At 60.2% G+C, this 55,421-nt stretch carries 56 protein-coding genes and 1 tRNA gene (1 of these 57 running past the window's edge); 24 read left to right on the forward strand and 33 right to left on the reverse strand.

What is annotated here, in order from left to right:
• Positions 1 to 167: 167 nt before the first annotated feature.
• From ACP7AD_RS07855 to ACP7AD_RS07950, 20 genes are all read right to left on the reverse strand, one after another.
• Positions 168 to 455 (reverse strand): helix-turn-helix transcriptional regulator, encoded by a 288-nt coding sequence (locus ACP7AD_RS07855; protein ID WP_426149074.1) that lies wholly within the window; start codon positions 453 to 455, stop codon positions 168 to 170.
• A 499-nt stretch (positions 456 to 954) separates the two neighbouring features.
• Positions 955 to 2,076 (reverse strand): ISAs1 family transposase, encoded by a 1,122-nt coding sequence (locus tag ACP7AD_RS07860; RefSeq protein ID WP_426149073.1) that lies wholly within the window; start codon positions 2,074 to 2,076, stop codon positions 955 to 957.
• Positions 2,077 to 2,132: 56 nt separating this feature from the next.
• Complete coding sequence (locus tag ACP7AD_RS07865; protein WP_426149072.1) at positions 2,133 to 2,366, reverse strand: hypothetical protein; 234 nt, start codon at positions 2,364 to 2,366, stop codon at positions 2,133 to 2,135.
• Positions 2,367 to 2,505: 139 nt separating this feature from the next.
• A tRNA-Pro gene (locus ACP7AD_RS07870) sits at positions 2,506 to 2,582 on the reverse strand.
• A gap of 35 nt (positions 2,583 to 2,617) precedes the next feature.
• A complete protein-coding gene (locus ACP7AD_RS07875) occupies positions 2,618 to 3,109 on the reverse strand; it encodes a MerR family transcriptional regulator (RefSeq protein ID WP_426149071.1) in 492 nt (163 codons plus the stop codon).
• A gap of 71 nt (positions 3,110 to 3,180) precedes the next feature.
• Complete coding sequence (locus ACP7AD_RS07880; RefSeq protein ID WP_426149070.1) at positions 3,181 to 3,546, reverse strand: integration host factor subunit alpha; 366 nt, start codon at positions 3,544 to 3,546, stop codon at positions 3,181 to 3,183.
• A gap of 48 nt (positions 3,547 to 3,594) precedes the next feature.
• Positions 3,595 to 6,021, reverse strand: a complete 2,427-nt coding sequence (pheT, locus tag ACP7AD_RS07885; RefSeq protein WP_426149069.1) for a phenylalanine--tRNA ligase subunit beta — start codon at positions 6,019 to 6,021, stop codon at positions 3,595 to 3,597.
• Positions 6,022 to 6,057: 36 nt separating this feature from the next.
• Positions 6,058 to 7,122, reverse strand: a complete 1,065-nt coding sequence (gene pheS, locus ACP7AD_RS07890) for a phenylalanine--tRNA ligase subunit alpha (RefSeq protein WP_426149068.1) — start codon at positions 7,120 to 7,122, stop codon at positions 6,058 to 6,060.
• A gap of 173 nt (positions 7,123 to 7,295) precedes the next feature.
• The gene (rplT, locus tag ACP7AD_RS07895) at positions 7,296 to 7,655 is read right to left on the reverse strand and encodes a 50S ribosomal protein L20 (protein ID WP_196861799.1); all 360 of its coding nucleotides are present in this window, start codon (positions 7,653 to 7,655) and stop codon (positions 7,296 to 7,298) included.
• A gap of 25 nt (positions 7,656 to 7,680) precedes the next feature.
• Positions 7,681 to 7,884, reverse strand: coding sequence for a 50S ribosomal protein L35 (gene rpmI, locus ACP7AD_RS07900; RefSeq protein WP_011802230.1), 204 nt, complete (start codon positions 7,882 to 7,884; stop codon positions 7,681 to 7,683).
• Between the two features lie 251 nt (positions 7,885 to 8,135).
• The gene (gene infC / locus ACP7AD_RS07905; RefSeq protein ID WP_426149076.1) at positions 8,136 to 8,723 is read right to left on the reverse strand and encodes a translation initiation factor IF-3; all 588 of its coding nucleotides are present in this window, start codon (positions 8,721 to 8,723) and stop codon (positions 8,136 to 8,138) included.
• Between the two features lie 84 nt (positions 8,724 to 8,807).
• A complete protein-coding gene (gene thrS / locus ACP7AD_RS07910; RefSeq protein WP_426149067.1) occupies positions 8,808 to 10,715 on the reverse strand; it encodes a threonine--tRNA ligase in 1,908 nt (635 codons plus the stop codon).
• Positions 10,716 to 10,812: 97 nt separating this feature from the next.
• On the reverse strand, positions 10,813 to 12,132 hold the full coding sequence (gene aceA, locus ACP7AD_RS07915; protein ID WP_426149066.1) for an isocitrate lyase: 1,320 nt from the start codon (positions 12,130 to 12,132) through the stop codon (positions 10,813 to 10,815).
• A gap of 311 nt (positions 12,133 to 12,443) precedes the next feature.
• Positions 12,444 to 13,280 carry an ABC transporter permease gene (locus ACP7AD_RS07920; protein ID WP_426149065.1) on the reverse strand — a complete coding sequence of 279 codons (837 nt, stop codon included), beginning with the start codon at positions 13,278 to 13,280 and terminating at the stop codon, positions 12,444 to 12,446.
• 7 nt (positions 13,281 to 13,287) lie between these two features.
• Positions 13,288 to 14,205, reverse strand: coding sequence for an ABC transporter permease (locus ACP7AD_RS07925; protein ID WP_426149064.1), 918 nt, complete (start codon positions 14,203 to 14,205; stop codon positions 13,288 to 13,290).
• Positions 14,206 to 14,221: 16 nt separating this feature from the next.
• Positions 14,222 to 15,322, reverse strand: coding sequence for an ABC transporter ATP-binding protein (locus ACP7AD_RS07930; protein ID WP_426149063.1), 1,101 nt, complete (start codon positions 15,320 to 15,322; stop codon positions 14,222 to 14,224).
• Positions 15,323 to 15,409: 87 nt separating this feature from the next.
• Positions 15,410 to 16,570: an extracellular solute-binding protein gene (locus ACP7AD_RS07935; RefSeq protein WP_426149062.1), complete on the reverse strand. Its 1,161-nt coding sequence runs from the start codon at positions 16,568 to 16,570 to the stop codon at positions 15,410 to 15,412.
• 129 nt (positions 16,571 to 16,699) lie between these two features.
• Complete coding sequence (locus ACP7AD_RS07940; protein ID WP_426149061.1) at positions 16,700 to 18,097, reverse strand: aspartate aminotransferase family protein; 1,398 nt, start codon at positions 18,095 to 18,097, stop codon at positions 16,700 to 16,702.
• A 41-nt stretch (positions 18,098 to 18,138) separates the two neighbouring features.
• On the reverse strand, positions 18,139 to 19,518 hold the full coding sequence (locus tag ACP7AD_RS07945) for a glutamine synthetase family protein (protein ID WP_426149060.1): 1,380 nt from the start codon (positions 19,516 to 19,518) through the stop codon (positions 18,139 to 18,141).
• 49 nt (positions 19,519 to 19,567) lie between these two features.
• Positions 19,568 to 20,386 carry a gamma-glutamyl-gamma-aminobutyrate hydrolase family protein gene (locus ACP7AD_RS07950; protein WP_426149059.1) on the reverse strand — a complete coding sequence of 273 codons (819 nt, stop codon included), beginning with the start codon at positions 20,384 to 20,386 and terminating at the stop codon, positions 19,568 to 19,570.
• 218 nt (positions 20,387 to 20,604) lie between these two features.
• On the opposite strand from ACP7AD_RS07950, the gene ACP7AD_RS07955 reads away from it, so the two are divergent.
• Complete coding sequence (locus tag ACP7AD_RS07955) at positions 20,605 to 21,282, forward strand: IS1595 family transposase (RefSeq protein ID WP_426165941.1); 678 nt, start codon at positions 20,605 to 20,607, stop codon at positions 21,280 to 21,282.
• Positions 21,283 to 21,437: 155 nt separating this feature from the next.
• Positions 21,438 to 22,436: a hypothetical protein gene (locus tag ACP7AD_RS07960; RefSeq protein ID WP_426147299.1), complete on the forward strand. Its 999-nt coding sequence runs from the start codon at positions 21,438 to 21,440 to the stop codon at positions 22,434 to 22,436.
• Between the two features lie 153 nt (positions 22,437 to 22,589).
• On the opposite strand, the gene ACP7AD_RS07965 is transcribed toward ACP7AD_RS07960, so the two are convergent.
• Both ACP7AD_RS07965 and ACP7AD_RS07970 read right to left on the reverse strand, forming a co-directional pair.
• Complete coding sequence (locus ACP7AD_RS07965; protein ID WP_426147298.1) at positions 22,590 to 22,928, reverse strand: DUF5615 family PIN-like protein; 339 nt, start codon at positions 22,926 to 22,928, stop codon at positions 22,590 to 22,592.
• Positions 22,925 to 23,143, reverse strand: coding sequence for a DUF433 domain-containing protein (locus ACP7AD_RS07970; RefSeq protein WP_426147296.1), 219 nt, complete (start codon positions 23,141 to 23,143; stop codon positions 22,925 to 22,927). The genes ACP7AD_RS07965 and ACP7AD_RS07970 overlap by 4 nt, the downstream gene beginning before the upstream one ends.
• A 204-nt stretch (positions 23,144 to 23,347) precedes the next feature.
• Between ACP7AD_RS07970 and queA the strand changes: the two genes are divergently transcribed.
• Genes queA through ACP7AD_RS08005 form a run of 7 tightly spaced genes read left to right on the forward strand, consistent with a single transcriptional unit; the run spans position 23,348 to position 29,718 of the window.
• Positions 23,348 to 24,436, forward strand: coding sequence for a tRNA preQ1(34) S-adenosylmethionine ribosyltransferase-isomerase QueA (gene queA, locus ACP7AD_RS07975; protein ID WP_426147295.1), 1,089 nt, complete (start codon positions 23,348 to 23,350; stop codon positions 24,434 to 24,436).
• Positions 24,433 to 24,654: an AbrB/MazE/SpoVT family DNA-binding domain-containing protein gene (locus ACP7AD_RS07980; RefSeq protein ID WP_426147294.1), complete on the forward strand. Its 222-nt coding sequence runs from the start codon at positions 24,433 to 24,435 to the stop codon at positions 24,652 to 24,654. Before queA ends, ACP7AD_RS07980 begins: the two co-directional genes overlap by 4 nt.
• Entirely contained in the window at positions 24,654 to 25,055 is a 402-nt protein-coding gene (locus tag ACP7AD_RS07985; protein ID WP_426147292.1) for a type II toxin-antitoxin system VapC family toxin, read from the forward strand. The genes ACP7AD_RS07980 and ACP7AD_RS07985 overlap by 1 nt, the downstream gene beginning before the upstream one ends.
• On the forward strand, positions 25,049 to 26,176 hold the full coding sequence (gene tgt / locus ACP7AD_RS07990; RefSeq protein WP_426147290.1) for a tRNA guanosine(34) transglycosylase Tgt: 1,128 nt from the start codon (positions 25,049 to 25,051) through the stop codon (positions 26,174 to 26,176). Before ACP7AD_RS07985 ends, tgt begins: the two co-directional genes overlap by 7 nt.
• 3 nt (positions 26,177 to 26,179) lie before the next feature.
• Positions 26,180 to 27,406 carry a glycosyltransferase family 9 protein gene (locus ACP7AD_RS07995; RefSeq protein ID WP_426147288.1) on the forward strand — a complete coding sequence of 409 codons (1,227 nt, stop codon included), beginning with the start codon at positions 26,180 to 26,182 and terminating at the stop codon, positions 27,404 to 27,406.
• 13 nt (positions 27,407 to 27,419) lie between these two features.
• Entirely contained in the window at positions 27,420 to 27,932 is a 513-nt protein-coding gene (locus ACP7AD_RS08000) for a GtrA family protein (RefSeq protein ID WP_426147287.1), read from the forward strand.
• A complete protein-coding gene (locus ACP7AD_RS08005; protein WP_426166074.1) occupies positions 27,913 to 29,718 on the forward strand; it encodes an ArnT family glycosyltransferase in 1,806 nt (601 codons plus the stop codon). Before ACP7AD_RS08000 ends, ACP7AD_RS08005 begins: the two co-directional genes overlap by 20 nt.
• Positions 29,719 to 29,811: 93 nt before the next feature.
• On the opposite strand, the gene ACP7AD_RS08010 is transcribed toward ACP7AD_RS08005, so the two are convergent.
• Together ACP7AD_RS08010 and ACP7AD_RS08015 are read right to left on the reverse strand one after the other, a co-directional pair.
• Complete coding sequence (locus tag ACP7AD_RS08010; protein ID WP_426147284.1) at positions 29,812 to 31,149, reverse strand: hypothetical protein; 1,338 nt, start codon at positions 31,147 to 31,149, stop codon at positions 29,812 to 29,814.
• Between the two features lie 136 nt (positions 31,150 to 31,285).
• Positions 31,286 to 32,359 (reverse strand): serine endopeptidase, encoded by a 1,074-nt coding sequence (locus tag ACP7AD_RS08015; protein WP_426147282.1) that lies wholly within the window; start codon positions 32,357 to 32,359, stop codon positions 31,286 to 31,288.
• A gap of 277 nt (positions 32,360 to 32,636) precedes the next feature.
• On the opposite strand from ACP7AD_RS08015, the gene ACP7AD_RS08020 reads away from it, so the two are divergent.
• Positions 32,637 to 33,452, forward strand: a complete 816-nt coding sequence (locus tag ACP7AD_RS08020; protein WP_426147281.1) for a hypothetical protein — start codon at positions 32,637 to 32,639, stop codon at positions 33,450 to 33,452.
• Positions 33,453 to 33,471: 19 nt separating this feature from the next.
• On the opposite strand, the gene ACP7AD_RS08025 is transcribed toward ACP7AD_RS08020, so the two are convergent.
• The 5 genes from ACP7AD_RS08025 to ACP7AD_RS08045 all read right to left on the reverse strand — a co-directional run bounded on the left by ACP7AD_RS08025 (position 33,472) and on the right by ACP7AD_RS08045 (position 40,090).
• Complete coding sequence (locus ACP7AD_RS08025; RefSeq protein WP_426147279.1) at positions 33,472 to 33,921, reverse strand: YiaA/YiaB family inner membrane protein; 450 nt, start codon at positions 33,919 to 33,921, stop codon at positions 33,472 to 33,474.
• 33 nt (positions 33,922 to 33,954) lie between these two features.
• Positions 33,955 to 35,175: a toxic anion resistance protein gene (locus ACP7AD_RS08030; protein ID WP_426147277.1), complete on the reverse strand. Its 1,221-nt coding sequence runs from the start codon at positions 35,173 to 35,175 to the stop codon at positions 33,955 to 33,957.
• A 227-nt stretch (positions 35,176 to 35,402) separates the two neighbouring features.
• Positions 35,403 to 37,340 (reverse strand): MFS transporter, encoded by a 1,938-nt coding sequence (locus ACP7AD_RS08035; RefSeq protein ID WP_426147307.1) that lies wholly within the window; start codon positions 37,338 to 37,340, stop codon positions 35,403 to 35,405.
• A 392-nt stretch (positions 37,341 to 37,732) separates the two neighbouring features.
• The gene (locus ACP7AD_RS08040; protein WP_426147275.1) at positions 37,733 to 39,025 is read right to left on the reverse strand and encodes an FIST signal transduction protein; all 1,293 of its coding nucleotides are present in this window, start codon (positions 39,023 to 39,025) and stop codon (positions 37,733 to 37,735) included.
• 144 nt (positions 39,026 to 39,169) lie between these two features.
• Entirely contained in the window at positions 39,170 to 40,090 is a 921-nt protein-coding gene (locus ACP7AD_RS08045; RefSeq protein ID WP_426147273.1) for a PhaM family polyhydroxyalkanoate granule multifunctional regulatory protein, read from the reverse strand.
• Positions 40,091 to 40,257: 167 nt separating this feature from the next.
• Between ACP7AD_RS08045 and ACP7AD_RS08050 the strand changes: the two genes are divergently transcribed.
• Positions 40,258 to 40,671 carry a VOC family protein gene (locus ACP7AD_RS08050; RefSeq protein ID WP_426147272.1) on the forward strand — a complete coding sequence of 138 codons (414 nt, stop codon included), beginning with the start codon at positions 40,258 to 40,260 and terminating at the stop codon, positions 40,669 to 40,671.
• Positions 40,672 to 40,686: 15 nt separating this feature from the next.
• Here the strand turns inward: ACP7AD_RS08050 and ACP7AD_RS08055 are convergent, their stop codons facing one another.
• On the reverse strand, positions 40,687 to 41,670 hold the full coding sequence (locus tag ACP7AD_RS08055; RefSeq protein WP_426147271.1) for a fumarylacetoacetate hydrolase family protein: 984 nt from the start codon (positions 41,668 to 41,670) through the stop codon (positions 40,687 to 40,689).
• A gap of 30 nt (positions 41,671 to 41,700) precedes the next feature.
• On the opposite strand from ACP7AD_RS08055, the gene ACP7AD_RS08060 reads away from it, so the two are divergent.
• From ACP7AD_RS08060 to ACP7AD_RS08075, 4 genes are all read left to right on the forward strand, one after another.
• Positions 41,701 to 42,918 carry a DUF3108 domain-containing protein gene (locus tag ACP7AD_RS08060; protein WP_426147270.1) on the forward strand — a complete coding sequence of 406 codons (1,218 nt, stop codon included), beginning with the start codon at positions 41,701 to 41,703 and terminating at the stop codon, positions 42,916 to 42,918.
• Between the two features lie 67 nt (positions 42,919 to 42,985).
• On the forward strand, positions 42,986 to 43,267 hold the full coding sequence (locus ACP7AD_RS08065) for a BTH_I0359 family protein (RefSeq protein ID WP_426147268.1): 282 nt from the start codon (positions 42,986 to 42,988) through the stop codon (positions 43,265 to 43,267).
• A gap of 224 nt (positions 43,268 to 43,491) precedes the next feature.
• Positions 43,492 to 44,628, forward strand: a complete 1,137-nt coding sequence (locus ACP7AD_RS08070) for an ABC transporter substrate-binding protein (RefSeq protein ID WP_426147266.1) — start codon at positions 43,492 to 43,494, stop codon at positions 44,626 to 44,628.
• A 202-nt stretch (positions 44,629 to 44,830) separates the two neighbouring features.
• Entirely contained in the window at positions 44,831 to 45,610 is a 780-nt protein-coding gene (locus tag ACP7AD_RS08075; RefSeq protein ID WP_426147265.1) for a ChaN family lipoprotein, read from the forward strand.
• 19 nt (positions 45,611 to 45,629) lie between these two features.
• On the opposite strand, the gene ACP7AD_RS08080 is transcribed toward ACP7AD_RS08075, so the two are convergent.
• On the reverse strand, positions 45,630 to 46,970 hold the full coding sequence (locus tag ACP7AD_RS08080; RefSeq protein WP_426147263.1) for an aminotransferase class III-fold pyridoxal phosphate-dependent enzyme: 1,341 nt from the start codon (positions 46,968 to 46,970) through the stop codon (positions 45,630 to 45,632).
• 158 nt (positions 46,971 to 47,128) lie between these two features.
• Between ACP7AD_RS08080 and purU the strand changes: the two genes are divergently transcribed.
• Both purU and ACP7AD_RS08090 read left to right on the forward strand, forming a co-directional pair.
• Positions 47,129 to 47,977 carry a formyltetrahydrofolate deformylase gene (purU, locus tag ACP7AD_RS08085; protein WP_426147261.1) on the forward strand — a complete coding sequence of 283 codons (849 nt, stop codon included), beginning with the start codon at positions 47,129 to 47,131 and terminating at the stop codon, positions 47,975 to 47,977.
• A 152-nt stretch (positions 47,978 to 48,129) separates the two neighbouring features.
• Positions 48,130 to 49,029 carry a LysR substrate-binding domain-containing protein gene (locus tag ACP7AD_RS08090; RefSeq protein ID WP_426147305.1) on the forward strand — a complete coding sequence of 300 codons (900 nt, stop codon included), beginning with the start codon at positions 48,130 to 48,132 and terminating at the stop codon, positions 49,027 to 49,029.
• 61 nt (positions 49,030 to 49,090) lie between these two features.
• Here ACP7AD_RS08090 and ACP7AD_RS08095 read toward each other — a convergent pair whose 3' ends face one another.
• Positions 49,091 to 49,405, reverse strand: a complete 315-nt coding sequence (locus tag ACP7AD_RS08095; RefSeq protein WP_426147260.1) for a Uma2 family endonuclease — start codon at positions 49,403 to 49,405, stop codon at positions 49,091 to 49,093.
• Positions 49,406 to 49,437: 32 nt separating this feature from the next.
• On the opposite strand from ACP7AD_RS08095, the gene ACP7AD_RS08100 reads away from it, so the two are divergent.
• The 6 genes from ACP7AD_RS08100 to ACP7AD_RS08125 all read left to right on the forward strand — a co-directional run bounded on the left by ACP7AD_RS08100 (position 49,438) and on the right by ACP7AD_RS08125 (position 52,916).
• Positions 49,438 to 49,683, forward strand: coding sequence for a hypothetical protein (locus ACP7AD_RS08100; protein WP_426147259.1), 246 nt, complete (start codon positions 49,438 to 49,440; stop codon positions 49,681 to 49,683).
• A 267-nt stretch (positions 49,684 to 49,950) separates the two neighbouring features.
• Positions 49,951 to 50,172, forward strand: a complete 222-nt coding sequence (locus ACP7AD_RS08105; RefSeq protein ID WP_426147257.1) for a hypothetical protein — start codon at positions 49,951 to 49,953, stop codon at positions 50,170 to 50,172.
• A gap of 267 nt (positions 50,173 to 50,439) precedes the next feature.
• Entirely contained in the window at positions 50,440 to 51,186 is a 747-nt protein-coding gene (locus ACP7AD_RS08110) for a hypothetical protein (RefSeq protein ID WP_426147255.1), read from the forward strand.
• 83 nt (positions 51,187 to 51,269) lie between these two features.
• Positions 51,270 to 52,148, forward strand: coding sequence for a hypothetical protein (locus tag ACP7AD_RS08115; protein WP_426147253.1), 879 nt, complete (start codon positions 51,270 to 51,272; stop codon positions 52,146 to 52,148).
• 2 nt (positions 52,149 to 52,150) lie between these two features.
• A complete protein-coding gene (locus tag ACP7AD_RS08120) occupies positions 52,151 to 52,537 on the forward strand; it encodes a hypothetical protein (protein ID WP_426147251.1) in 387 nt (128 codons plus the stop codon).
• 31 nt (positions 52,538 to 52,568) lie between these two features.
• Positions 52,569 to 52,916: a hypothetical protein gene (locus tag ACP7AD_RS08125; RefSeq protein ID WP_426147249.1), complete on the forward strand. Its 348-nt coding sequence runs from the start codon at positions 52,569 to 52,571 to the stop codon at positions 52,914 to 52,916.
• A gap of 78 nt (positions 52,917 to 52,994) precedes the next feature.
• On the opposite strand, the gene ACP7AD_RS08130 is transcribed toward ACP7AD_RS08125, so the two are convergent.
• Positions 52,995 to 54,035, reverse strand: coding sequence for a hypothetical protein (locus tag ACP7AD_RS08130; protein ID WP_426147248.1), 1,041 nt, complete (start codon positions 54,033 to 54,035; stop codon positions 52,995 to 52,997).
• A gap of 413 nt (positions 54,036 to 54,448) precedes the next feature.
• On the opposite strand from ACP7AD_RS08130, the gene ACP7AD_RS08135 reads away from it, so the two are divergent.
• A protein-coding gene (locus ACP7AD_RS08135) for an FAD-linked oxidase C-terminal domain-containing protein (protein WP_426147247.1) crosses the window boundary here: on the forward strand, positions 54,449 to 55,421 show its 5' portion. Its footprint extends 530 nt past the window's final position; the window shows 973 of its 1,503 coding nt (coding positions 1-973); its start codon is at positions 54,449 to 54,451; the stop codon falls past the right edge of the window.

A 55,421-nucleotide genomic window follows, 5' to 3' on the forward strand; every position in this document is an offset into this window, starting at 1 on the left:
CAAAGGATCAGAATCAAACACAAAAACTAGCCGCTTGAGCATCGAACTTTTTGCGGCAACTACCTTGACAGCGCCCGTTAGCAATAAAGGGCCCGCACGGTCTGCGCGCGAGCTGTGGCATTCCGGACTCAACCGGAAACAAGGCCGGGCCTAACCCGGCCTATGGTTCAGCAGATGGGTCGATGTGACACAAGGGTACGAACCAGCTCGCAGAGCGCGTCAGTCGACGCACCGGCAGCAATGGCTTGCTGAACCGCCATGATTTCATGCGCAAGCCATCGGGCGGAACGACGACCAACTTTGATATTCGGCGGCAACCACCCGGCCTTCACGGCGTCATAGATGGCGCTACGCGAAATACCCACGCAGCGCTTGACTTGCGCAAGGTTGAGGAAAATCAGCAGCGAATGAAGGTTGAAATCGTCGGGGAATTGAGGTATCGTTGCGGCAGTCATAGAGTCTTTTCAAGGTTCATGTTGACCAATCCGCCATTGAGAGAAGGCTGACGGTGTCCAGGGGGTTCATTCCAGGTCAACCGTGTCTTCCCTTTCTGGCGGGCATTTCTGTCGCCGCTTTTTTTGTGGCAACCGTTATTACGTAGCAATTTATGATTTGGGAGGTACAACTCCCTACCATAAATTGCCTGCGTTTCACAGTTACAGATGCTAAACGCGTTTTTAGACCAAAACGGGTCAAAACTCCCGGGAAAAAAATTTCCAGGACCGTTTTCTAGATTTTTTTGCAATGCTCATCGCATGTGAGCTTCTCAACACCACGTTCGGGACAGGATTTCTGGAAGAAACATGTCATTAGCCGGCCAACGGGCGCGGGACTTCACCGATTTGGGCCTGAACGGCAGCGCCAGCATTGACCATTGCATCACTGGCGCGAAAGCATTTCCACATTTGACTCCACCCCGTATCGATCTGGTCGCTGGCCTCAGGGCAATTGCATTTACCCCCGAGCCTGAAGTCCCAGGAGTGATTCCCTGTAATCGGCGAGTCGGTCAGCGGTTTTGCGGCGACTGCGCAAACTGCGTTTGGGGTACTGCTGGTCCTGGCGCAGCAGCGTCAGGGCGAACTTTCGTAGGGTCGAGAGATTGCGTGGCGCGTGTCCTGTCCGTACTCGGCACTCGTCCTCGCGGAACGTGACATCGAGCACCCAGTGCAGGCGATATTCAACTCCCCAGTGGCCCCTGGCCGCTTCGGCCAGCGCCTGGGCCGATGAGACGCCTTGGGAGCCAATGTAAAACGTGCGCTCGACCGACACCTGGCCCTTGATCTCGCGCTGGCGCTCGACCATGCCAACGCCTGCAAGGTTTTTCCAGTCATCGCGCAACGACGGCTCCATCCAGTCGAGCTTGCCCACCCACACATGGCGCCGCGTCTCAATGCGCCCGTGGTCTTTTTCCAGCGTCTCGAACCGGCTCACCGCCAGGCGGCCAAAACCGTGTCTCTGGCCCTCGGCGTAGAACTCTGCCACGCTATCGAAGAGCGTGCCTTGGTTGGCCTTGAGCGCCAACAGATAGTCGCCGCCTTGCTTGATGATTTTCTCGGCGATTTCCCTCTGGCAGCCTATGGCGTCAATGGTCACGGTGCAGTCCTTGAGCGTGAGCGCCTCCAGCAGCGCCTTGATGGCCACAATCTCGTGGCCCTTGCCCCGCGTGCCCTCCTGGCCCAGGCACAAGCCGCTTTGCGTCGCAAAGGCGCTGACCATGTGCAGCGCCGTGTTGGCGCCATCGCGCGAGCCGCACAGCGTCTTGCCATCCAATGCAATCACGCCTTTGACCACGCCCGCGATGCCCGCTATCCAGCGGCGAAAGCATTGCTCGAAGACCTCTGCGTCCAGCAGGCGAAAGACGCGCCCGAATGTGTCGTGCGAGGGTGTTCCCTGCTCCAGGAGAAGGTATTTTTTGAGCCAGTCTTCGTTGTCGCTGGCCCACTCGGCCACGTCCACCCAGTTGTCCGCCCCGCACAGCACGGCGCTCAGCGTCATCACGATCATCTCCTTGAGATCATGGCGTTGTGCAGGACCAGTGCGTGGATCGGGCAGTAGCGAGAAAGCTTGAATCAGCATCAGGTTCACTTGCAATGAAAAATGCTTGAGTGAACACCAGCTTTTGGCCTTTCCGCTCAAATTTCTTCAAATGCAATTGCCCTGTCGCTGGCCTTGCGTGGCGCTTGCTTGAGGTTTTCCAGCATGAAGGCGAACAACGCGTTCGAGTCGTTGCGGGGGCGGTACTGCGCCCATGCGCGCAGGTGTTCAAAGAACGTGGTGCGTGAGGGCAACTGGGAGTGCACGGCTTGGTGACGTTGATCCAGAAAGTCCAGCACCGTGTGCACCACCAGGCAAGCCAGGATCATCAAACGCGAGACTCAAAAAGAATTAGCGCGGGGGGTGTTGGGCTTAACGTGCATTTCCCACGCGTTTACCCCTTTGTTTACCCCTTGAGTCCTGAAAAGAAGAAAGGACCTAGGTCTTTCGACGCTAAGTCCTTGATTCATATGGTCGGTGTGAAAGGATTCGAACCTTCGACCCCTTGCACCCCATGCAAGTGCGCTACCAGGCTGCGCCACACACCGACAAGCATCAAATTATAACCTGACGAATTCCACTGTCAGCCGACTGGCCCAAGCAAGTCACGGATGCCTATCAACTCGTGACGTACCCTGTCGAGAAACGGCCGGGCAAATTCCGCATCACAAACATCTTCGCTATCAACCAGAATATTTTGAGCCGTGGTTGCCCCCTCAGGAGTGCTCCGCACAAAAGAAGAGTTGCCATTGTTTTTGGCCTGAGATATCAATTGCAAAAACATCGGATCGCTGTCAAATCGCTCATCAGATGCGCGAGGTAAAAGTTCCTGTAACTTGTTCCGGGCACCAACAATAGTGAATCCCTGCTCATACAACAGTTGGCGTATTTGGCGGATCAATTTCACTTCATGAGGCTGGTAGTAGCGGCGATTACCTCGCCTTTTCATGGGGCGTAATTGTGTGAACTCCTGCTCCCAATAGCGAAGCACATGCGGTTTTACTCCGCACAGCTTGCTGACTTCGCTGATGGTGAAGTAGCGTTTTGCAGGAATAGAAGGAAACGAGTTCTCCAATTGAATCAATGCCCTTCGAAAAGAAGCTTCGAATCTACTCCAACTACCGTCACATCACAAAAGAAGTCAGATCACACAGTATTGCCCGTTACAAAAATAGCTTCTATTTCGGGTTCGCCGATGGATATTCCCTGGATCTGGTCTTTCAGCTTGTGACTAGCATGAAAAGTCACCACCCGCCTTGATCCAATAGGAATAGCTTCTCCGGTTCGCGGATTACGTCCCGGTCGAGGGGCCTTGGTACGTATCTGAAAATTGCCAAATCCAGATATCTTCACATCCTTGCCTTCAATCAGACATTCAGAAATGAGTTCGAAAAATGCATCGATCATTTCCTTGGATTCGCGTTTGTTGAGCCCGATCTGCTCAAACAACAATTCAGCCAGATGCGCTTTGGTCAGTGCCGGTGTTTCCAGACATTCAACAGAAAATTCCATGGGCATCTTTCTGGCTATTGGTTGTTTGGAATGGTCTGCATTGAAAGCTCAAGCGCGCAGCCGGGCCTGGAACCGTGCATGTAGCATTGCCACGATTTCCTGAACCGCTGCTTCAATCGAATCTTCAGTCAAAGTGGCCACATCGCTGGAAAGGACCAGACGCACCGCCAGACTTTTTTCACCCAGTTGGCCATTCAGGCTGGCGTGCTGCGGCCGGTACACATCGAACAAGGTCGCATTCTTGAGCAAGCCTTGCGTATTGGCATCATGAATGGCCGACATGAGCGCCGCATGGGTCACACTTTCCTGCACGATCACGGCAATATCACGCTCGACAGGCTGAAACTTGCTAACAGCCTTGAAAGCCGGCACCTGACGCTGCAGGACAGCATCGAGTTCGAGTTCAAACAGCAGGGGCGCCTGAGCCAGTTCGTAAGCTTGTCGCCACTGTGGATGCAGTTCGCCGACAAAGCCGATCGGCCTTCCGGCAGCCGATACGCTGGCGCACCGTCCCGGATGCATGGCAGGATGCGCAGCAGGCGAAAAAACAACTTGAAGCGGCGCCAGCAAGGCTTCCACATCCCCCTTAACGTCGAAAAAATCGACGCTCTTGTCAGACTGACCCCAATGCAACGCAGCGCGCGGGCCATAGGCCAGCCCAGCGACCCGCATGGGCTGATTAAAGCCGGCGACGGTGGTGTCTGTATCCTGGCTTTTTGGGTCGCGCAGGAACACCCGGCCCAGCTCAAAGACATTGACACGCGAGGCCTTGCGGTCCAGGTTGAACCTGAGCACCTGCAGCAATGAACCCAGCAATGAGGAACGCATGACGCTCATCTGGCTGGCAATCGGGTTCAGCAGTTTGATGGGATCGGGATTGCCAGCCAGCTCGTACTCCCAGCGCGCTTCGACAAAACTGAAATTAATGGTTTCCTGATACCCCAGCGACGCCAGGGCACGGCGTACGGCATATGGACTACGTTCGGCTTCAGGGCGAATTCGGGAAGTGATGGGGGCCAGCGGCGGCGTTTCCGGCAACTGGCCATAGCCCACAATGCGCACCACCTCTTCAATCAGGTCTTCCTCTATTTGCAGGTCAAAACGGTAGCTTGGTGGCGTCACTGTCAACGTGCCCTCGCCCGCCTTGACATCCAGACCCAAGCGCACAAGTGCATCCTGACATTGCGCCTGCGTTAGCGGCATGCCGATGATCTTGGCTGCACGCGCCACGCGCAAGGTCACAGGCACTGCCTTTGGAAGGCTGACCTGAAGGTCGTCAACCGGTCCACAGACCGTCTCTGGCGTTCCGCAAATGTCGATGACAAATTGGGTGATGCGTTCGATATGCTCGACGGTCTGTCCGGCATCGACGCCACGCTCGAAACGGTGGCCGGCTTCGGTGGAAAAGTTGTAACGGCGTGAACGGCCTGCGATGGCTTTGGGCCACCAGAAGGCAGCTTCAACATAGACATTTTTTGTATCATCCGACACTGCCGTGGCGTCGCCCCCCATGATGCCGGCCAACGATTCAACCTGGTGGTCGTCAGCGATCACGCCGACCCGTTCATCGACCACGACGGTATTGCCGTTCAGCAGTTTGAGCGTCTCCCCTGGCTTGCCCCAGCGAACATCCAGCCCACCCTGAATTTTGTCGAGGTCAAAGATATGGCTGGGGCGGCCCAGTTCGAACATCACGTAGTTGGAAATATCCACCAGCGCTGCCACGCTGCGCTGACCGCAGCGAGCCAGTCGGTCGACCATCCATGATGGCGTGGCTGCTTGCGGATTCACGTTGCGCACGATGCGGCCCGAAAAGCGGCCACACAGGTCGGGCGCGCTGACCTTGACAGCCAGCTTGTCCAGGTTGCCAACGCGCACCGAGGGAAAAGACGGCGCATTCAAGGGCGCACCGGTCAGCGCCGCAACCTCGCGTGCCACCCCGTAGACGCTCAGGCAGTGCGCCAGATTGGGCGTGAGCTTGAGTGTGAACAAGGTGTCATCCAGTTTGAGATGCGCACGAATGTCCTGGCCCACCAGCGCGTCAGGAACCAGTTCCAGAAGGCCGCCATGGTCTTCCGAAAGCTTGAGCTCCCGCGCCGAGCACAGCATGCCTTCACTCTCAACGCCGCGCAGTTTGCCAACCTTGATCAGGAAAGGCTTGCCATCTTCGCCAGGCGGCAACTCGGCGCCCACCAGCGCGCATGGCACCTTGATGCCGACTCGGGCATTGGGCGCCCCGCAGACGATGGTGAGAAACTTGCCCTGCCCCACGTCAACCTGGCACACGCGCAGGCGGTCGGCATTGGGATGCTGCATGGCTTCCATGATTTCACCGACCACAATGAGGTTGAACGGCGGTGCGAACGGCTTGAGCTCTTCAACTTCGAGCCCGGCCATGGTCAGGGTTTCGGCGAGTTGTTCGGTGCTGATCGGTGGGTTGCAAAATTCGCGCAACCAGGATTCTGGAAATTGCATGGTGTGACTTTGTTCTTTCGTTTGCTGTTCTTGTTGTTATGACTGGAACTGGGACAGGAAGCGGATGTCGCCGTCAAAAAACAAGCGCAGGTCATTGACGCCGTAGCGCAGCATGGTCAACCTGTCCGGCCCCATGCCAAAGGCGAAACCGATGTATTTTTCAGGATCGAGTCCCATGTTGCGCACCACATTCGGGTGGACCTGTCCTGAACCCGCCACTTCGAGCCAGCGCCCTGAGAGCGGCCCGGCCTGGAACTGAATGTCGATTTCGGCACTCGGCTCGGTGAACGGGAAGAAACTGGGGCGAAAGCGGAGCACCAGATCATTGCTCTCAAAAAAGGTGCGGCAAAAATCGGTGAACACGAACTTCAAGTCCTTGAAACTCACGTTCTCGCCAATCCACAGCCCTTCGCACTGGTGGAACATTGGCGAATGTGTCGCGTCGCTGTCGACGCGGTAAGTGCGGCCTGGGGCAATCACACGAATTTCGGGCATGCGGCCACCCGCATCGATCAGTGCACGGTGCTTTTTGACATGCTGGACAGCGTACCGGATCTGCATCGGGCTGGTGTGGGTGCGCAGCAAGTTGGGCGCGTTTTCCGTGCCACCCTCGACATAAAAAGTGTCGTGCATGGATCGCGCCGGATGGTCTTCGGGCGTGTTGAGTGCGGTAAAGTTAAACCAGTCGGTTTCAATCTCCGGGCCTTGCGCCACGTCGAAACCCATGGAGCCGAAGATGGCTTCGATCCGCTCCAGGGTGAGTGACACAGGGTGCAGGCCGCCCTGTGGGCGCTGGCGGCCGGGAAGGGTCACATCGAGCGCCTCGGCTTTCAACTGCTTTTCAAGCTCTGCAGTCGCAAGTGCCTGGCGACGCTCGTTCAACGCGGTTTCAATGGCCTGTTTGGCCAGGTTGACGGCCGCACCACGGGACTTTTTTTCTTCCACCGAAAGCTGTGCCATGCCCTTCATGAATTCGGTAATACGGCCTGATTTGCCAAGAAACTGTGCTTTGGCATTTTCCAGATCTGCGGGCGTTACGGACTGAGCAAAGTTGGCTTTGGCAGTGGTTATCAGTTCATTGAGGGCATCGGCGTCGTTCATAAGATCTCTTAAACGGGTGCAGGAAGAAACACAGCATCGCTACTTTCGGTCACGTGGTTATGACAGGGACGCTATACAGAAGACCATGAAAAAGGGCTAGAGCCTTTTCAAGCTCCAGCCCTTTATTTTCTTACGCAAGCCGCTATTTATTTAATAGCGTACTGTCCTGAAAATCAGGCAGCCAGCTTGGCTTTGGCCTGCTCGACGATAGCGCCAAAGGCAGCACTGTCGTGAATCGCCATGTCGGACAGAACCTTGCGGTCAATCTCGATGCCGGCTTTTTTCAGGCCGTTGGCAAACTGGCTGTAGGTCAGGCCAAATGAACGGCTTGCGGCATTAATACGGGCAATCCACAGACGGCGGAACACACGTTTCTTGTTACGACGGTCACGGTAGGCGTATTGCCCGGCCTTCATCACCGCTTCTTTGGCGATCCGGAAGACATTACCGCGGCGACCGCGAAAACCTTTTGCAAGGGCTAGAACTTTTTTGTGGCGGGCGCGAGCCGTTACACCACGTTTGACGCGAGGCATGTATTACTCCTTGTTCGTCGTTAAATTAAATGCCACGGCCTGGCAGCATCTGCGCCATGTGACCCATATTGGTCTCATGAACAGCTACCGAACCACGCAATTGGCGTTTGTTTTTGGTGGTCTTCTTGGTCAGGATGTGACGTTTGAAGGCTTGGCCACGTTTGACCGTGCCACCTGGACGAACGCGGAAACGCTTTTTAGCGCCGCTCTTGGTCTTCATTTTGGGCATGTGTATGCTCCTTTTCGTTTGTGCTCGTGAGGCGCTGCGAAACTTTCGCAGGCTTGATGGCCCCGAGCCACTTGTCATGACAAGATTTGACACTTGCCATTGGCGCAACAGCTTTTATACCGTTACTTTCGGAAGTCCGGCTTAACGCCAGAAGTCACTGGAACACTGTTTAAATGCACCTTTATTATTTGCTGGAAAAACTGCCAAGTCATTTCCACAAAAGCAGACAGCCCAGCCTTAAGATGAAAGGCTCACGCAACTTCTGCTGATGCTTTCGAAGCAACTTTCTTGCGGCCCGGTGCGATCATCATGACCATCTGCCGGCCTTCAAGCTTTGGAAACTGTTCCACCAAAATCAAATCAGCTAACTCGTCACGAATACGCGCCAGCAGCGCCAAACCCAACTCTTGATGGGTAATTTCCCGACCGCGAAAGCGCAAGGTGATCTTGCACTTATCGCCGTCATCCAGAAAACGCTTGATATTGCGTAGCTTGATGTTGTAATCGCCATCATCGGTGCCAGGTCGAAACTTGACTTCCTTGACCTCGATCACCTTTTGTTTGGACTTCGCCTCTGCAGCTTTTTTCTGCTCGGCGTACTTGAATTTTCCGTAATCCATAAGCCTGCAAACAGGTGGCATGGCCGTTGGCGAAATCTCAACCAAATCCACATCCGCTTCACCAGCCAAACGCAACGCCTCCATGAGACTGACAACACCCAGAGGTTCGTTGTCCGGCCCAGTAAGGCGTACTTCGGGGGCCATGATTTCACGGTTCAAGCGATGCTTGCGTTCTTCGCGGTGACGGCGGTCACGAAATTCTGTAGCGATGGTGGGAATCCTTCAAAATTGCTATAAAAGCTATAGCTGCTTGCGCTCGCCCTTGAAGGGCGTTAGCCTGTTTACATCCCATTCATCAAAAAATCAGGATTTTTGTGCAATGTCTGAAGCAATTCGATTTGAAAAGGCTTCGAGGGACATCACGCCAAGGTCTTTGTTGCCCCGGGCGCGCACTGAAACTGAGCCGGCTGCCATTTCCTTGTCTCCTACGACAAGGATAAAAGGAAGCTTTTGCAATGAATGGTCGCGTATTTTATACGTTATTTTCTCATTGCGTAGATCCAAGTTGACTCTAAGCCCTTGGCTCTGCAGCGTTTTAGCAACTTTTCTGGCGTAATCAGCCTGAGAGTCGGTGATGGTCACCACAGAAATCTGTTCTGGTGCGAGCCAAGTGGGCAATGCGCCGGCATGTTCCTCGATCAAAATTCCGATGAATCGCTCCAGGCTGCCCACAATGGCGCGGTGCAGCATCACGGGACGATGGCGAGCGCCATCTTCGCCAACATACTCGGCATCCAAGCGCTCGGGCATCGAAAAATCGACCTGGATCGTGCCGCACTGCCACTGTCGGCCTATGGCGTCTTTTAGCGTGTATTCAATCTTCGGGCCATAAAACGCGCCCTCGCCTGGGGAAATTTCGAATTCGCAGTTTGAGGCGCGCAGGCTTTCGATCAGTGCGTGCTCGGCCTTGTCCCAGCTTTCGTCGGAGCCAATGCGGGCTTCGGGCCGCGTGGCCACTTTATAAATGATGTTTTTAAAGCCGAAGTCTGTGTAGACCTTTTGCAGCAACGTTGTGTAGTCAACGCACTCTTTCAGAATCTGCTCTTCGGTACAGAAAATGTGGCCGTCATCCTGCGTGAAGCCGCGCACGCGCATGATGCCGTGCAGTCCGCCGGTCGGTTCGTTGCGGTGGCACTGGCCAAATTCGCCGTAGCGCAGAGGCAAGTCGCGATAGCTCTTGATGCCCTGTTTGAATATGAGAATATGACCCGGACAATTCATCGGCTTGAGGGCGAAATCACGCTTTTCGCTCTCGGTGGTGAACATGTTGTCGCGGTACTTGTCCCAGTGGCCAGTCTTTTCCCAGAGCGTTTTTTCCAGCAGTTGCGGGCCTTTAACCTCTTGGTAGCCATTGTCCTGGTAGACCTTGCGCATGTACTGCTCAACGCCCTGCCAGACCGTCCACCCCTTGGGATGCCAGAACACCAAACCCGGCGCGTGCTCATCGATGTGAAAAAGATCGAGTTCCTTACCGAGCTTGCGGTGGTCGCGCTTGTCGGCCTCTTCAAGCATCGTCAAATACTGTTGCAGTTCGTCTTTGGTAGCCCAAGCGGTTCCGTAAATGCGCTGCAACATCTCATTGTGATGGTCGCCGCGCCAGTAAGCACCAGCCACTTTCATGAGTTTGAAGAACTTTAGCTTACCAGTGCTGGGCACATGAGGGCCACGGCACAGGTCTTCGAACGCGCCTTCGCGATACAAGGACACATCTTCATTTGCCGGGATACTGGCGACGATTTCGGCTTTGTAATGCTCGCCGATGCTTTTGAAATACGCTATGGCTTCGTCACGAGGCAGCACACGACGCGTAACGGGTTCGTCCTTGGCGACGAGTTCAGTCATGCGTTTTTCGATGGCCACCAGGTCTTCTGGCGTAAACGGGCGCTTGTAGGAAAAGTCGTAGAAAAATCCGTTTTCAATCACCGGCCCGATGGTGACCTGCACCTCCGGAAACAGTTCCTTGACCGCATAAGCCAGCAAGTGAGCGGCACTGTGGCGGATCAGTTCCAGGCCGTCGGCATCCTTGGCGGTAACTATGGCCACCGCACTGTCCTGATTGATGATAAAGCTGGTGTCGACCAGCTTGCCATCGACCTTGCCCCCCAGAGCAGCCTTGGCCAGGCCGGTGCCGATGGAGGCGGCAACTTCGGCCACGGTGACTGGCTCGGCATAGTCGCGTTTGGAGTTGTCAGGAAGAGTGATTTGAATCATGATTTCGAAAACAAAAATAAGAAAGCGCGGACTGGCCGCGCTTGAAAGCCTAAAGCCGGAATGGCGCGATTTTACGCCGCCCGGCTTGCACCTCAGATCAGTGGAACTGCTCTTCTTCGGTCGAGCCGGTCAGCGCGGTCACGCTGGACTTTCCGCCCTGGATCACGGTGGTGACTTCGTCGAAGTAACCGGTGCCGACTTCCTGCTGGTGCGACACGAAGGTATAGCCACGGCCGCGGGCTGCAAACTCGGGCTCCTGCACCTTCTCGATGTAGGCGGTCATGCCGCGTGCCACGTAGTCCTGGGCCAAGTCGAACATGTTGTACCACATGGAATGGATGCCAGCCAGCGTGATGAACTGGTACTTGTAACCCATGGCGCCGAGTTCTTTCTGGAACTTGGCGATGGTGGCGTCGTCCAGGTTTTTCTTCCAGTTGAATGACGGCGAGCAGTTGTAAGCCAGCATTTTTCCCGGATGGACCGCATGCACGGCATCGGCGAATTTCTTCGCGAATTCCAGGTCGGGCGTGCCGGTTTCGCACCAAACGAGGTCGGCGTAATGGGCATAGGCCACGGCGCGGGAAATCGCCTGGTCCATACCCTTTTTCGTTTTGTAGAAGCCTTCGGCGGTGCGTTCACCGGTGATGAAAGGCTTGTCGTTCTCGTCGTAGTCGCTGGTCAGCAAGTCGGCGGCTTCGGCATCAGTGCGGGCAATCACCAGGGTCGGCACACCGCAAACGTCGGCTGCCATGCGGGCTGCAATCAGCTTTTGGCAGGCTTCGGCCGTAGGAACCAGTACTTTGCCACCCATGTGACCGCATTTCTTGACGGAAGCGAGCTGGTCTTCAAAGTGAACGCCGGCCGCGCCGGAACCGATCATAGCCTTCATCAGTTCAAACGCGTTCAGCACGCCGCCGAAACCGGCTTCTGCATCGGCCACGATGGGCGCGAAGTTGTCGATGTAATTTGCGTCGCCAGCATCGATGCCTTTGGAGTGCTGGATCTCGTCGGCGCGGCGGAAGGTGTTGTTGATGCGCTCGACCACTTTTGGCACCGAGTCAACCGGGTACAGAGACTGGTCGGGGTACATCGCGGCGTAACCGTTGTTGTCGGCGGCGACTTGCCAGCCTGACAGGTAAATGGCCTTGACGCCGGCTTTCACCTGCTGCATGGCCTGGCCGCCGGTCAGGGCGCCGAGGCAGTTGACGTAGGGTTCATTGTTCACCAGGCCCCAGAGCTTTTCAGCGCCACGGCGAGCCAAGGTGTGCTCGATCGGGAAGGATCCGCGAAGGCGCACCACGTCTGCAGCGCTGTAGCCGCGCTTGATGCCTTTCCAGCGGGGGTTGGTGGCCCAATCTTTTTCAAGGGCTTCTATTTGCTGGTCGCGGCTGAGTTGTTCGGTGAGGCTTTGGGGCATGGTGAACTCCGTTGGTTTGGAAAAAAAGTAAGTTTATTTTAAGTCTTCTATAAGATTTAACCCATCTCTTATGTCTTATATAAGACTAAATATTTCCAATAAAATCAAAGGCTTAGGGTGGTTATTTCATGATGCGAGAATATATTTCTCATTACACCATTTAATTATTGATAAATTTCTATTTTGATTTCATATTGTGGTAAAAATTACTGACTTATGAAAATCGCAACGGGTGAATGGAACCGTTCGTTCCACCAGCACCGACGCAAATCAGGCAGCCGGGCGGGTCATGCGGCACCGAGTGCCGTCAGTTAGGCCCGGGCAGCATTTGCAATCTCGCGTTCACGCTGCCGGGTTCGCCGCGCCACCCAGACGCTGTAGCTGACGATGACTATCGTTACAGTGGCAATCAACAATGTGGCAGCCGCATAGATGGTCGGGTTGATGCCGCGCCGCGCATAGCCAAAGATCACCTGCGGCAGCGTGTTCACGCCCGGGCCCGAGAGGAATTCCGCAATCACCACGTCATCGAATGACAGGGTGAAGGACAGCAGGAAAGCCGCGAGGATGGCCTGGAAGATGTTGGGCAGCGTGATCAGGAAAAAAACCTGGTGAGGCCTGGCGCCCAGGTCCATCGCGGCTTCCTCGATCGAGCGGTCCATCTCCAGCAGCCTTGACTGGACGACCACCATGGCGTACGCCATGCCCAGCAGCGTATGCCCCAGGATGATGGTCAGCATGCCGCGCTGCGGCCATCCCAGGAAATTTTGTGCGCCGACCATCAGCAGCAGCAATGACAGGCCAATGACCACTTCCGGCATCACCAGCGGCGCGTTGACCATACCGGAGAAAGCGGTACGACCTGGAAAGCGGCGGTAGCGCACAAGTACAAAAGCGCAAAACGTTCCCAGCGTGGCAGACAGCAGACCGGACACAGTAGCGATTTTCAATGACAGCCAGAAACCCTCAACAATCTTGATGTCACGCGTCAATGCTTCATACCATCGTAGCGAAAACCCGGTGAATTCAGCATCCTGGCGGGTGCTGTTGAACGAAAAGACGACCATGAAAATCAGCGGCAGGTACAAAAACAGGTAGACCAGCCCCAGCCACAGCTTGCCAAAATGCTTTTCCAGAATGTTTTTCATGGCCAGGCTACTTTCGGGGCTCGGCCGCATCGCCGGTGTGGTGGTAATAAATCGCCAGTGGCACGACGATCAGCCCGATCATGACCACCGCGAGCGCCGTCGCGCGTGGCCAGTTGTTGCTGGTAAACAATTCATCCCATATCACCCGTCCGATCATGATGTTTCCCGGGCCGCCCAGAAGCGAGGGAATCACGAACTCGCCCACGCACGGAATGAACACCAGCATGAAGCCGGCGATGATGCCGGCCCGAGACAACGGCACGGTGACCAGCCAGAAGGCTTTGAGGGGCGAGGCGCCCAGGTCATGCGCAGCTTCGAGCAGGCGAAAATCCATCTTCACCAGGTTGGCGTAGAGCGGCAGCACCATGAAGGGCAGGTACACATAGGTCATGCCGACCAGCATCGACACATCGGTGTAGAGGAGCTGGATGGGCTCAGTCGTGAATCCCAGAGCCATCAGCGCCCGGTTCAGCACGCCCTGATCGGCCAGGATGCCTTTCCAGGCATAGACACGCAGCAGGAACGAGGTCCAGAAGGGCAGCATCACCATCATCAACAGCGCAGGCCGCACGCTGGACGGCGAGCGGGCAATGAAATAAGCAAACGGATAGCCGGCAGCCAGGCACAGCACGGCGGTGCACAGCGCATACCAGAGCGAACGCAGATAGGCCTCGATGTAGAGCGTCTGGAACAGTGCACCGCCATCGCCGCCGCGAAAAATCGACCAGTAATTTTCGTACTTGAGCTTGAGCAGGCCGGTTTGCGCGTCCCAGATCGGTTTAAACGGATTGATGTCGTTGCCCATGTCGACAAAGCTGATGTACAGCAGAATCAAAAAGGGCAACAGGAAAAATACGATCAGCCATAGATAAGGGACGCCGATCACGAAGCGTTTGCCCGGCATGAGAAAGGTTGAAGCGGCCATGGCGTTTTTTGCTCTGTTAATCGCGCAGGACAATCCCGTCGCGGTCGCCCCACCAGAAAAAGACCGGGTCTTCCCATGTGATGCTGCTCGGGTTCTGGCGCGAGGTATTGGCTTCGGTGATCCTGACCAGGGAGCCGTCGCCGGCCACCACGATATAGGTGTTGTAGGAGCCGAAGTAGGCAATTTCCTGAACCTTGCCGGTGAAGACATTGCGGTCCACTGCGGGCCGCTGCTTGCTGATCTCGATTTTCTCGGGCCGCACGGCAATCGCGAGCGGCATGTTCAGCGTACCGCTAACCCCATGGCCCACCTGGATTTCGCCGATGCCGGTCACTGCGGCGCAGCGGTCTGACTCGTCCACGCTGAGCCGGCCTTCAAACATGTTGACATTGCCGATAAAGTCCGCGACAAAGCGATTGGCCGGATGCTCGTACACCTCTTCAGGCGTGCCAACCTGCAATACCCGGCCCTTGCTCATCACCGCGATGCGGCCCGCCATGGTCATGGCTTCTTCCTGGTCGTGGGTCACCATCACGCAGGTCACACCCACTTTCTCGATGATGTTGACCAGCTCGAACTGGGTCTGCTCGCGCAGTTTCTTGTCCAGCGCGCCCAGCGGTTCATCGAGCAGCAGGAGTTTGGGCCGCTTGGCCAGGCTGCGTGCCAGGGCCACCCGCTGCTGCTGGCCGCCGGAGAGCTGGTGCGGCTTGCGTTTTGCGTAGGGTCCGAGTTGCACCAAGTCGAGCATTTCGCCCACCCGCTGCTGGATCTCGGCTTTGGGCAGGCCTTCGCGCTTCAAGCCAAAAGCGACGTTTTCCCAGGTATCAAGGTGCGGAAACAGGGCAAACGACTGGAACATCATGTTGATTGGACGGTCGTAGGGCTGCAGGCTGGCCATGTCCTCACCGCCCAGCAGGATTCGGCCGGAATCGGGTTTCTCGAAGCCCGCCAGCATGCGCAGCAAAGTGGATTTTCCGCAGCCCGAACTGCCCAGCAGCGCAAAAATCTCGCCACGGTCCACGGACAGCGACACCTCATCCACCGCCACAGCATCGTCAAAGCGCTTGACCAGTTTCTCGGTGACCAGATAGCCGGCTTTTCCATCCTTTTCCGCCATATATTTTTCCTTGCCCATGTATTTCGCAAACAAAAGGGCTGTTCATACCGTGGGTACAAACAGCCCGAAGTCACTCAAGACAGTAAATTATTTGCCTTTTTTGAAGCTGTTGTAGGCGTTCGCCATGGCTTCGCGGGCTTCGTTGGTAAAGCTGTTTGGGGGAATCATCTTGCTGAAGTAGTCAGGTTCGACAAAGATGGTCTTGTTACCGGCAATTTCAGGTTTGATCTGCGGAATAGCCGCCTTGTTGGCCGTGGGATAGCTCATGACGTTGGTCACCGAAGCGGCATTTTCGGGACGCAGGTAAAAATTGATGAACGCATGGGCGTTGTTCGGGTGCTTGGCATCCTTGGTCAGTGCCATGGTGTCGGCAAAAAGCAGTGCGCCCGTGCTGGGCAACAGCGCCTCAATGACGTCCTTGGAGCCGTTTTCCTTGGCCCGGCTTGCCGCAATATTGATATCGCCCGACCAGCCAATGACCGCGCAAGCCTTGGCGCTGGCCACGTCATCGATCATGGTGGCGCTGAACAGGCGCACATCCTTGCGGACCTTGAACAGCATTTCGGTGGCCGCCTTGTAGTCGGCCGGATCGTTGGAATAGGCATCCTTGCCGATGTAGTGCAGCGCCACCGGGATGATTTCGGTCGGCGAGTCCAGATAGGCGATACCGCAGGACTTGAGCTTGCTGGTGTATTTCGGATCGAACACCAGGTCCCAGGCGTTTGCAGGCATGGCCATTCCAGCCAGCGCCTTGTCCACCCTGGTCCTGTTGATGCCCACGGTGGTGAAGCCCCAGGCCCACGGCACCAGGTACTTGTTGTCCGGGTCGGCCTTCGTCAGGGTGCTCATGATGGCCGGCTCCAGATTGGCCAGGTTTGGAACCTTGGATTTGTCCAGCGGCTGCAGCAGCCCGCCGGCGATCTGAGGCTTGGCAAACACCGTGCCCGGCACCACGATGTCATAACCGGTGTTGCCCGCAACCAGCTTGGCATGCAGGGCTTCATTGGTTTCAAAGGTGTCGTAGTTGACCTTGATGCCGCTTTCCTTTTCAAAGGCGGCAATCATGCCTTCGGGAATGTAGTCGGGCCAGTTGTAGATGTTGAGCACCTTCTCTTCAGCATTGACCGGAAGCGCGGAGGCCGAAACCACGGACGCTGGCGCGGGAGCAACCGCCACCGGTTCCTCTTTTTTGCCGCAGGCCGCCAGCACGATGGCCGACATGGCTGTAACCAGTACAAGTTTTTTCATGGTGCGAACAACTCCGGAGAAAGGTAAAAACAAACGAGGCGCAGTGCCGAAAAATGGCCAAAATACGCCCCGTTGAAGATGCAAAATCCGGACCACGCAAGCTCCGGAAAATTGCAACAATTATTCTATTCAATCCAGCTGACCGGCAGCCTGCAAATCGGCCAAAGTAGCGTCCAGGCAACTGCGAATCAGCGCCACCATCTCGTCGATCTGGGCATGCGTCATGACCAGCGGCGGCGCGATGATCATGCGGTCACCCACGGCGCGCATGATCAGCCCCAGCCGAAAGCAGTGGCTGCGGCACAGCATGCCCACACCCAAGTCGGGATCGAAGGCTTCATGCGTGGCTTTGCTCTTGGTCAACACCAGCCCGGCCATGAAGCCGCAAGTCTCGGCCAGCCCCACCAGCGGGTGCTCGCCAAGCTCGGCAAAACGCACGGCCAGGTAAGGGCCGATGTCGTTTTTCACGCGCCCAGGCAGGTTTTCCTTTTCCATCAGTTCCAGGTTGGCCAGGGCCACGGCACAGGCCACCGGATGGCCGCTGTAGGTGTAGCCGTGGTTGAATTCGCCGCCTTGCTCGATAAGCACCTTGGCCACCCGGTCGCCGACCATCACGCCGCCCAGCGGAATGTAGCCGCTGGTCACACCCTTGGCAAACGTCACCAGGTCGGGCCGGTAGCCGAACTTTTCATACGCAAACCAGTGCCCTACCCGGCCAAAGGCGCAGATCACCTCGTCGCTGATCAGCAAGATGCCGTATTTGTCAACAATGCGCTGGATCTCGGGCCAGTAGCTGTCGGGTGGAATAATCACGCCGCCCGCGCCCTGCACCGGCTCGGCAATGAAGGCGGCGACCTTGTCCGCGCCAAGCTCCAGGATTTTGTCCTCTAGCCAGCCGGCTGAGCGCAGGCCGAATTCGTCAGAGGTTTCGCCCGGCCAGCCCAGCTCGTAAAAATACGGCTGCTCGATGTGGGTGATGTTGGGAATCGGCAAGTCGCCCTGCGCATGCATGCCGCTCATGCCGCCCAGCGAGGCGCCGGCCATGGTGCTGCCGTGGTAGCCGTTGATCCTGCCGATGATGACTTTTCGCTCCGGCTGGCCAGCCAAGTCCCAGTAGCGGCGCACCATGCGCACGTTCGAGTCGTTGCTCTCGGAACCGCTGCTGGAATAAAACACATGCTTGAAGCTGCGTCCGCCCACCTTGGGCGCCAGCGCTGCCAGCTTGGCCGCCAGTTGCACCGCCGGCACGTTGGTGGTCTGGAAAAAGCTGTTGTAGTAAGGCAGCAGCATCATCTGCCGGTAGGCGGCGCTGGCCAGTTCCTCGCGGCCGTAGCCGACATTGACGCACCACAGGCCGCTCATGGCATCTAGGATCTTGTGGCCTTCGGAATCCCAGACGTAGATGTTCTCGGCCCGGGTGATGACCCGCGCGCCGCGCGCGGCCAGGTCCTTGAAGTCGGTGAACGGATGCAGGAAATGCTCGCGGTCCAGGGCCTGGATCAGCGCGGTGTCAACAAGGGTGTTCATGGCGGGTGGCTCTCGGTTGCGGTAAATCGGCGGATGGGTGCTTACACCAGCAGCAGCAGGTGCTCGCGTTCCCAGGGAGAGATCACCTTCATGAACTCGGCGAACTCCATTTCCTTGATTTCGGAATACACGGTGACGAAATCACGGCCCAGCACTTCATGCAGGTCCGATTCGCGGCGCAGCCAGTCCAGCGCCTCGCCCAGGCTGCGCGGCAGCGAATACGGCGACAGGTAGGCATCGCCCTTCATTTCGGGCTTGGGCTTGATCTTGTTCTTGATGCCCAGGTAGCCACATGCCAGCGTCATCGCCAGGGCGATGTACGGATTGGCGTCGGCGCCAATCACCCGGTTTTCCACCCGGCGGGCTTGCGCCGTGGCAATCGGCGAGCGAATGCCCACCGTGCGGTTGTCATGCCCCCAGGCAATGTTGATCGGCGCGGCCGTGTCGCGCGAAAGCCGCCGGTAGCTGTTGACATACGGCGCCACCAGCGCCATGGCGGCCGGAATGTAGCGCTGCAGCCCGCCGATGTAGTGGAAAAAAGCTTCCGACTCGCTGCCATCTTTGTTGCTGAAGATGTTCAGTCCGGTTTCCTTGCTCAAAATGCTCTGATGCACATGCATGGCGCTGCCGGGCTCGGCCGCAATCGGCTTGGCCATGAAGGTGGCATACATGTTGTGGCGCAGCGCCGCTTCACGCACAGTGCGCTTGAACAGGAACACCTCGTCGGCCAGCCCCAGCGGATGAGCATGGAAAAAATTGATCTCCATCTGCCCCGCACCCACCTCGTGGATCAAGGTGTCCACGTTGAGCTCCATCTTCTCGCAGTAGTCGTAGATGTCCTCGAACAGCGGGTCGAACTCGTTCACCGCGTCAATGCTGTAGGCCTGGCGCGAGGTTTCGGCGCGGCCGCTGCGGCCAATCGGCGGGCGCAGCAGGGTGTTCGGATCGGTGTTGCGAGCCACCAAATAGAACTCCAGCTCCGGCGCCACCACCGGCACCAGGCCCTCTGCTTCATACAGCTCGCAGACCCGGCGCAACACGCTTCTGGGCGCAAAAGGTACGAGCTTGCCGGCCGGATCAAAACAGTCGTGGATGACCTGCGCCGTCGGGCTCGATGCCCAGGGGACAATCCGCGCCGTAGACGGGTCGGGCCGCAGGTGCATGTCTTTGTCGGTCGGGCTGATGACATCGTAATAAGGCCCGCTTTCGGGAAATTCACCGGTCACGCCCATGGCCACCACCGCTTCGGGCAAGCGCATTCCCCGGTCCTCGGTGAACTTGCCGCGCGGCAGAATTTTGCCCCGAGCCACCCCGGTCAAGTCGGGTACGAGGCATTCCACTTCGGTGATCCTGCGTTCGTTCAGCCAGTTTTCAAGCTCAGTAAAAGTCGATGCCTTGCTCATGCTCATGTTCAAACTCATGGGGCGCTCCTGTGGTCGACGCGTATCGATGGATTGGATTAACTTGAATTCAGGCGGTAGCGATGGCCCCTTTTGTTTTGCGCCCAGCGTGGCGGAGCTCGCAGGCCTGTCCAAAGGCCGCAAAAATGGCGCGGTAAAAAGAATTTTCATGGCATTTCCACTCGGGATGCCATTGCACCGCGTAGGAAAAAGCAGCGGCGCCCTCGATCTCGAACGCCTCGACCAGGCCGTCGGACGAGTGGCCCAGCGCCCGCAGACCGTGGGCCAGCCGCTTAACGCCCTGACCATGCAGCGAATTGACCTGAGCCGTGTCGCCGCCGGCCCAGCTGGCAAAAGCGCAGCCCGGCGCAAACCGAACCTCATGCGCCGGCCCGTAAGCCTCGTCCAGGCTGGCGCCCTCGGGGTCGCGGTGGTCAAAATGCCCGTCCTGCGCATGCACGCTTTGCGCCAGCGAGCCGCCCAGCGCCACGTTGATTTCCTGGAACCCACGGCAGATACCCAGCAGCGGAACGCCGCCTGCCTGGCAAGCCCGCACCAGCGCCAGCGTGAGCACATCGCGCTGCGGGTCCAGCGGCAGGCGTGCATCCAGCACGTCCTGGGCAAAATGGGAGGGATGGACGTTCAACGGCGAGCCGGTCAGCATGACGCCATCGACCAGCCCCAAGAGCGCCGGTATCTGAGCTACATCGGCCAGCGGAAACAGCACCGGCTGGGCGCCGGCGCATTGCCTGAGAGCATTGGCATATTTCTCGCCCAGCACCAGAAACGGCGACTGGTGCCCCTCCTCGCCCAGAAGCCGATGATCGGCCGGCAACCAGACCAGCGGCTGAAGAAGGTGATCTGAAGGAATCGACAGGTTTTGCCGCATGAGGTGCATTGGTTTTGAGGGGTTCCAGTCAGTGTAACCAGCCCGTCATGACGGCTGCGCCACCGCTGCTGGCGCGATAGATTCATGATGAAATTCTGCGCTGGAAAGCAGATTTTTAAGCAAAATCAGGTTTGTCCGCTTTGTACACAAGCATAAGAAGCTATTTATTTAGGGGCTTAGGAACCAGAGCTTATCGACAGCTAAGCTAAGTTCCTATCGTGATTCAGAAAAACCGGTATTTCAGGCATTCCAAAATCAGTGAAGCCAAATTCCGTCAAGTAATGCGCTATTTCGCCATGGACTTGACGGCCACCGATTGCGCCGAACTCAGCGGCGTGTCAGTGCGCTCAGTCAACACCATTTACCTGCGCGTGCGACGCCGCCTGGCCGAGCACTGCGAGCAGGTTTCACCGCTGGGCGGAGAACTCGAAGCCGATGAGTCGTACTTCGGTCCTCGCCGAGTGCGTGGCCTGCGGGGTCGGGGCGCGGGGGGCAAAACAGTGGTTTTTGGGCTGCTCAAGCGGGGCCAGAACGTATACACCGAGATCGTGCCCAACGCCTCCAAAGCCGTGCTTCAAGCCATCATTCGGGGCAAGGCCGATATTGCCAGCGTGATTCACACAGACCGCTGGCGCGGCTATGACGGCCTGGTCGATGTGGGCTTTGACAAACACTTGCGGGTCAACCACGGCAACAACGAGTTTGCTCGGGGCAGTGTTCACGTCAACGGCATCGAGAGCTTCTGGAGCTACGCCAAGCGTCGTCTGGTGCAGTTCAACGGCGTGCCCCGGCATACGTTCTATCTGCATCTGAAAGAGACGGAGTACCGCTTCAATCACCGCCATCAAAGCCTTTATCATGCCCTGCTGGCCTTGCTCAGAAGCAACCCGCTTTAATCGCCTCTGCTTCCTAAGCCCCTTACAGATTACATTCGTTTTCAAGCTGCGTTTGGCAAAGAACCTTAAAAAGCGGTTGCTAAAAAACCTGTGTTGAATGGCAAACAGGCTCGAGGCAGAAAAGACCATCGCAACACAGATTCCATTGGAGTTTCATGAAAATCTATCGCTTTGTCATAGGAATCACATTTTCCGCGCTACTTGGCGCATGTGGCGGTGGCGACGGTGGTGCGGCCAACAACAGCCCGGCAGTATCAGCAGATTTCGCAGGCACCTGGTCCGGCATGAGCGGAACCACTCCAATTACGTTTCAGATCGGACAAACAGGAAACGTACTTTCGATTACCAGGACAGTCCCTGCTGTCGCAGGAATCACATACACGGGAACAGTTAACGGCGACTCCGCCCTCGTCACCACTTTTGCGAATGGCATTTCGGCTGCCACCTCAACCTTCACCAAAACAAGCAATACAAGCATTGGGGCAGTTGTTAATAGTTGCACTCCCCCCACTGGATTCTTTTGCGCGGCGCCTGGAACGACTTTAGTTCTCACCAAAGTTCAATCGTCAGCTCTGTCCTTTCCACTGGACGCTGCCTACACCAAGGCCGTGGTCAATGGCGTTTCGTTGAGTGGCACCGCAGTGGATGGCGCAGACACCTGGACCCTGACCGTGTCGCTTGCCCCGGCCAGCGATGAAGCTTTTGAAGGCGTCGTTCGCAAAAAAGCAATTCAATCTCTGACTCTCAAGAAAAACGGCGCGGTGCAAACAGCAACCAGTATTCAGGGCTACTACAGCCTCAATCCTTTTTCGGCGCAAGGCGCCCGCTACTCGGATGGCACTTATGCGGTGCAAACCAGTACAACCGGCTCGTTCGCGGTAGCAGCCAAGGTCGGCGACAGCGGATCCCTCGGCGTTTTAACCGTGTACACGAGCAGCAGCAAATCCAGCATTCAAAGTACAACGGAGTCCATCTGGACCCTGGAAGCCGATACCGCCACCACGACTTTCGGTTGTGTCAACAGCATCATCAAGAACGCAGCAGGTACGCCGACCGGCACTGCAGCAGGCTGCTACAAGATCGACACCAACGGCAATGCCTTGGGCATGCGCTACACCCTGAGCGTCGCGGGGAAAACGCTGGTTTTCAAGTAATCCTTCCCGCGCCATAGTCAGCGAATCAAATCAAATAAAGCGGCCCTGAACCGCTTTATTGAAGAGAAAAAAAGGCTATAGCCCCTGCTTGGCAGGTGCGGCCAGCCATAAATTTCAGAGAATTTCGAGACTCGCAGTCCCCTGTCCGACTGTTCAGGCGGGCACTATCTCAACAGACGCCAAGTCGTTGCGCACAAGCGCTTCGGTAATCCCATCCTGGTTTTCAATCAGCACTTTCAGCGTAGCAGCCCGCGACTGATTCAGGGTCTTGAGAAGAATCACCTTGGGAGGCTGACCCCAAACCAGCGACAACTCCTGAAAATCGGCATCACGGGTGACGATGACATATCCGTCTTCCCTGGCCTTTTGCCATACCTCTTCGTCTGACGCGGATTGCATGCCAAGCAAAACCACCTGGCTGCTGCCCGGATAGTCATGCGGCAAAAACGGCACCAACCGCCGGGACAAGTTCTCGTCCAGCCGCAGCTTCATTGCGCCCTCAATGAATAAACCTGGTGTTCCCTGTCGGCGGCGTAGGCCAGCACGGCGAGAATGTCTTCCGCCGTCAGTTCGGGGAAATCATCCTGAATTTCCTGCTGGGTCATCCCGTTGGACAACATCGACAGAACGTCATACACCGTGATACGCAGCCCGCGAATACAGGGCCGGCCGCCACGTTTACCCGGCTCCAGGGTGATTCTGTTCATACCGACCTCCAGACTGATTTTCGGAAAAAATTGATTGTGCATCACCTGTGCGGGCGTAACTCACGGCCAAAGCCAGACTTGCCGGATCAACGGCCCTTTACTCAAAGCACTGGACTTCGCCAGATGGGCTGACAATCACTGCGACAATCCGCAGCTTTATTCAACTTGGCACGGGGGCCTGTTCGCCCCTCAAGCACCATGCCCATGTCTTTGCCTGGCGCCGCGCGCGCATTTGCCCTCAGTGACTTTGATTTCACTCTCCCCGACGAATTAATTGCCCAGCATCCCGCCGCCGAGCGCAGCGCGTCGCGCCTGCTGGACGGCCGGGGCGGCGCCATTGCCGACCGGCGCTTTGCCGACCTGCCCGAGCTGTTGCTGCCCGGCGACCTGCTGGTGTTCAACGACACCAAGGTGGTCAAGGCGCGCCTCTTCGGCCAAAAGCTAAGCGGCGGCAAGCTCGAATTGCTCATCGAGCGGGTGCTGTCGCCGAGTTCCGACGCCGGCCATGAAGTCGCCGCGCACATGAAGGTCAGCAAAAAACCGCTGCCCGGCGCGGTGCTGCAGATGGATGGCGGCTTTACCGCCACGCTGCTCGGCCGCTGGCCCGAGGCGCACGGGCCGCTGTACCGCTTCCGGCTCAGCAGCGACCCGTATGCATTGATGGCGCAGCACGGCCATGTGCCGCTGCCGCCCTACATCACCCACAGCGATTCGCTAGAGGACGAGCAGCGCTACCAGACGGTGTTTGCCAAAAACCCCGGCGCCGTGGCCGCGCCGACCGCCGCGCTGCATTTCGACGAGGCCATGCTGGAGAAGCTGCAAGCGCGCGGCATTGCCCGCGCCAGCGTCACGCTGCATGTGGGCGCGGGCACCTTCCAGCCGGTCAAGGCCGAGCAGATCGCCGACCACGTCATGCACTTCGAGCGCTTCGACGTGCCGCCGGCCACGATGGAAGCGATTGCCGCCTGCAAGGCGCGCGGCGGGCGCGTGGTGGCGGTGGGCACGACAACGGTGCGGGCGCTCGAATCCGCTGCCAAATTTGGCCCGGCCTGCGATGACACCAACATCTTCATCACGCCGGGTTTTGACTTCCAGGTCGTCGATGTGCTGCTGACCAACTTCCATTTGCCCAAAAGCACGCTGATGATGCTGGTCAGCGCCTTTTCGGGTTATGAACACATCATGGCGCTGTACCGGCACGCGATTGCCGAGCGTTACCGATTTTTCAGCTATGGCGACGCCATGCTGCTGGATCGATCTATTCTCGGTAAAGCGCTAGAATCATCGACATGAAATACGCAAGCAACATCGTGACGCTGTCGAGCAAATACCAGGTGGTGGTTCCCAGCGCGATACGCGAGCGCCTGGAACTCAAGCCCGGCGCGCAGCTGACCTGGATCGAATTTGACGGGGCGGCGCACCTGGTGCCGCTCAAGCCCGTCAGCGCCTACCGGGGCATGGCACGCGATTTGAAAGACAGCGACATTCCCAGCGAACCTGATCGCCTCTGATGCCCAACCGTGCCAAAGCCGGCGGAACCGCCTGGGTGACGCTCGATTCATCGTGCTGGATTGAATACCTGCGTGACACGCCTCGGGCAGAACTTTTCGCCAGTGCTGCGGAAAATCCCGAGCAGTTGATTGTGCCCATCGTGACGGTTTACGAGGTCACCAAAAAACTGCACCGCGAAATCAGTCCGAAAGTCGCGGCCTATGCCGAAGCGCTGATGTGCCGGGGCCGCGTCATCGACTTTGACCTGGCGCTGTGCCGCGCCGCCATCGGCAGTACTCTGCCCCTGGCAGACAGCCTGATTTACGCCACGGCGCAAATCCATGGCGCCGTTTTATGGACGCAAGACCAGCACTTTGAAGGCTTGGCAGGCGTGAACTACTTTTCCAAAAACCAATGTTGACATTCGAACTCCTCAAGACCGAAGGCCATGCCCGGCGCGGCACCCTGACCCTCAACCACGGCGTGGTGCAGACACCGATCTTCATGCCCGTGGGGACCTACGGCACCGTCAAGGGCGTGACGCCCCAATCGCTTCACGACATGAACGCCCAGATCATCCTGGGCAACACCTTTCATTTGTGGATGCGGCCGGGGCTGGACGTCGTCAAGCAGTTCGGTGGGCTGCACAAGTTCGAGAGCTGGCACAAGCCCATCCTGACCGACAGCGGGGGCTTTCAGGTCTGGTCGCTGGGCGAGATGCGCAAAATTTCGGAAGAAGGCGTGAAGTTCGCCTCGCCGGTGAACGGCGACAAGCTGTTTTTGACGCCCGAAATCTCGATGCAGATCCAGACGCTGCTCAACAGCGACATCGTGATGCAGTTTGACGAATGCACGCCCTACGACACCAAGGGCCACATCACGACGGAAAACGAAGCGCGCTTGTCGATGGAGCTGAGCCGGCGCTGGGCCAAGCGCTGCGAGGACGAGTTCGCAAAACTCGAAAATCCGAATGCGCTGTTTGGCATCGTGCAGGGCGGCATGTTCGAAAACCTGCGCCAGGAGTCGCTTGACGCGCTGGTCGAGATGGACTTTCCGGGCTATGCGGTCGGCGGCGTCAGCGTCGGCGAGCCGAAGGAAGAAATGCTGCGCATCATGGCGCACACGCCGCACCGGCTGCCGGCGCACAAGCCGCGCTATTTAATGGGGGTGGGCACGCCCGAAGACCTGGTCGAGGGCGTGGCTTCTGGCGTGGACATGTTCGACTGCGTGATGCCGACGCGCAATGCGCGCAACGGCCACATGTTCACCCGTTTCGGTGACCTGAAAATCCGCAATGCGCGCTACAAGACCGAGGAAGCGCCAGTGGACAGCACCTGCAGCTGCTACACCTGCCGCAATTTTTCCCGTGCCTACATGCACCACCTGGACCGCTGCGGCGAAATGCTCGGCCCCATGCTGGCCAGCATCCACAACCTGCACTATTACCTGAACCTGATGCAGGAGGTGCGCGATGCGCTGGACGCCGGGCGCTTTGGCGAATTCGCGGTGCAGTTCAAGGCCGACCGGCAGCGCGGGGTCTGAGCCGTGAACATCAACCTGCAGCGCTTCATTGACCGCTGGGCCGGCATTCCGCTGTGCGCGGTAGTGTCCGGCTTTGACGCACTCAGGCGCCGTTTTCGGCCCGCGCCAGCCACGGAACCGGCGCCGCGCGCCATCGTGGTGATTTTGCTGTCCGAAATGGGCAGCCTGGTGCTGGCCAACGACATGTTCGCCCGGCTCAAGGCGCGCTACCCCGACGCGCCGCTGCATGCGCTGCTGTTTCGCAAAAACCGCGAAATCCTCGATTTGATGCAGGTGATGGATCCGGCGAATGTGCACACGGTCGATGACCGCTCGCTGACCTCGCTGCTGTCGAGCCTGTGGCAAGCCATCAAGGCGCTGCGCCGGGCGAACGTCGATGTGGCGATTGACTGCGAACTGTTCTCGCGCATCAGCAGCCTGCTGTCGTATGCCAGCGGCGCCCGCGTGCGGGTCGGCTTTCACCGGCATACGCAGGAAGGCCTGTACCGGGGCTCGCACATCAACCGGCCGGTGCCGTACAACCCCTATCACCACATCAGCGCGCAGTTTTTGACGCTGGCCAGGGCGATTGACTCGACGGCGGTACCCAAATCCAAACTGGCGGTGGTGGCCAGCCCGAAGCCGCCGCCGCATGTGCGGCTCGATGGCGCGCTGATTCAAGGTATTCAAGTGCGGCTGGCACAGGATTTCCCGGCCATTGCTGGCAAGCCGCTGGTGCTGGTCTATCCGGGCGGCGGCATCCTGCCGATTCGCGCCTGGCCGCTGGCGGCCTACACCGCGCTGTGCGAAGGCCTGGTGGCCGATGGCTGCGCCGTGGCCGTCATCGGCCTGAAGGACGACCAAGCGCTGGCGCGCCAGTTGGTGGCCAATGTGCAGGCGTCTTTCCCGGCCAGCCCGGTGATCGACCTGACCGGCTACACCCGCTCGATTTCCGAGCTGCTGGCGCTGTTCCATGTGGCGCGGCTGCTGGTCACGAACGACGGCGGCCCGGGCCAGTTCGCCGCGCTGACACCGATCTGGACGCTGATGCTGTTCGGCCCGGAAACGCCCGCTTTGTACGCGCCGCTGACGCCCAGGTGCCATTCGTTCTACAGCCAGTGGCCGTGCTCGCCCTGCCTCACCGCCTACAACCACCGCACGTCCTACTGCGATGGCGACAACCAGTGCCTCAAGGTGATAGCACCCGTCGCCGTGCTGGCCAAGGCGCGCGAATACCTGACGGCAGCGTGAACGCCTAAGCCCGATGTCAAAACTCAGAACCTTTGCCGAAACGCTGGTCCGCTTGCTGCCGCCGCGCTTTCAGCAGATGCTGCGCTGGCGCTTCATCAAGTTCGGCATGGTCGGCGGTAGCGGCACGGTGATCAACATTGCGGTACTTTACTTGGCGCAGGAGCATTTGCTGCGCGGCATCGCCGACTTTCACCAGCGGCTGAACTACTCGATTGCGCTGGCCATCACCGTCGCCACCATCAGCAATTTTTACTGGAACCGGCGCCTGACCTGGCGCGACCGCAACCGCAACACGCCCCAGCCGGCGCTGCGGCTGTTCGTCAAGTATGTGATGGCCGCCGCGCTGTCGATCATCCTGCAGTCGCTGCTGACCAAATGGCTGGCGCTGCACCTGCACTACCTCGTGGCCAACGTGATTGCCATCGTGCTGGCCAGCGTGGTGAATTTCATCGCCAATGACAAGCTGACCTTTCGCCGCCACCGCAAGACCACGCTTTCAACCCCTCATGCCCATGACAAGCCCTGAGACAACGCCATCCGCCCGGCCCGCCGGCTTTCCGTTCCACCGGGTCTGGATCGGCCTGGCGCTGCTGGTGGCGCTGGCCTACCTGTTCGGCCTGGGCGGCGACCACATTCCGCGCAACGGCGACGAGCTGGTGTATGCCAACATCGCCCGGCTGACCGCCGCCAGCGGCCACTGGCTGCCACTGCAAAGCGCCTGGGACTTCATGCGCAACACCAAGCCGCCGCTGCTGTTCTGGCAAGCGATGGTGGCCGGCGGCTGGGCACAGGAAGGGCACTGGACGCTGCTCAACCTGCGCCTGCCCAGCGTGGCCTACACCTGGGGCATCACGCTGATGGTGGCGCTGCTGACCTGGAAAATTGTTCGCGGCGATGCGCCCTCGCCTGATGGCGCCAAGGCAGCGCGGCAAAGCCGCCATGCCATGACCATGGGCGCCATCGCCGCACTCGTCTACCTGTCGTTCTTCACCACCTACCGCTACGGCCGCCCCTACCTGACCAGCGCGCCCGAGACCTTCTGGCTGTTCGCCGTGTTCTTTGCGCTGGCCTGGTCGCCCGCCAGGCTGCTGGCATCCAACTGGAAGTTCCCGCTGATCGCCGGCGTAGCGGTAGGCATCGGCTGCCTGTACAAGTCCTTCGTCATGGTGGTGCCGGTTGGCTTCGCGCTGGCGCTGTGCTACCAGACGGTAGGCGCGCAGATGGCGCCATGGAAGATTTTCCGGCCCGGCATCGTCCGGGACGGCGCCAAGGTTGTCGTGATTGCCGCGCTGGGCCTGGGCATTTTCGGCCTGTGGTTTGCCCTCGACCCGCAGCCGGGCGAGGTCTGGCGCGAATTTGTCGTCGGAGAGAACGCCGGCAAGATGAACCATGCCCGGGGCTACTTCAAGACCGCCCTCAGCGGCAGCAGCGGCATTTTGACGATTTTGACGGGCTACTTTTCCAATGCCCTGTTCCTGCTGCCACTGTCGATTGGCTGCTTCGTTGCCGCCTGGCGCGCCTGGCGGCAGCGCCGGGGCACGGCGCAAACCATCAGCCCCGCCGAAAAAATCATGTGGCTGTGGCTGCTGGCGCTGGCGCTGGTGTTCATGCTGCCGACCCAGCGCTCGACCCGCTACCTGATTCCCGCCATGCCCGCGCTGGCCGTGGTGATGGCGCTGTACTGGCAGCGCATCGGCCGCATCTGGTTCAGCCTCACGCTGCTCGTCTGCATGACCGGCTTGCTGGCGATGGGGCTGATCGGCTACGGCGCGGTGCGGGCGACGCAGAACCCCTGGGTTTTGTCGCCGCTGTTCTGGGTGTACGTTTCTGGCGCAGCGCTGGCCTGCCTCGTTGCCATCCTTAGAAAGTCGTGGACACGGCCGCTTGCGGCGCTTGCGGGTTTTTCGGTGGTGTTCGCACTGGCCTGGGTGACCAACCCTTTCAACGGCGAGCTAGGCCGCTTCAAGCCGCAAACCAATGCGCTGCTCAAAGGCCAGACCGTGCAGGTGCCCAGCAACTTCAACGGCCATTTCGAGCGCTACGAATTCATCATTCCAGGGGCAAAGATCGTTGACTACTTCGCCGCCCAGCCGGTCGATTACGCCGATGTGGAAGGCCTTCTCGAAACCAGCCGCTACGTACTGGTGCAGCGGCGCATCGGCCAGGCGCCCTGCAGTCAGTGCCGGATCATCGACGAGCGCTGGGACCTGCGTTCGCGCCAGGACGAAAACGACGGTTTCATGGCGGCCTTCAAGACGCCCGAAACCTACTGGTATGCCAAGGAATACCTGGTCGAGCCACTAGCGCCCTGAGCCTTCGCAGATGGATTTTGCTACAAAATAAATAGCAACTTGCGCACGTTCAGCATGCGCAAAGCATCTATTTGACCCAGAAAGCGCGTGTCATCAGCGCTGTTTCTGGAACAGCACCAGCCGGGACTCGGTGCTCAGGTCGGCCTTGCTGGAAACCATCGTCACTTCGTAGCGTGTGCCCGGCAGGGGCAGTTGCGGCGCAAAGCTGAAGGAAAAGTTGCCGTTTCCATCGGCCTGCACCCGCTGCGTCAGCACGTCCTGGTTCACGCCGAACAGGCCGGCAATGGGCGCCACCGCATGCACCTTGACGTCCACCACCGCGCCCGGCGCCGTGCGGCCGCGCACCAGCGTCGTGCCATCCTCAACGATGGCGTTGTTGGCATGGCTGGTGATTTGCAGCGGCACCGTGGCCGGCACAGCGCCCACCGGCACGACCACGTCGAAGCTCCAGGTCTTGCGCACGGCATTGCCGGCCCGGTCCCTGGCGCTCACGTCCACCGTGTGGCGCCCGAGCGGCAGGTCGGCCCGGTAGGTGAAGAACTGGGCAGTGATGTCGCTGTCGGCGGTGACATTGCGGCCGGACACCACGACCTGGACGGTCTTCGGATCGACGCCCACGCCGCCGGCGTCATCGAAGGTCGCTGAAATGGAAATGGTGGCGCGGTCGATGATGGCTTCGCCCTCGCGCGGCGCCAGGTTGCGCAGCACCGGCGGCTTGGCATCGGCGGTCAGGGCCTGGGTCAGATTGGTTTTGACGGTCTGGTCGCCCACCCGCAGGCTGGCCACCATCGGGCGCGAGGGCATCAGGTTGTCGTTCCGGCGGATGGTGTAGGCCGCCTCATAGACGCCGGGGCGCACTTCACGCATGGGGACACGGCTGACGCCCGGAATTTCGATTTCAGCGCTGCCGCCCGGCGGGCCATTGAGCGAAAACTTCAGCTCGGCGCCCGGCTCGATCTTTTCCACCGGCGCGACGCTGAAACGCTCGATCTTCAGCACCGCAACCGGCGGCACCGGCGCGGCCGCCTGCGAGTTCGCCATGCCGGCCGGAAAGCTGTAGTTGACGGTGATGTTGCGGTTGCGCAAGCGCAGGATGGCGCGTATCGGATTGGCCGGCGAGATACGGTCCTGGCGCTTGATGGTGTAGCTGCCGGTATAGACGCCGCGCTCGGTTTCCGTCAGCGCAATGTCCCGTCGTATACCGTTGATGCGCAGATTGACCCGTGCCCGAGGCGTGCCTTCGACGGTGAACTCCAGCTCGGCGCCGGCCCTCAAGCCATCATCCGAAGTGACTTCTAGGGAGCGCAGCTCGGGCGCCGCAGGCTGCGCCATGACTGTGGCGGGCAAGGCGACCAGCGCCGTGGCAACCGGCAACAGAAAAAAGAGTGCAGCGACCTGGTTGCGCAGGTGGGCCTGTAGGTGAGCCTTCATGATGGGGAAGCCTTTGTAAATTAGATTTCTCAATGTAAATCTGCTTTTCCAAGGGCGTGTAGGTCAACGCAGCCGGGCCGGGTAGGCCTGCAACGGCGGGCAACGCGGCCCCGCCCGCCGCGAATCCGCCGCAGCTTCAGACTTGAGCGGCCACCGGCTGGGCCGGCAGGTGCTCATGCTTGCCGCTGGCACCGCAGGCATGGCAGAACTTGGCAAACGCGCCCTTGCGGGTACTGCAGACCTGGCAGTGGTCAAACAGGCCGATGCCGCAATGCGGGCAAAAGTCGATTTCCGGATTCTTCAGGTCCACCGGCCGCTCGCAGCCGGGGCACACGCCCTTGGACAGCCGCGCCAGCGCCGTGTCGTAGCTCAGTTCCTCGCGGCGCTGGGCGTCGGGCAGCTGCTCGGCGAGCTTTTGCCTTTCCAGGTAGCGGTTCAGGGCGATGATCGCCTGGCGCCCGACCGCCACCGTGAGCACGATGCCGACGATGTAGCGCACATAGCCGCCATAGCTGGGCAGATAGGGCACCAGCTCGACGAAAAAGGCGAACAGCGCAAAGAAAATGAAACCCCAGACAAACGGCCACCAAGTGGTCGTGCGTTTTTTCATGAACAGCCAGCCGGCCGCCGCCAGCAGCGGCAGCGTCAGCGCCAGCCGGTACAAAAACACCCGCAGTTCGATGCGGCGGTATTCGGCGTTGAGCAGCTTTTGCGCCGCCTGTTCCAGGTCGGCCAGCTTTCGGCGTTCGCGCACCGTGCCTTGCTGCGCATCGAGCGCCGCCTGCTGCTGGGCCTCGACCGCCATGCCGGCGGCGCGCTCCTTGTCCTTCAGGCCATCGAGCGCGCGGGTGCGCGCCACCAGTTCGGGGTCTTGCTCCGACAGTTGCGTGGCGCGGCGGGTGGACAGCCAGTTGTTGAAGGTTTCACGCGCGGCGGCCGAATCGGCCTGCGCCACACTGCGCTTGAGACGGGCCTGCTCCAGCGCGGCATTGGCGTCCTGTTCCGCGCGTTCGTTATTACTGATGCCATTGCGCAGCGCCGTGACCGCCGCCTTGTCCATGAAATCGTCCAGCGACAGCGGCTGCTCCACCTTGGGCAAATCGCCAACCAGCGTGCCGCCCAGGCCGATCAGAAAGCTGGCGAACACCAGCGCCACCAGCCACAAACCGCGCTGCATCCATTTTTCGGTCAATCGAAGGGTTTTGCTCATGAAGAACTCCGTGGGTGGCCGGAAAAATATCCGGCACTGCATTTCAAGGAAAATTTATGACCAAATACACTGCTTGCGCACACTGCACCTGCACAATCAGCTATTTTTTTAATAGCAAATTTCAAAAATCAATGGGCTTGTCTTCCTGGCGCCATAGACCAACCCACGCCCTGCCGCAAGCGGCGCCGGCGCAAGGGGCTGCAACCCTTCAAGGCCCGGCGGTTTCAATTTCATAATCCACTCCTTGAACCCAACAAAACAGAGCCGAACCCACGCCATGCTAGAGCCCAAACCCGACTCCCGGCGCGCCTACGCCAGCGCGCCTGTCAACCAGCGTACCGCACCCAGGGTAACGGCCACGCCGGCGCCGGTGCATGCGTCGCTCAAGGCGCGGGCGCAAAAGGCCAGGCAGCGCCAGTTGCTCGGCCCGCCGGTCAGCGAACTGCTGGCGCGCGGCGCGCCTGGCGCAACCCGCCGGCAGGGCAAGCTCCACCCCGGCATGATTGCCGCCACGGTGTGTACCGTGGCGGCGGCCAGCGCCCTCGTCCTGCTGCGCTCGGGCACCGGGCTGGCGCTGGCGGCAGCCTTGGGGGCACTTGGCGGCGCCGGCTGGCTGTGGCAGCACCGAAGCCAGCGCGCCGCCCGCGAAGCCATGCCGCCGCCTGCCGGCCCGCCGCCGTTCGACGCCCAAGCCCTGCGCCGGATCGACGAGGCCTTTGAAGCCACCGCCGCCGACGTGGCCGAGCCCATGCTGGCCGCGCTGATCTCGCTCAAGGCCGCCGCAGTGCGGATGGCGCTGGCGCTGGACGGCGCGCCCGTCGATGGCGATTTCACGCTGGACGACCGGATGTACGTGCTGGAATCCCTGCGCCGCTACATTCCCGACACGCTCGGTGCCTACCTGCAGGTGCCTGCCCTGCAGCGCGCCGTGCCGGGCGCGGGGGAAAGCCCGTCGGCCAACGACCTCCTGCTGAGTCAATTGGCGCTGCTGCAGTCGGAACTGGAACAGCGCGAGCAGCGCCTGCACGGCAGCGCGGTCGAGGCGCTGCGACGCCAGCAGCGCTTTTTGCAATCCAAGGCGACGCGCGGCTGAGCCCGCGTTCAACAAACGCTCAGGCGGGCCGCGTCTCGGGTGCGGTTTCGTTGCTGCGCGTCATCAGGTCGGCCTCGTAGCGGTCGCGGATCGTCTTGGCCAGCGTGAAGGTGCTGCTGACCAGGAACATCCAGCTCACCACCATGTAGCCCTTTTGCCAGTCGCCGATGTTCATGCGCCACAGGCCCCAGGCCGTCAGGCAGACCGCCGCCGCGAACGACACCCAGACGGTGATGATCCAGCCGTTGGTATCGACCCGGCCGTCGCGGTTGTCGCGCACGGTCTTGGCCGCCGCGAAAGCCGCGAACAGGCAAAAGAAAAACCCGATGGCCAGGAAAGCCCGGTCCAGCTCCTGGCTGGGCAGCTGCATCACGCCCGTGCCGCTGGCCAGCACCGCCAGCGTGAACGAAATCCAGACCTGGGCGCGCCAGCCGCCGGTGTCGCGCTGCATCACATACTGAGTTGCCATTGTCAAATTCCCCTTGCGTTAAAAAAATCGGGTTCAGAGGGCGACCGGCCCGCTGAGGCTGCGCTGCGTCACCTCACGCGCCTTTTGCTGGCGCACCCGGTCGATGTACTGGTCGGCGCGCGCCAGTTGCTCTTGCAAGATGGTGTTGTTCTGCCCCATCACCTCGACCATCTTGCCGCGAAAGGTGTCCATCGCGTCCATGGCCTTGAAGGTCTGGTCGAACATCTCCTTCATTTTCTCGATGCCGATCAGCGGATTGCTGGCGAACTGGGTGGTTTTCTCGACATGCGTGTTGAGCTGGCGGCCGGTTTCGGCGATGAGGTTTTCAATCGTGCTGTTGACGCCGCCCAGCATCTCCATCACCTTGACCTGGTTGCCGGTGGCGCGCGCCACGGTCTGCGCCACGGCCAGAGCGCTCATGCCGGTGGTGACCACGCGCGAGCAGCCGTTCATCATCTCGCGCCCGGTCTTTTTCAGCACGTCGAGCGCCAGGTAGCCGCTGGTGCAGACCGACTGCTGCGTCAGGATGTCCGCCAAGTTCTGGCGCACGTAAAACAGCACTTCCTGCTCCAGCGCCCGGGCGCGCTCCGGGTCGCTTGCCTTCAGCGCGTCCACCTTGCCAGCAAGCTGGCGGTCCAGGCTTTCGGCAAACTGCGCGGCGGCGGCCAGCTTTTGCAGGCCGTCCCACATCTTGGTGCGCGTGGCCTCGATCTCGACCACGTCGCGCTGCATGTCGTCGCGCGCGGCATAGAGGGCCTGCATGCTTTTTTGCATCTGCTCGCCGGCGTTCTGGAACTTGCGGAAGTAGCTTTGCAGCTTGTTGCCAAAGGGAATGAGCCCCAACAGTTTTTGCGGCTGCAGCAGGTCGCCGTCCTTGCCGGGATTGAGCGCGTCGAGGTGGCCGCGCATTTCCTGCACTGCCTTGAAGGCCGGGCTGTCCTCCAGGCCGACGAAATTGCGCTGCATGAAGCGCCCCTGCATCAGGCTGGCAGCCAGTGAAATCTCCTCGCGCCCCAGCGCAAAGGCGCTGTCGAGCCGGGCCTTGAAGGCGTCGCTTTGCAGGTCTTCGGACATCAGGCTGTCCATGAAACGCGCCACCTGGTCTTCGACGGCGGCAACGGTCTGCGCCGGCAGGGGCACGGCCGTGCGGGCCACCTCGTCGCTTAGCGGGCGCAGCACTTCGGGCGGCGTCAGCTGAAAGCTGTCGGGCGGTGTCAGTGGCGTGCGGCTGGCCTCATCGGTGGGCAGGGACATGTTTTTTCCTTGGCATTAAAAACAAATGGATACGCAAGTTACAAAAGCTGAAGTTTGGCATAAGCCAGGCGGACTTTCGGGAAAAAAAAGACGCAGCGCCCCGGCAGGCCGGCGATTGGCCAAAGCACTCCAGACCCGCCGCCTGGACTAAAACTTTGCATTAAAAATGGCTCTTGCGCACGGCTGCATTGCGCAAGCAGCTATCAAAAAAAGAGTAAATGAGGCGTTCAAGCCGTCATCAACGCCGCCACCCGCGCCTGCAATGCTCCGGGCTGCACATCGGCCGGCACCATGGCGGCACCGGCGTTCAGCCCCACGCGGCTGAACGCGCCGCGCCGGAACGGACGCACCATGGCGACGCTTTTGCCATTGACCTGCTCGACGCGGCTGAAGAACGAACCCCACAGGTTGGTCAGCGCCATCGGCACCACCGGCACGCTCAAGCCGTCGCGCCCGGCGTTTTCCAGGATTTTCATGATGCCGCCCTTGAAGGGCTGGAGCTGGCCGTCATGGGTGATGCCGCCCTCGGGGAAAATAGCCAGCAAATCGCCGTTGCGCAGCACTTGGGCTGCGGCTTCAAAGGCCGCTTCGTAGGCGGCCGGGTCTTCGGCGCGCGGTGCGACCGGAATCGCCCTGGCCAGCCGGAACAGCCAGCCAAGCACCGGCATTTTGAAAATCCGGTGGTCCATCAGAAAGTAAATGGGCCGCGAACTTGCCGCCATCAGCAGCACCGGGTCGATGAAGCTGACATGGTTGCAGACCAGCACCGCAGCGCCCTGCGCCGGAATGTTCTCGTCGCCCGTGACCCGGAAGCGGTAGATGCAGCGCGACGCGATGAACGCCACGAAGCGCAGCAAATACTCGGGCACCAGCATGAAGATGTAGAACGCCACCACCGCATTGGCCAGGCCGGTGAACAGGAAAATCTGCGGAATGCTGAAGTTCGCCTTGAGCAGCGCACCGGCCAGCACCGCGCTGACGATCATGAACAGCGCATTCAAGATGTTGTTGGCCGCGATGATGCGAGCCCGGTGCGTCGGCTGGCTGCGCAGCTGGATCAGCGCGTACATCGGCACGCTGTACAGGCCGGCGAACAGGCTGAGCAGTGCCAGATCAAGCATCACGCGCCAGTGCGCCGGCTGGCTGATGAAACTGCCCACGCCCATGAGGGCTGAAGGCATCAAGCCGCGCGCGGCAAAGTAAAGATCAATGGCAAACACACTCATGCCAATCGCACCCAGCGGCACCAGGCCGATTTCGACATGGCGCCGGCTCAGCACCTCGCACAGCAGCGAGCCGGTGGCAATGCCAATCGAAAACACCACCAGCAGCAAGGACGCGACATGCTCGTCGCCATGCAGCACTTCCTTGGCCAGGCTCGGGAACTGGCTCAAAAACACCGCGCCGAAAAACCACATCCAGCTGATGCCCAGCATCGAGCGAAACACGACGATGTTGCCGTGCGCCAGCTTGAGGTTGCGCCAGGTCTCGGTCACCGGGTTCCAGTTGATCGTCAAGCCCGGGTCGGTCGCCGGCGCGGCCGGGATGAACCGCGCCACCGCGCGCCCCGCCAGCGCCAGCGCCACGCACGACACCGCCACGTACTGCGGCCCGACGCCCGGCACGGCCACCATCAGCCCGCCGACGATGTTGCCCAGCAAGATGGCGACAAACGTTCCCATCTCGACCATGCCGTTGCCGCCGGTCAGCTCGCGCTCGGTTAAAGCCTGCGGCAAATAGGCAAACTTGACCGGGCCAAACAGCGTCGAATGCAGGCCCATCAAAAAGGTGCAGCCGAGCAGCACCGGCACCTGGACATTCACATCGCCGCTGACAAAACCCACCGCAGCGATCCCCATGATGACGACTTCGAGGTTCTTGACGAAGCGGATGATGCGGGTTTTTTCAAACTTGTCGGTCAGCTGCCCGCTGGTCGCCGAGAACAGCAAAAACGGCAGGATGAACAGCGCGCCAATCACCAGCCCGGCCAGCGCCGGCGGCAGCCAGCCAACGCTGAGCTGGTAGGTCACCATCACGGTGAAGGCGAACTTGAACAGGTTGTCGTTGGCCGCGCCCGAGAACTGGGTCCAGAAGAACGGCGCGAAGCGGCGCTGGCGCAGCAGGGCGAACTGGTTGGGATGCGCATTGGCGGACGGTGCAGGCATGGCGGCCGGCAAAGCCTGCGCCGTGGACAGATGATCAACACTCATGCCGGACTCCTCTTGTGGTGGACTTTCAGGGCGCATGTAACAAGGCGTGCGCCTGCGCCGCCTCCGGATTCTGCCCTGATTTTCAGCATGCCCGTGTGACACGGCGGCACCGCAGGAATCAGGAAGGCCGGCGGCGAAACGCGATGGGCGAACAGGTCGATGGCATGAAGCTCCTCGCGGTCATGAACTGGAATGCCCAAACTACGCCTTCAGCCCAAGCCCGCAAGCCGCTTTTTTCAGTGCAGTGGCTCCATCTCAATCGCCAAGTGTTGATGGTCGATGCTCATGAGCACCGATGCGCAGCGGGAAGTAGTTCAAGGCATTTGCGGCCTTGCGACGCTGAAGGCTCAGTCGGCTGCCGTGAACACCGTCAACACGCCGGTATAGCCATACAGGTGGTTGCGGGCAATTTCGCCGCCGGCAAAGAAGCCGACCAGTGGCACATCGCCCAGGGCGCGGCGCACAATCTGCAGCTCGGCGCTGGGCGCGCCGAAATGCGGCCCGCCGCGCCCGGAACAGCTGACGTAAATGGCGCCGGCAATGCGCCGGGCCGGGTGCGGGGCCGATTGCGCCTCGGGCAGGTTCAGCGCGGTTGCCACTTCCAGCGTCTGCTCTTCGGGCTCCAGTTCTTCACGGATTTCTGCGCAGATGCGCACCAGGTCGGCGCGCGCGGCCTCGGCATTGCGTTCGCAAAAAGCCAGCTTCATGCCAACGCTCACCACATCGGCAATCGCGATGCCTTGGCGCGTCGGGTCGAGCCCGATCAGGTGGCGCACCATGACCTCGGCGCCAAACTGGCCTGAGCGCTGCCGGGCCACATCGTTCGGCAGGTCCGCGTCATGGCTCAGGCCGACCAGCGTGGTGCGGACCTTGGCCAGCGCCTCGCGCGGCTGCTCCAGCGACACGCCCAGGTCGGCCAGCAGCACCTCCAGCGCCGGCCGGCCATCGAGTTCGATGACCACGTTGGCATCGCAGGCAGTGATTTCGTAGGTAGCAGACACCGGGCGGCAGCCCTGCGTGACGCGCGACATCAGGCCCATGCCGCCCGACGCATCGCGCGCAAAGGCCACGCCGCTCAGGCCGCCGCTGAACACGCCGCAGGCCGCGCCCTGCCCCTTGAGGTTGCCGTGGCCGCTGAGCGCGAACTGCACCGTCCGGCTCCGGCTTGATGCCAGGCCGCCGAACACATAGCCGCTTTCGGTGCGATCGGCCATCTCGGCAATCAGCTCGGCCACGTCGGGCGTGGCCGCATCGGCATGCACCAGCGCGGTGTGCGCGGTGAAAACGCCGGCATGCGCCGGCGGCAGCGGCGACACGCCGGAAAACACGCGGTAATGGTCGTGCGGCAGTTCGCACAGCATTACCGCCATGGCCGGCTCGTCAAAATACTCGACGTTGTTCGATGCGATGCCGACGCCGACCGTGCCGCTCCAGTCGGTGATGAAGGAAAGTTCGGCGCTCAGGTGGTCGAGGATTTCCTGCGCCTGGAGCGCATAGTGGTCGGTGATGTAGAGCAGCGCCAGCGTCGGCGAGGCGGCGTAGGCCGGCAAGGCCATGTAGCCGCGCAGCTGCGCCAGAACCAGGGCGGCGGCCATTTCCCATTGCGGATGGGTGGCGTGGCCGTAGGGGAAAAGTTTCATAAAGTGCGAAAGCCGTTAAAGGTGGAATCAAGGCTGCAATGTCGCACATCAGCCGCAACCCTGCCTGATGCCGGCTTGCGGGCCGGGCTGGAGGCCTGGAGGAATCAGGCCCGCAGCCCTGAACCAGCCCCGGTCCGAAATGCTTCAGCGCGTTGTCTTGCGCGCTGCGGTCTTGGTTGCGGCCTTGGGCGCCGATTTGACTGCGGGCGACTTCCTGGCCGCCGTTTTGGCGGCGCCGGTTTTCGCGGCAGTCTTTTTGGGTATTGCCGCTGCCGTGTCCTTGGCGGCGGCGCCAGCCTTGGGCCAGGTGCTGCCCAGGGCGCTGTTCATGGCGGCGCGGGTGCCGCCGGCCATGGTCTTGGTGGCGGTTTCGGCCATGTTCTTGGCCATGTCGGTGGCGGTCTTGACCGCGTCCTTGGCCATGCCGGCGGCGATGTTCTTGCTCGCATCCATGGCGGTGGTCTTGGCCACTTCCTTCATCGCCTCGGTGGCAATGGTCTGGAACTGCTGGGTCAGCGCGCCCCACCACTGCATCGGGTCTGCAAGGCCGGTCGCCGGGGCGGGCGCTTCACCAGCGCCGGTCCGGGAACCTGAGGATTTTTCACCGGCGTTCGGGCCGGTGTCGGCTTTGTCCTTGTTAGCCTGATAGGCCGAAGGGGGAATCTCAAGCCCGGCAAAGCCCTTGGCCTTGTCGGCCGCGTGCTGCATGCCACCGCTCAAGCTGTCGCTGACCTTGAGCTTGAAGGCATTGGCCACGTCGCCCATGTTGAAGTTCATGCCCTTGAGGGTGTTCAATGTCATTTTCTGCACCTCCAGCGCCTGGATGGTGGCCTTGAGCGCCGCAGCGTTCTGGTCGAGCCAGAACTGCACCGCCTTGAGTTCCTGCACGCGCTTTTCCAGTTCCTCGACATTGAGCGTGGGCGCAATCCAGTTTCCGAGGTTGGGCAGCTGCGGTACGGCGTGCGTCGCGCTGCCGGCGGCCTGTTTGGCCAGGTTTTGCAGAAAGTCAAAACCTGGCACCAATTTGCCAAAGTCGGGAAAAGACGGGATGTTTGGATTGCTCATTGAAGTGTCTCCTGGCAGTGGTTGCTGTGTTGTGTTGGTGGTGTTGGGCTCCGGTGGCCCTGTGGGCGCAAGGGGCATGAAAAAAACCCGGCACACGGTCTGATTGTGCAACGTGGTGGCAACGCGTCAACCGGTTTTTTTCAAGGCTGGACTGCTAAGCTCGGGCCATGAAAAGCCTGTTCCACCTTGCCTTCAACGTCAGCGACCTGGACGAGGCGCGCCGTTTTTATGGCGGTGTGCTGGGCTGCGCTGAGGGCCGCAGTACCGCCACCTGGGTCGATTTTGATTTTTTCGGCCACCAGTTGTCGTTGCACTTGGGGGAACCCTTCAAAACCGAACGCACCGGCCATGTCGGCGAGCACCTGGTTCCCATGCCGCACTTCGGCGTGGTGCTGGCCTTGCCCGACTGGCAGGCGCTGGCCGCGCGCCTGCAGGCGGCACAGACGGCGTTCGTGCTGGCGCCGCAGGTGCGCTTTGAAGGCCTGCCGGGCGAGCAGTGGACGATGTTTTTTTGCGATCCCTGCGGCAATCCGGTCGAGATCAAGGGCTTTCGCTCGCTGGACACGCTTTACGCGGTTTGATGCGCGCGCCGGGCTTCAGGCTGGCGGCGTGATTTCCTGCTCGATCGCGCCGAACAGCGACTGGCCGTTCCTGGCCTTGACCTCGATGCGCAGCGTGTCGCCGAATTGCATGAAACGGGTCTTGGGCTTGCCGGTGTCCGCCGTCTCGACCGCGCGCTTTTCGGCGATGCAGCTGTAGCCATGGCTCCAGTCCGGGTGGCTGACCGGGCCTGATCCGACGATGCTGCCGGCGCTCACCGGCCGCGTCCTGCCTAGGCACGACACCAGCTGGCCGAAGTGAAAGGTCATGCCGGCGCCGGCGTCGCACAAGCCGACCTTGCGGCCGTTCCAGGTGGTTTTCAGGCTCAGGCCGAGCCGCCCCTGGCGCCAGGCATCGCCGGCTTCGTCTGGCGTGACGGCCACCGGGCCAAAGGCGGTCATCGGCCGGCCCTGCAGCACGCCCAGGCTTTGCGCTTGAGCGGTGCCGTCCAGGCTGCGCAGGCAGACGTCGCTGGCCAGCATCAGCAGGCGAATGCTGTCCAGCGCCTGTTCTGGGCTTGCGCCCATAGCCACATCGCCGGTGATGACGGCCAGCTGCGCTTCATAGTCGATGCCAAAAGCTTCGCGGGCCAGCACCACGTCGTCACGCGGGCCGATGAAGCAGTCGCTGCCGCCCTGGCGTAGCAGCGGCTCGGCATACAGGCCCGCAGGCAGCGTGGCCCCAGGCATCTTGCCCAGGCGCTCGACATGGCTGGCGTAGGCCGGGCCGCTGACCCACTGGTAGGCGCGCGGCAGCGGCGCCATGCAGTGCGCCGGATCAAACGGAAAGGCATGGCGCGCCTTGCCGTTGTTGAGCAGTTCATAAAGGTCGCGCAGCTGCGGCGCCATGAAGCGCCAGTCGTCCAGCACCTGCTGAAGCTTGCTGGCAATGCCGGTCGCATAATGGGCGGTTGACAGGTCGCGCGACACCACGACCAGCTGGCCGTCGCGCGAGGCGTCCTTGTAGGTAGCGAGTTTCATGAAATTCCAGAATAAATGAATGGCCGGGCGATGCGTCCTGACAGCTTGACTTCCGACGCCCCGGCAACAAGCCAGATTGTGCCGCGCGGCGCTGCGCCGCCCTGGCGCACCCTGGGCCTGCTGGCGGCGGGGGTCTTGGCCGTGCATGCACTGCTGCTGCAAACCCGGCCGGCCCGCTTCGGCCCGGTGCAGGAGCCGCCGTCGCAAAGCGTGGCGGTGCTGCAAACCCGCAGCATTGTTCGGGCACCGCCGGTGGCTGCCAGCCCGCCACAGGCCGAAGCCACGCCTCCCGCGTCAACCCCGCCCCAACCGTTCGCCAAGCCTTCCAGAAAACCTGTTTTTAAGCAAAAAGTGCCTGTTGCGCAAGACCCGCCTGCACCGCCAGCTATTGATTCAATAGCACCTCCTGACCTGCCGCCTGGCAGCGCCGATGAAGCACCTAACCCCGCAGAACCGGATGCCGCCGCGCCATCAACGGCCTTGCCGGAGGCCGAAACCGCACCCGCATTGCCCGCCAGCAGCGCCACGGCGACCGCTCCGGCGCCTCCCGCCAGCGACGCGGCAGCGCCTTCGCCACCGGCGCCGGCGCCCCAGACGCCGGTCACGGCCATGGCGCTTCCGGCCAGCGCCCGGCTGGACTACCACATGACAGGCAGCGCCAAGGGCCTGACCTACCACGCCAAAGGCGAACTGCTCTGGCAAAACGCCGGCGGCAGCTACCAGGCGAGCATGACTGTCAAGGCGCTGTTCATCGGCTCGCGCACCATGAGCAGCACCGGCCAGGTCGGCACCGAAGGACTGGCGCCCACGCGCTTTTCCGACAAGTCGCGCGCCGAGCTGGCGGCCCATTTCGAGCCCGACAGGGGCCAGATCAGCTTCAGCGCGAACACGCCTGCGGTGCCGTGGGTGCAGGGCGCGCAGGACCGGGTCAGCGTGTTTTTGCAGCTTGGCGGCATGCTGGCGGGCAAGCCAACCGATTTTCCGGCGGGCTCAAGCATTTCAACGCTCACCGTCGGACCGCGCGGCGCGGACAACTGGACCTTTGTGGTCGAAGGCCCGGAACTGCTCGCCCTGCCTTTCGGCGAAACGGCGACCGTCAAGCTGTCGCGCCAGCCCCGGCGCGAATACGACCAGAAGGTCGAGATCTGGTTTGCTCCGGCACTTGGCTATCTGCCGGTGCGCAGCAAAATCACCCAGGCAAACGGCGATTTTGTCGATCAGCAACTGAGCGGCCTGAAGAGTCCGTGAGGCCTTGCCCACCCACGCCCCTTGAAGTCGGGGCGATCATGGCCATCTGCAAAGAAAGGATATTTCCATGCAACTGCTTTACGACTCGGAATCATTTGTGGTGGTGCAGATTCACGCGAACGCACCCGAAGACTCGGCACCCCGGCCGGCCGTTCCCCAACTGGCCCGGCATGGCTATGAAATCGTGGACAAGCGCTCGGGCAAGCAGGTTTACCTTGACGGCTCCTGGGCAGAAATGTTCCAGCTGCGCCTGAGCGGCTGGGAAAAGGATACACCTACCCAGGAAGAGGTCGAGGACACGCTCGAAGGCTACAGCGGCCTGGCCAACACGCCGGTTTCGCTTCATTGAAACTAAAAATAGTTAATTGTTCCATCGGCCCAGGAAATAAAAACGGCCAGTTTTCGTGATTTTGTTGGGGGGAAATACCGGTTCGCATCTGGTTTTTGACCCTAAATGGCGGGTGTTTTGTAAGTTTGAAATAACATGCTGTTTCAAAAATCCGTGCAAACTTGCCGGATTTGACTGGCAAAGCTGCACTCAATAATGCATCGCCACTTACCAAAATCAACCCCATGAAAAAACTGATTACCGGCCTCATCGCATCGGCCACTTTATTGGCTGGGACAGCCGCCCAGGCTGTCGATGGCGTGACCGCCAAGCAACTGTTGATAGGTCAGAGCATCACCCTGGAAGATGGCAAAAACGACTACGGAACAGCCGTGCTGGCCGGCGTGCAGACCTACCTGAAAACCGCCAACGCACGCGGCGGCGTGAACGGCCGCCAGATCGTGCTGAAAACGCTGGACGACGAGAACAAAAGTGCGAAGGCTGAAAGCAACGCTCGTCAACTGGTCGAGAAAGACAAGGTTTTCGCGCTGTTCGGCTCCATCGAAGGCGGACCGTCGGTTGCCGTGATGAAGGCGGCCAACGAACTCAAGGTGCCATTCTTCGGCCCCATGGCGGGCTCGCCCACCCTGCGCCGGCCCTACCAGCAGTTCGTATTTCCGGTTCGCGCGGAGCACCGCGAGGAGTTTTCTGCGCTGATGTCACACGCCAAGTCCCTGGGCATGCGCAAGGTCGCCTTTCTCCGGTCGGACTCGGCAACGGGCGAGCAGCACCTTGCCAATGTGAAGCTGATTTGCCAGCAGCTGGGCATGGAACTGGTGGCCGACCTGCCGTTCAAGTCCGACGTCACGGATGCGCAGCTTGAAACCATGGCCGGCCAGCTTGCCCAAAGCGGCGCGCAAATGGTGTTCAACCACGGCGGCATTGCCACCTACGAGAAACTTATTCGCCAGGCCAGCGCCAAGACAACACGCCCGGCCTTTTACGCGGTGAATTCAGGCTCGGCGCAACTGGTCAAGCATCTGGGCGAACTGTCGCACGGCATGGTTTTTACGCAGGTCATGCCCAACCCCTGGGAGCGCAAATCCGCGATCACGCGCGAGTACCAGGTCGCATTTGCGCGATTCAAGCCGGGCCAGGATTTCTCCTACGGCAGTCTTGAGGGCTACGTGACGGCCAAAGCGCTGGTGGCCGCGCTGCAGCTGGCTGGCCCCAAGCCTTCGCGCGAAGGCTTTGTCGCGGCGCTGGAAGGCGCGACGCTCAACATCAACGGCCTGCGCGCCAGCTATGACCGCAGCAATCACAAAGGGCTGGAGTTTGTCGACATTTCCATCATCACGCGCGACTCCAAATTCCGCCAGTAAGCACCGGCTGATTGCTGCTGGCCCGCCATCGCCAATCCCGGCGAGCAGCAGGGCCGAGCCAGAGCTCATGAAGAAAGTCGGCAGAAGGCATTAGTATCCAGCGATGCGCCAAACACCCTGCTTCCTTTTGCCTCGCGGTCTTGCCTTTTGGGTTGCGGCTGCAGCATTGATGCTCACGGGCGGCTGTGCCGGCCGTCCTGAAATGCCCATTCTCGAAAAAACCGGTAGCAGTGCTGCCGCACAAGCCGCCATGCGGCTCAATGCCCTGCTGCCTGCCGATGTGCTGCTGATCGGCGAACAGCACAACGCGGCAGAGCACCATCAAATCGAGCAGCAGCTGGTCTCCAGCCTGGCGGTGCAGGGCTTGCTGGCTGGGGTGGCGCTGGAAATGGCCGAAGTCGGCGTCAGCACCGCCCAGCTTAAACCCAGCGCCACAGAAGAACAGACGCGCCGGGCGCTCAAGTGGGACGACAAGGGCTGGCCCTGGGCCGACTACGGCCCGGTGGTGATGACCGCCGTGCGCGCCGGGGTGCCGGTGCTGGGCGCCAACCTGCCGCGCGAGCAGATGCCGGCCAGTATGAACGACAGCAAGCTTGATGCCCGGTTGCCCGGACCAGCCCTGAAGGCGCAGCAGCAGGGCATCCGCATCGGCCACTGCAACCTGCTGCCCGAAAGCCAGATTCAGCCGATGACGCGCATCCAGATCGCCAAGGACATCACCATGGCCGACACCGTCCACCAGTTGCTCCTGCCCGGTAAAACCGTGGTGCTGCTGGCCGGCAACGGCCATGTGGACCGCCGCCTGGGCGTGCCGCAGCACCTGCGCGCCGACCTGACGGCCAAGGCCCTCCACCTGCGCGCTGGCGATGCTTCCGACACCGACCAGGCAGCGTCGTTTGACAGCGTCTGGGCCACACCGGCCCTGCCCGATACCGACTATTGCGCCGGGCTCAAGGCGCAGCTGCCTTCCACCGCGAAATAGGCCGCTGCCCGCCAAGCATTCAGGCGTGCTTGCGGATCGCGTCCCCCACCACATTGACGATGCGGTCGATGTGCTCTTTCTCGACGATGTAAGGCGGGCAGACGACGATGTTCTCGGCGGCGGGCCGCACCAAGACGCCGTGGTGGAAGCATTCCATGAAGATGTCGTAGGCGCGCTTGCCCGGCGCGCCGGCCACCGGCGCCAGTTCCACCGCGCCGGCCAGCCCCAGGGCGCGGATGCCGATCACGTTGGGCAGGCCCTTCAGGCCGCTGTGCAGCGCGTCGCCCAGCACCTTGCCCATTTCGCCGGCGCGCGCAAACAGGTTTTCCTGCTTGAACAGCTCCAGCGTGGCCATGGCCGCCGCGCAGGCCACCGGGTGGCCCGAATAGGTGTAGCCGTGGAAGAATTCCACCGCGTATTCGGGGCTGTTGGCGTTGGCATGCATCATCGCGTCGTAGATGCGGTCCGAACAGATCACGCCGCCCAGCGGAATCACGCCGTTGGTCACGCACTTGGCAAAGTTCAGCATGTCGGGCACGACGCCGTAGTAGTCGGCGCCGAAGTTGACGCCCAGGCGGCCAAAGCCGGTGATCACCTCGTCGAAAATCAAGAGAATGCCGTGCTTGTCGCAAATCTCGCGCAGCCGCTTGAGGTAGCCCTTTGGCGGCAAATACCAGCCGGCGCTGCCCGCCACCGGCTCGACGATCACGGCGGCCACGTTGCTCGGGTCATGCAGCGGCAGGATGCGGTTTTCCAGTTCCAGCAGCAGGTCTTCGGTCCATTCGGGCTCGACGCCGTTGATGTAGGCATGGCTGACCGGGTCATGGATGAAGCGCATATGGTCAACGCGCGGCAGCAGGGCCGCGCCATACACCTTGCGGTTGGCCGGAATGCCGCCCACGCTCATGCCGCCAAAGCCCACGCCGTGGTAGCCGCGCTCCCGGCCGATGAACACATTGCGATGGCCTTCGCCACGCGCCCGGTGGTAGGCCAGCGCCACTTTCAGCGAGGTGTCGGCTGCTTCCGAACCAGAATTGCAGAACAGCACCTTGTTCAGGTCGCCCGGCGCCATGTCGGCGATCATTTCGGCCGCCTTGAAGGCCTGGTCGTTGCTGGCCTGGAAGGCGGTGGCGTAGTCCAGCGTATCGAGCTGCTTCTTGATGGCTTCGTTGATCGGCCTGCGGTTGTGCCCGGCGGCCACGCACCACAGGCTGGAAATGCCGTCGAGCACCTGGCGGCCGTCATGCGTCGTGAAATGCATGCCGTCGGCCGCCACGAAGATGCGCGGGTCCTTGATGAAGCTGCGGTTGGGCGTGAACGGTAGCCACTGGTGGTCCATGTTGAAGCTCTGGTAGGCCATGTCGGTTTCCTGGGTGAGTCAAGAGGTTGGGAGGTTGGGGGTCGTGCAAAGGGCAAGCGCAAGGTGTTACTCCATTCTGGCACCCCTGGCGGCCGGATGCCGGGCAAAACCCGCCACAGGCCCGGCCACCGGGCAGCACCTGCGACAATTCACCCCTTATGAATCACGCTTATATCCTGACCCTTTCATGCCCTGACCGCCGGGGCATTGTGCATGCCGTATCGGGCTTTTTGTTCGAGCATGGCGGCAATATCGAGGAAGCGGCGCAGTACAACGACCGCGGCACCGGCCTGTTCTTCATGCGCGTGCAGTTTGCCTGCGACCAGCTGACGCCGAGCGAACTCTCCAGCCGGCTGAAAACCTTTGCCGAGCCCTTTCAGATGGACTGGAAACTGCACGACACCGCGCTGCCCATGCCAACGGTGATCCTGGTCAGCAAGGAAGGCCACTGCCTGAACGACCTGCTGTTTCGCTGGAAGTCCGGCCTGCTGCACCTCGATGTGCGCGCCATCATCTCCAACCACCGCGAGTTTTACCAGCTGGCGGCCAGCTATAACATCCCGTTTCACCATTTGCCGGTCACCGCCGCTACCAAGGCGCAGGTCGAGGCAAAGCAGCTGGAGATCATCGAATCCGAAGGCGCCGAGCTGGTGGTGCTGGCGCGCTACATGCAGATCCTGTCGAACGACCTGTGCAAGCAGCTCGCCGGCCGGGCGATCAACATCCACCATTCTTTCCTGCCCAGTTTCAAGGGGGCAAAACCCTATTACCAGGCGCACGACCGAGGCGTAAAACTGATTGGCGCCACCGCCCATTACGTGACCGCCGACCTGGACGAAGGCCCCATCATCGAGCAGGACGTGGCACGGGCAGACCACAGCAAGACGGTGGAAGACCTGACCGCGATGGGCCGCGACACCGAAAGCCAGGTGCTGGCCAGAGCCGTCAAATGGCACAGCGAGCACCGGGTGGTGCTCAATGGCCATAAAACCGTGATTTTTAAATAATTAATGAACCCCCACAGTCGCTCACTGCGTGTAGCTCCTTGCCCCCCAGGGGGGCCGCTGCGCCTGCGGTCCGGCAAAGCCAGGCCCGCGGCCCCTGCTTGCAAAGAAACGTCGACGTCGCCGCGCACGGCATTCAGCGCCCCATGACAGACATGGCTACTCCCAGGCGCATTCCGCCCATCCAGTGTCTGCTGACCTTCGAGGCGCTGGCGCGGCTGCGCAGCGTGACGCAATCGGCCGAGGAGCTTTGCGTCACGCCCAGCGCGGTCAGCCACCGCGTCAAGCAGCTGGAGCAGATCATCGGCACCAAGTTGTTCGGCCGGGCCGATTTTTCACTGACCACCGAGGGCAGCGAATACCTGGCGCATGTGCGCGAAGGACTGGCCACGCTGCAGAAGTTTCCCGGCACGGCCGGCCAGAGCGCCACGCCGGGCAAGCGCAAGCTGCGGCTGGCGGTCACGCCGACCTTCGCGCGCTCCATCCTGATTCCGCGCCTGCGCCAGTTCATCGAAGCCTATCCCGAGATCGACCTGACGCTCCAGGTGTCCATTCCGCTGCTGGACGTGGTGGCCGAGGATTCCGACCTCATCGTGCGTTTTGGCACCGGTCGTTATGCCGACCTGGAGCATGTCTGCCTGATCAATGACGAGGTCACGCCGCTGGCCTCGCCAACGTTTTTGCGCGAGCACGGGCCTTTTGAAGCCGCCGAAGATCTGCTCGGCGAAAACCTGCTGCGCTCGCCGCTGGAGCCGTGGCGCACCTGGTTCGCGGCCAACAACCTCGACTGGCCCGAGCCGGTCGATGGTTCGCAGTTCAACGACATCGGCCTGATGTGCGACTGCGCCGCTGCCGGCATGGGCATTGCCCTGGTGCGCCTCAAGCTGGGCGCGCCGTGGCTGGAAAACGGCTCGCTGGTGCGGCTGGACACCAACGAAGTCTTCAGCCGCAAGGTGCCCAGCCCGCATGCGCACTACCTGTGCTGGCGCACCGGCACCATGGACCGCTGGGAATGCGCGGCGTTTGCCGACTGGCTGCGCAAAAGCCTGGTTTGAGCATCAAACAAGCCTCTGGCGCTTGCTGCACGAGCGCAGGCAGCTATTAATAAAGTAGCAATCAGGTTTCCGGCACCTCCGCGAACAACTGCGCCGCGCTCAACTCCAGCGCCACACTGGCCAGCGACACCGTCTCGCCGCGCGCGAACGGGTGCAGCACCCACAGCCCGTCGGCGCCCTTGCGATAACAGTCGGTGCTGCGCGTGTCGAGGTCGATCACCACGTATTTCGCCAGGCTGGCAATGCGGCGGTAGTGGCTGAATTTCAGACCCCGGTCATAAGCGGCGGTGCCGGGCGAGAGCACTTCGGCGATCAATTTAGACTCGGTCTTGACCATCGGGCTGGCCAGGTCGAGCGCGCTGCAGGTGACCAGCACATCGGGATAAAAGAGCTATTGGCCAAGGCGACATGCAGCCGCATGTCGCTCATGTAGGTGCGGCACGGGCTGCCGCCGAGGTGCTGGCGCAGGGCAAAAGCCAGGTTAATGGACACCGTCACATGCCGGTCTTAGGCGCCAGCCAGGGCGAACAGTTCGCCGCCGATGTATTCATGGCGCTCGGCCTGCGCTGGCTCCTACGCCAGGTAGTCGACGGCGGTAAGAAACGGTTTTTGTGCGGCGTTTCCCATGACGGTGTCCATTGCGTGAATCGGTAGCTTATTCTGGCACTGCGGCGGACTGGGCAGTGGGCATGAATCCCTGCCGGCCGCGAGCTCATCGGGGGAAAAAGCGCGCGCCGCCCGGCTGGCAGGCTGGCAGGCTGGCGCAATCATCGGCCAGCCGAACTGCGCAGTGAGCCGTTAGCCGGGTCAACTGGCAGCACGGCCACTGGCATGCGGCCGCCAGGGGTGCGGCAGCAATCAACCCCTGCACGATCACGCTCGCGCCAGCAAGCCAAGTACGACGTCGAGCAAAGCTGAGCCATGGCCTTGCAGATGCAAGGCTTGCTGCAATCAAAACCTGATCGAACGCCTCATTTCCGCCGTACCGAGGAACCGGTTCTGCCGGGCAGACCAGTAGGCACGGCATGGCTGATCACCAGGTTGCGCCTGCCATTTAACGCATCAGATGGATGCGTCTTCCAACAGTTACTGCACCCAAGTGACAAATTTCACATTATTTTCCGTAACAAAAACTATTTGTAACGATAGTTGCAACGCTTTATCTACTTTGTTTAGAAAAATAAAGTCGGCCAAAAAAAAGATTTCACAAAAGGGTAAATCACAAAATCAATGACTGCATAACAAAAAGGCAACCTAAGAAGGGTAACGCTAAATAGCGATTGGAAATTTTAAGTGCAAGCTTGAAACTAGTCCAGAGTAAAGAAAAACTCGTAATCAATACTTTGAATTGTTCTAGCAAGGGCGATCTGTGATCCAGCAGTTTCTGGGTGATTAATAGAGAAAGAATATATGTCTATCAAGAAAAAACTGATTGCGGCAGCCGTTACCGCACTCATTGGCGGCTCTGCATTTGCACAGGTTTCAGTGAACTCGCAAGTAGCTGGAGGGGTACAAAGTTATTCTGTTGCCAACGGCAACTCCTTCAGTACCCATTCAGCTACTGCGCAGGCAAATAACAGCTCCAGCGCCAGCGGCGCTGCCACCACGCCAACGACTTTCTTTGGCGTTGTCACGGGCCCCTATTACCAAGCCTCGGCCACAGGCGCTACTTCAACCGGCGGCAGCACGACAACGAGCGCCCTGGGCATCGGCGCCGGCTCGTCCAGTGCAGGTGCCTCGCAAGTAGGCACCGCATCGTCAACACAGGCTGCCAATGCCATCAAGCCAGCAGGATCGTTCTTTGGTATTCCGTTTGGCAATGGCGGAACAGTTGGCAATGTAAATATTAGCAGCCTCTCGCAGGTAGGAACCCAATCCACAGCAGGTGTTACCAACACCGGTTTTGCATTTGGCGGAACGACTGCAGGAGCCAACAACACCGCGACCGCCAACATTGCAGCGCCAACGTCTGGAACGAGCAATGCTACGGGTACATCGACAGGTGCGGCGACGGCTATTGCGGTCAACTTTAATAGCAACCCGTTTTTGGGCAACAACGAGACCTCGTCAGCCAACGGCACGCTAGCGGTCGGCGCCGTGACCAATATTGGCGCGTTCCAGAACGGCTCGTTTGGCGGCACGATCACGCGTCCCTGATTCAGCGTAAAAGCACCTTTTTTTGAGCGTATGTGCATCCTCCTGGAGAGATTTATCTCTCCAGGATATCAAGGGAAAACAAAATGAAAAAACTTTTAATCGTTTGCGCTGCTGTTATTGCTTTTCAGGCCCATGCACAGACGGCAAACTCAAACCAGAATTCGCAAACCTCATCGGCTTCAAACTCGTATGGCGGCGGCTCCGGCGGTAGCTCGGACCAGACGCAAAGCTCCAGCGCCGGCGCCACTTCCGCCGCATATGGCGGGGGCGGTGGATCGGGCGGCAGCGGCGGGTCGTCGACGGTCTCGGGGCTGCAGAACTACGTCATCATGACCTCGCCTGAGAAGTCCGTCAGCACAGTGAACTCCAACCAGACCGGAACCGTGACAACCAACCTCACGGGCGGTACCGACAGCACGCAGCGCATCATCCAGAGCGGCGAAAGCAAGACCACCACTAACCTCTCGGGCGGCACCGACAGCACGCAGCGCGTCATACAGAGCGGGGAAAGCGTAAGCCGGGTCGAGTACGGCGGCACTTACACCATCAAGAATGTTCCCTCGGTCAATGGTCCGCCACTCACCACCAGCAACGACACCTGCATGGGATCGAGCAGTGGCTCGGCCAACCTTCCTGGCTTTGGCATTGGTTTTGGCACCACTTGGACAGACGAGCATTGCAAAGACCTCAAGACCAGCCGCGAATTGTGGAACAAAGGCATGAAAGCGGCTTCACTGGCTGTCGATTGCATGAACCCCCGGGCCAAAATCGCGCTTGAAATGACCGGGACCAAATGCCCGCAGTCCATGACCGCTGAAGAAAGACAAACTGCTTTTGGTGTCCAGGCTTCGGCAGAAGGGGCCGTTTCCCCGACAGCAGTGCCAATGGCAAGCAGCACTGTGCAACCCCCGGTTTTTACTGCCAAACTTGCTCAAGGCAATATTGAAAACCTGGGGAGATAAAAATGCTTAAATACATTGTCGTTCTCGCCATATTTGGCACCGGGACTGTATTTGGCGAGGTCAAAATTCAACGCAACCTGATGGGTAGCGGAATACAAAATGAATTAATGACTGCTGACGTTGCAACACCGGTAGGCGATTATGGTGTCTACCATGCGCCACAATATATGCCGGGTTTTCCAACAGCGGCAACCATCTGGCCCAGGGTTATCGAGGTGAAATGTCAAAACGATTTATGCGCGGGTTATGAAAATACGCCAGCGCTCGGCCGTGGTGAATATCTTTTCTTCAAGCCTGTTAATACAGTCGCAGCCGCTTCAATCCCCATCGCCTCACCGACGCCCATAATGGAGCCGACAAGAGAGATTCACAAGAAAATAAAAGAGTAAATGCCGCAAGGTTGAAAACACAATAAAGCGCATGGTTCTCGTTGATCTGGCAACTGCAACAATTTGCTTTCTCAACCAGTGTTATCCCGCCTTGGTGGGTGCTGAAACCCCAACCGGTCAATTCAGACTGGAGCAGGTGCGCACCAAAGAACCTGGCTATGGCGGCGATGTGATGCTTTTCAAGGAAATCCAGACTTCCGTATTTGCAATTCATCGCGTCTGGTTATTCAAGCCTCAGCAAAACCGGCTTGAACGGCTTGCATCAGGCAAGGTTTCAGATCGACTGGCAGCAACGCTGGGTTGTATCAATGTAATGCCTGAGGTTTACGACAAGTTGCTAGATTGTTGTAACGGGCAGTTGCTTACAGTTTCTCGATAAGGCGCTGCCTGGTGCGCAGGCCTCTGCTCAAACGTACTGGCTCTGCGGCGCTGCAAGCCAACTTGGCGCCAAGCAGTTTTACCTTAGGTAGGTGGATGCCCAGTCTGCCGGTGTTTTGTATGAAATTCCAAGTAAGTCCAGTTCCTGAAGGAAATCGGCCGAGTACACGGCTTTAATGACATCCAGTGGAATCCGAGCGGGGTTGCCTGCCGCTGCCGCGGTTGAGTACGGATAGGCTGCGGCAAGAACGGTCTCGGCGCGTGCCCAGGCAAGCTGGATAAAGGCCTTGGTGCGGGTCTGTGCCTGAAGCTTGCTGTAGGTTGCCGGGTAGTTCAGTCGTGCCGCCTTCAGATAGGCCTGCAGGAAAAGCATGAAGTCAGACATGCCGCCCACATCGGCGTCGGCGCGGGTCGCAAGGAAGCCGTAGGCCGCGCTTGAAAACAGCTTGACTTCCAGATTGGCTGCGCCCGTGTATGCATTCAGCTCGTCCAGCAAAATAGCCAGATCGTTGCCGCTTGATGAGGCCGCAGCGGTGATGTAAAGGTCATAGCGCAGGCTGCGGCTGGACTTCAAGGCAGCCGGATACGCTTCGCCTGCAATGGAGTAATTGGCCAGGATGTCGTTGCGGCTGATATCGGTGACATAGACCTGACCATCGGCAAAAAAGCGCGCCAAGCCGTCAGTGTTGCAGAGGTTGCGCAAGGCGGAGTCGATCTTGTGATTGGTTTCATGTACCGCAGCGCCTAAGGACAGCATGTCCACAGCGTTGTTGTTGGATCGCACCCACCACATGAAGGTCGCAGGCAGCCTTGCAAACTCCGGGTAGCTGTGCGTAGGATCGACGGCCAGCAAAATGTCGCTCACAGCCTGCATGTCAGCGCCTGTGATGACAGGGGGAGTAAGGGTGGGTGCGCTGAGCAGCGGGCAGTTTTTTGCCGCCACGTCCGGAGATGCGCCGGCGGGAAGCGTTGCAGTCTTGGTTCCCCCCGGGGAAGGCACTGCGGCTGGCGTTGGAGTCACTACTGATGAAACTGAATCGCTGCCGCCCCCGCAAGCAGCAAGCGCTGCAATAGTGACGGCAAGAAGCGGGATGCGAAAGATGTTCAAGCGTGCATTCATGGAGTTTCCTGCTATGAGCTAACTGCCATGGGTCACGGCTAGCCGGTAGCGCAGTTCAGGTTGCAAGACATCCCAAGCGAGGATGAGAATTTTCACCGCTGGTATTGCGCGAATTTTCCAAGGCCAATAATGAACCAACTTTGACTGAACAAACGTTAGCACAGGATGGCTTCGGAATGCGCCCTGATGGAGCATGAAATGTACCCTCTTCAACAGTGACTCGCCATAACAGATTCACCTTTTTGTAAATTCCCGCCACCTCATCCCAAAACCATACAGCTTGACGGCGCCATGGCATCTTGCACAACCTGAAGCGCAGGCCAGACCGCTGCATTTCACGCATTAATTTAAATTTCTTCACCTTGACGCAAGAGGGTTGGACTAAAGTCGGCTTTTACTGACGGAAGCCCTTCATGAACGCACCCGATTCATCGCAACAAATCTCTTTGCTTGAACGCGCCGAACGCCAGTCGCAGGTGGTGCGCGCCCTTCAGGCGGTACTGCCGGGCCATGCGCTGCTGTGGAACGCCGAGGACACCACGCCTTATGAATGCGACGGGCTGACTGCCTACCGCGAGCGGCCGCTGGTCGTGGCGCTGCCCGAAACCTATGCCGAGGTGCAGGCGGTGCTCAAGACCTGCCATGCGCTCGATGTGCCGGTGGTGGCACGCGGCGCCGGCACCGGGTTGTCGGGCGGCGCCATGCCGCACAAGCTGGGCGTGACGCTGTCGCTGGCCAAGTTCAACAAGATTTTGAAGGTCGATGCCACCAGCCGCACGGCGCTGGTGCAGGGTGGCGTGCGCAACCTGGCAATTTCCGAGGCCGCCGCGCCGCATGGCCTGTACTACGCGCCCGACCCGTCGAGCCAGATTGCCTGCACCATCGGTGGCAACGTGGCCGAGAACTCGGGCGGCGTGCATTGCCTGAAATACGGCCTCACGGTGCACAACGTGCTGAAGATCAAGGGCTTTACCATTGAAGGCGACGAGGTCGAGTTCGGCAGCGACGCGCTCGATGCCCCCGGCTACGATCTGCTGGCCATCCTGATCGGCAGCGAAGGCATGCTGGCCGTGACCACCGAAGTCACCGTCAAGCTGATTCCCAAGCCACAGCTGGCGCGCTGCATCATGGCCAGCTTCGACGACCTGCGCAAGGCCGGCGATGCGGTGGCGGGCGTGATTGCGGCGGGCATCATTCCGGCCGGGCTGGAGATGATGGACAAGCCGATGACGGCGGCGGTCGAGGACTTCGTGCATGCCGGCTACGACCTGAGCGCGGCGGCGATTTTGCTGTGCGAGAGCGACGGCACGCCGGAAGAAGTCGAGGAAGAAATCGGCCGCATGAGCGCGGTGCTGGAACGCTATGGCGCCACGGCGATTGCCGTGA

Origin of the sequence: Polaromonas sp. DSP2-3-2b2 (genome assembly GCF_049895905.1) — a bacterium.
In the GTDB taxonomy this organism is placed as follows: Bacteria; Pseudomonadota; Gammaproteobacteria; order Burkholderiales; family Burkholderiaceae_C; genus Polaromonas.

Excerpts from the sequence above, each read along its gene's own strand:
- ACP7AD_RS08110 (WP_426147255.1), top strand. The coding sequence starts at position 50,440 with ATGTCTATCAAGAAAAAACTGATTGCGGCAGCCGTTACCGCACTCATT.
- ACP7AD_RS08000 (WP_426147287.1), top strand. The coding sequence starts at position 27,420 with ATGTCAAAACTCAGAACCTTTGCCGAAACGCTGGTCCGCTTGCTGCCG.
- rplT (WP_196861799.1), bottom strand. The coding sequence starts at position 7,655 with ATGCCTCGCGTCAAACGTGGTGTAACGGCTCGCGCCCGCCACAAAAAA.
- ACP7AD_RS07860 (WP_426149073.1), bottom strand. The coding sequence starts at position 2,076 with ATGCTGATTCAAGCTTTCTCGCTACTGCCCGATCCACGCACTGGTCCT.
- ACP7AD_RS07965 (WP_426147298.1), bottom strand. The coding sequence starts at position 22,928 with ATGAAGCTGCGGCTGGACGAGAACTTGTCCCGGCGGTTGGTGCCGTTT.
- ACP7AD_RS07950 (WP_426149059.1), bottom strand. The coding sequence starts at position 20,386 with ATGCGGCAAAACCTGTCGATTCCTTCAGATCACCTTCTTCAGCCGCTG.
- ACP7AD_RS08070 (WP_426147266.1), top strand. The coding sequence starts at position 43,492 with ATGAAAAAACTGATTACCGGCCTCATCGCATCGGCCACTTTATTGGCT.
- ACP7AD_RS07940 (WP_426149061.1), bottom strand. The coding sequence starts at position 18,097 with ATGAACACCCTTGTTGACACCGCGCTGATCCAGGCCCTGGACCGCGAG.
- ACP7AD_RS08055 (WP_426147271.1), bottom strand. The coding sequence starts at position 41,670 with ATGAAACTCGCTACCTACAAGGACGCCTCGCGCGACGGCCAGCTGGTC.
- ACP7AD_RS08115 (WP_426147253.1), top strand. The coding sequence starts at position 51,270 with ATGAAAAAACTTTTAATCGTTTGCGCTGCTGTTATTGCTTTTCAGGCC.
- ACP7AD_RS07970 (WP_426147296.1), bottom strand. The coding sequence starts at position 23,143 with ATGAACAGAATCACCCTGGAGCCGGGTAAACGTGGCGGCCGGCCCTGT.
- ACP7AD_RS07935 (WP_426149062.1), bottom strand. The coding sequence starts at position 16,570 with ATGAAAAAACTTGTACTGGTTACAGCCATGTCGGCCATCGTGCTGGCG.
- ACP7AD_RS08105 (WP_426147257.1), top strand. The coding sequence starts at position 49,951 with ATGGCCTTGCAGATGCAAGGCTTGCTGCAATCAAAACCTGATCGAACG.
- rpmI (WP_011802230.1), bottom strand. The coding sequence starts at position 7,884 with ATGCCCAAAATGAAGACCAAGAGCGGCGCTAAAAAGCGTTTCCGCGTT.
- ACP7AD_RS08080 (WP_426147263.1), bottom strand. The coding sequence starts at position 46,970 with ATGGCCTACCAGAGCTTCAACATGGACCACCAGTGGCTACCGTTCACG.
- purU (WP_426147261.1), top strand. The coding sequence starts at position 47,129 with ATGAATCACGCTTATATCCTGACCCTTTCATGCCCTGACCGCCGGGGC.
- ACP7AD_RS08040 (WP_426147275.1), bottom strand. The coding sequence starts at position 39,025 with ATGAAACTTTTCCCCTACGGCCACGCCACCCATCCGCAATGGGAAATG.
- ACP7AD_RS08130 (WP_426147248.1), bottom strand. The coding sequence starts at position 54,035 with ATGAATGCACGCTTGAACATCTTTCGCATCCCGCTTCTTGCCGTCACT.
- ACP7AD_RS07855 (WP_426149074.1), bottom strand. The coding sequence starts at position 455 with ATGACTGCCGCAACGATACCTCAATTCCCCGACGATTTCAACCTTCAT.
- ACP7AD_RS08010 (WP_426147284.1), bottom strand. The coding sequence starts at position 31,149 with ATGAAGGCTCACCTACAGGCCCACCTGCGCAACCAGGTCGCTGCACTC.
- ACP7AD_RS08075 (WP_426147265.1), top strand. The coding sequence starts at position 44,831 with ATGCCCATTCTCGAAAAAACCGGTAGCAGTGCTGCCGCACAAGCCGCC.
- ACP7AD_RS08030 (WP_426147277.1), bottom strand. The coding sequence starts at position 35,175 with ATGTCCCTGCCCACCGATGAGGCCAGCCGCACGCCACTGACACCGCCC.
- ACP7AD_RS08025 (WP_426147279.1), bottom strand. The coding sequence starts at position 33,921 with ATGGCAACTCAGTATGTGATGCAGCGCGACACCGGCGGCTGGCGCGCC.
- ACP7AD_RS08020 (WP_426147281.1), top strand. The coding sequence starts at position 32,637 with ATGCTAGAGCCCAAACCCGACTCCCGGCGCGCCTACGCCAGCGCGCCT.
- ACP7AD_RS07985 (WP_426147292.1), top strand. The coding sequence starts at position 24,654 with ATGCCCAACCGTGCCAAAGCCGGCGGAACCGCCTGGGTGACGCTCGAT.
- queA (WP_426147295.1), top strand. The coding sequence starts at position 23,348 with ATGTCTTTGCCTGGCGCCGCGCGCGCATTTGCCCTCAGTGACTTTGAT.
- aceA (WP_426149066.1), bottom strand. The coding sequence starts at position 12,132 with ATGCCCCAAAGCCTCACCGAACAACTCAGCCGCGACCAGCAAATAGAA.
- ACP7AD_RS08090 (WP_426147305.1), top strand. The coding sequence starts at position 48,130 with ATGGCTACTCCCAGGCGCATTCCGCCCATCCAGTGTCTGCTGACCTTC.
- ACP7AD_RS08100 (WP_426147259.1), top strand. The coding sequence starts at position 49,438 with ATGCAGCCGCATGTCGCTCATGTAGGTGCGGCACGGGCTGCCGCCGAG.
- ACP7AD_RS07880 (WP_426149070.1), bottom strand. The coding sequence starts at position 3,546 with ATGGAATTTTCTGTTGAATGTCTGGAAACACCGGCACTGACCAAAGCG.
- ACP7AD_RS07945 (WP_426149060.1), bottom strand. The coding sequence starts at position 19,518 with ATGAGTTTGAACATGAGCATGAGCAAGGCATCGACTTTTACTGAGCTT.
- ACP7AD_RS08005 (WP_426166074.1), top strand. The coding sequence starts at position 27,913 with ATGCCCATGACAAGCCCTGAGACAACGCCATCCGCCCGGCCCGCCGGC.
- ACP7AD_RS08065 (WP_426147268.1), top strand. The coding sequence starts at position 42,986 with ATGCAACTGCTTTACGACTCGGAATCATTTGTGGTGGTGCAGATTCAC.
- ACP7AD_RS07960 (WP_426147299.1), top strand. The coding sequence starts at position 21,438 with ATGAAAATCTATCGCTTTGTCATAGGAATCACATTTTCCGCGCTACTT.
- ACP7AD_RS08050 (WP_426147272.1), top strand. The coding sequence starts at position 40,258 with ATGAAAAGCCTGTTCCACCTTGCCTTCAACGTCAGCGACCTGGACGAG.
- ACP7AD_RS08125 (WP_426147249.1), top strand. The coding sequence starts at position 52,569 with ATGGTTCTCGTTGATCTGGCAACTGCAACAATTTGCTTTCTCAACCAG.
- ACP7AD_RS07930 (WP_426149063.1), bottom strand. The coding sequence starts at position 15,322 with ATGGCGGAAAAGGATGGAAAAGCCGGCTATCTGGTCACCGAGAAACTG.
- ACP7AD_RS08045 (WP_426147273.1), bottom strand. The coding sequence starts at position 40,090 with ATGAGCAATCCAAACATCCCGTCTTTTCCCGACTTTGGCAAATTGGTG.
- ACP7AD_RS07980 (WP_426147294.1), top strand. The coding sequence starts at position 24,433 with ATGAAATACGCAAGCAACATCGTGACGCTGTCGAGCAAATACCAGGTG.
- ACP7AD_RS08120 (WP_426147251.1), top strand. The coding sequence starts at position 52,151 with ATGCTTAAATACATTGTCGTTCTCGCCATATTTGGCACCGGGACTGTA.
- ACP7AD_RS07920 (WP_426149065.1), bottom strand. The coding sequence starts at position 13,280 with ATGAAAAACATTCTGGAAAAGCATTTTGGCAAGCTGTGGCTGGGGCTG.
- ACP7AD_RS08015 (WP_426147282.1), bottom strand. The coding sequence starts at position 32,359 with ATGAGCAAAACCCTTCGATTGACCGAAAAATGGATGCAGCGCGGTTTG.
- tgt (WP_426147290.1), top strand. The coding sequence starts at position 25,049 with ATGTTGACATTCGAACTCCTCAAGACCGAAGGCCATGCCCGGCGCGGC.
- ACP7AD_RS08060 (WP_426147270.1), top strand. The coding sequence starts at position 41,701 with ATGCGTCCTGACAGCTTGACTTCCGACGCCCCGGCAACAAGCCAGATT.
- pheS (WP_426149068.1), bottom strand. The coding sequence starts at position 7,122 with ATGAACGACGCCGATGCCCTCAATGAACTGATAACCACTGCCAAAGCC.
- ACP7AD_RS07925 (WP_426149064.1), bottom strand. The coding sequence starts at position 14,205 with ATGGCCGCTTCAACCTTTCTCATGCCGGGCAAACGCTTCGTGATCGGC.
- ACP7AD_RS08035 (WP_426147307.1), bottom strand. The coding sequence starts at position 37,340 with ATGCCTGCACCGTCCGCCAATGCGCATCCCAACCAGTTCGCCCTGCTG.
- pheT (WP_426149069.1), bottom strand. The coding sequence starts at position 6,021 with ATGCAATTTCCAGAATCCTGGTTGCGCGAATTTTGCAACCCACCGATC.
- thrS (WP_426149067.1), bottom strand. The coding sequence starts at position 10,715 with ATGATTCAAATCACTCTTCCTGACAACTCCAAACGCGACTATGCCGAG.